Raw genomic sequence first — 57,510 nt, 5'->3', positions numbered from 1 at the left:
CGGCTCTGCCGAACCGCCACGCAGAAAGCCCAGCCATGCGGCGGGTGCTTCCGCGCCCGGCAGATCGTCTTCGCGCACCACTTGCAGCAGTTGCCGCTCGGCAGTGGCGAGGCGGCAGTTTTCCCACACGCCGCGCCATTGGCGGCGTACGGGATGCAGCAAGTCGATATGGGAAAGGCCGTTGAGCGGGCAAGCACGCTGGTGCATGCGAAAGCGCGTCTTGAGCAGTGGCGAGTCGTACGACTTGCCGTTGTAACTGACCAGCACCGAGTCCGGCCGCAGCCACGACGCGAAGCAATCGAGCATGGCGCCCTCAGCGGCCAGTGTGGTGATCAACAGTTGCCGCTCGCGAAAACGCCCCTCGTGCCAGTCGGCCACGCCAATCATGAAGGCGCGCGTGCCGGTGCCGCCGGCGAGCCCGGTGGTTTCAGTGTCGAACAGCAGCAACCGTTCGGGTGCGATCACCTCATCGAGTCGCGCAAACGCGGCGTGGAACGTCGAGGGCGATGGCGGCCATGCGCTGCTGGTTTCGGAAAGCTGCAGGCCGGGGGCGATGGTCTGGCCGGGTAGCGAGGCAGACTCTTGCCGTTGCGGGCGCTGCGGTGCGTTTTGCGCACGCCGGCGGATACCGAGTAGCTGACTGATGTTGTCAGGCAGTGCAGGGCGTTCGCGCTTCGCTACGGCCACCGGTGCTGGCGGCACGACACCGGCTTGTCTGCGCAGTCCGCGCAATTTGTCGGCAAGCGCGCTCATAACGCGATGATCAGGTCGAGCACGCGCGTGGCGAGCGACTTCAGCGAGTGTTCGTTCTGCTCATCGGCTGCAAGTACCGGGCCGACGCAGGCGGGGCAGCCGGCGCGGCAGTCGCAGCGGTGCACCAGTTCGCGGGCCAGTCGCACCAGATCTTCGCGCCGCTCGAACAAGGGTGCGCTCAGCCCCACGCCGCCGGGAAAGGCGTCGTAGAGATAAAGCGTCGGAATGAACGGGCCCAGCGTCGCCGCCTCGCCTTCGCCAAAGCCCGAGCGGATCTGCGCGCGGCCGTTCACATCCGGCGTGGCGAACCATGCGCCGTCGCCGCTGCCGACCGCCTTCTGCAGGTCGCGTGCCTCGGCCATCACGGCCACGGTGGCGACGATATGCAGGGCGTGGGCGGCGGCGAGGAAGCCATCGAGCGCCTGCTGGCGATGGTCAAAGGCCTGATCCAGCGCACGTTGCGGCAGTTGCCACCACACGGCGGTGGTGTGCAGTTCGAGGTCCGGAAGATTCACCGGCCCGTAGCCGATGTTCTCGTGCGTGTAGTAGCGGATCTTCTTGTAACCCGCGACCCGGCGGGCCACGTGCACCTCGCCGTGGTGCGCACTGCCGCTGCCGGCCGGCGAGCCGTCAAAGGCTTCCAGCACCTTCAGCTTGGTGTAATCGATGGCGTCGGTGTAGTAGTCCACATGCGTGCGCGTGACGTACGCCTTGCGGCCGTTCCAGTCCAGCCGTTCCACCTGATAAGGCACCGACTGGATCATGTGGATCGCACCTTCGTACAGCGTGAGCGAGGCGGCGCTGAAATCCACTTCCGCCACAATGGTCTGGCGCCCGTCGGTGCGGTCCACCACCACAAAGTTGCCGTCGGCCACCGAGCGCAGCGACACCGCATTGGCCGGGTAGCTGTCGGCGATCCACTCAAAACGCTCGCCCTCCTGATGCAGTACGCCTTCTTCGGACAACACCTGCAGCCAGGGTGTGGCGTCTTGCGGGCCGAACAGTTCGCCGTCCTTGAACGGCAGCTCGAACGCAGCGCAGCGGATATGGTCCAGCAGGATCAAGGGTTGGTCGGGCGCGATGCGCGCGTGTTCCGGCGGTGCGCCCTGGAAGAACTCCGGGTGACGCACCAGGTATTGGTCGAGCGGATCGCTGCTCGCCACCAGCACGCCCAGCGAGGCCTGCTGACGGCGGCCGGCGCGGCCAAAGCGCTGCCACGTCGCCGCCACGCTGCCGGGGTAGCCGTTGAGCACCACCACATCCAGTGCGCCGATATCCACGCCGAGCTCAAGCGCGGAGGTGCTGACGATCCCGTCCACGTGTCCCGCGCGCATCTCGCGCTCGGCGGCGCGGCGCTCGGTGGGCAGATAACCGCCACGATAGGCGCGGATGCGCGGTGGCTTGCGCGGATCGCTGTCGAACACGTCCTTCAAGTACTTGGTGAGCACCTCCACCATCAGCCGCGATTGGGCGAACACCAATGTCTTCAAGCCCGCGCGAATGGCGGTGCGAGCGATGCGGTTCGACTGTGAGCGTGCGGAGGCGCGCAAGCCAAGGTCCGGGTTCACCACCGGCGGATTCCACAGCAACACATGCTTCTCGCCCACCGGCGCGCCGCTTTCGGTGATGGCGGTGACCGGCTGCTCGATGAGGGCGCTCGCATGCTCGGCCGGGTTACCGATCGTGGCCGAGCAAAGAATGAATTGCGGCGACACGCCATAGAACGCACACACACGCTGTAGCCGGCGCAGCACATTGGCCACGTGCGAGCCGAATACACCGCGATAGGTGTGCACTTCATCGATCACCACATAGCGCAGGTTCTCGAAGAACTGCGCCCATTTGGTGTGATGCGGCAGGATCGCCTGATGCAGCATGTCCGGATTGCTCACCACGATATCGCCATGCAGACGAATCGCTTGCCGCGCATCGCCCGGCGTGTCGCCATCAAAGGTGAAGGCCTTCACGCCCAGTGCTCCGGCCTGATTGAGCTCCAGCAACTCGGCCACCTGATCCTGCGCCAGCGCCTTGGTGGGAAACAGGTACAGCGCCTTGGCCTGTTGGCGGATGGCAGCGCTGATCACCGGCAGCGTGTAGCACAGCGACTTGCCCGAGGCCGTGGGTGTGGCAATCACCACGTGTTCGCCCGCCGCGGTGGCATTCCACGCCTGCGCCTGATGCGCGTAGAGCTGATGAATGCCGCGGCTGCGCAAGGCGTCCGCGAGTGCCGGCGGCATATCGCCGGGGAGCGGGGCGAACTGACCTTCGCGTCCGGGCAGCACAAACGATCCGGTAATGCGGTCGCCATAGCGCTTGGTCAGCTGCCGGGCCAGCTGGTCGCCGCCGGAGACGGGCGCCGATAACGCGCCGTCCTGACGCACGGCGCGCTGGGCGAGGGGATTGGGCAAGGCATTCATGGGCGCGCTCCGTCCGGGAACGGCATTGCACCCGTGGGCTGTCTCAATCGTTGAGACAGTGGCGCCTAGTCATCTGCTGCCTGCATGCGCTGCGCAAGGAAATCGATCAGCGCGCGCACCGCCGGCAGCAGTCCACGCCGCGACGGAAACACCGCGTGCACGATGCCAACCTTCGGCGACCAGCCAGGCAGCAATTCCACCAGCTCGCCCTGTTTCAGTGCATCGCTCACCACCATGCTGGGCAGCTGGCAGACCCCGACGCCGCGTATGACCGCCGAACGCAGCGCTATGAGGTCGTCGGTAACCAGCCGCGGTGTGTGATGCAGCGCGGCCTGTGCCTGCGCCGGGCCGGTGAGTTCCCACACGTGGATGCCGCTGGGTGGGCAGGTGTCCACCGTGGGAAAGCGATGCAGGTCGGCCGGTACCTGCGGTGCGCCCAGTTGCTCGATCAACAAGGGGCTCGCCACCAGTCGCCAGCTGCGTTCGGCGAACACGCGCAGCACCAGCTCGCTGTCCTCCAGCGGTGGCGGGCGGGCGCGAATGGCCAGGTCGAAACCTTCGGCAATCACATCCACTCGGCGGTTGGTGCTTTCCAGCAGCAGCGTCACCTTGGGGTGCAGAAGCATGAACTCCGCCAGCATGTCGCCGACGCGCGCGTGCAGCAGCGCCACCGGGCAGCTGAGCCGCACCACGCCTTGCGGCTCCGCGCGGCGCGTTTCGATGGCCTCGTCCGCCGCGGCCGCCTCCACCAGCATGGCCTGACAGTGCCGGTAGAACTCCTGCCCGATCTCGGTCACCGAAAAGTGCCGCGACGAACGCTGGATCAGGCGCACGCCGAGCTGCTCCTCCAGCAGGGCAAGCCGCCGGCTCAGCTTGGACTTGGGTACGTGCAGCGCTCGGCTGGCGGGCGCAAAGCCGCCGTGCTCGACCACCTGGGCGAAGTAATACAGGTCGTTGAGATCGCGCATGGCGGGCGCCTCATCGTTCTATAGATAGAACGCTAAGGATAAATCTTGCTGGCTACCGGCACCATCGTTCCAAGCTTATCGTTGCTCCCAACACCGGTGGCCACCCTGGCCACCTCACGGGAGAAGCTTATGAAGAAGGTGCTTGGTATCTACAGCGCGCCCCATGGCCACTGGGTGGGCGACGGGTTTCCGGTGCGCTCGCTGTTCTCTTACGACACCCACGGCGACCACCTGAGTCCGTTCCTGTTGCTGGACCATGCCGGCCCCGCGCCGTTCAAGCCGGCAAGTCAGCCGCGTGGCGTGGGTCAGCATCCGCACCGGGGTTTTGAAACCGTCACCATCGTCTACGAGGGCGAGGTGGAACACCGCGACTCCACCGGCGCCGGCGGCAAGATCGGCCCGGGCGACGTGCAATGGATGACGGCGGCCTCGGGCATCCTGCACGAGGAATTTCATTCACGCGACTTCACCCGCACCGGTGGCACGCTCGACATGGTGCAGCTGTGGGTGAATCTGCCCGCGAAGGACAAGATGAGCGCGCCGCGCTATCAGACCCTGTTGAATCGCGACATTCCCGATGTCGCGTTGCCGGGTGGCGCGGGTCAGTTGCGCGTCATCGCAGGCGACTACGACGGCCATCGCGGCCCCGCGCAAACCTTCACGCCTGTCGATGTGTGGGATATCCGTCTGCGCGAGCGTCATGAGCTCCGCTTGCCGGTGGCCGCCGGCCGTACGGCGGCGCTGGTGGTCCTGCGTGGCACGGTGCTGGTCAATGGCCAGCAGGTGGCGCGCGATGGGCAGCTGGTGACCTTCGAGCGCGACGGTACGGATCTGAAGATCGAAGCCAATACCGATGCCACCTTGCTGCTGCTGAGCGGCGAACCACTCAACGAGCCCATCGTTGGCCGTGGTCCGTTCGTGATGAACACGATGGAGGAAATCCACCAGGCCATCGCCGATTTCAGCAACGGCCGTTTTGGCCAGATAGCACCGAATCACTAAAAAAGAACGACACGGCAGCGCGCTTGCGCTGCCGTCACGAAGTGTTCGATTCCGAACGCATGTATCCGGCACTGCCCCGCTTGTGTAGTCACCACTTCATTCCGCACTCACTCCGAGGACCATCCCATGGCAAGCGAACCCATCCGTGATCCCGTCAAGGATCAGTTGCTCACCCCGCAGAACGCCGCCTTCATCGTCATCGACTATCAGCCGGTGCAGGTGAATTCCATCGCTTCGATGGACCGGCAGTTGCTGGTCAACAACATCGTCGGCGCATCCCGGGCCGCTGTTGTTTATGGATTGCCGATCGTGCATTCCACCGTCAACGTGAAGACCGGCCTCAACAAACCGCCGATTCCCCAGTTGCGCAAGGTGCTGGATACGTTTCCCACCTACGACCGCACCAGCATCAACTCGTGGGAGGACGTGGAGTTCCGCAAGGCAGTGGAAGCTACCGGCCGCAAGAAGCTGATCATGACGGCGCTGTGGACCGAGGCCTGCCTGACGTTCCCCGCGCTGGACGCCTTGAAGGAAGGCTACGAGGTCTATGTGGTGGCCGACGCCGTGGGCGGCACCTCGACAACGGCTCATGAGATGGCCTTGCGCCGCATCGAGCAGGCCGGCGGCAAGATGATCAGCGTGGCCCAGCTGTTCTGCGAGCTGCAGCGCGACTGGAAGCGTTCGGAAACCGTGCCGGCCTTCATCAATCTGTTCATCGAAACCGGTGGCACGGCGGGCATCCAGTTCGCCTACGACAAGGACTGACCGCCGCCGGCGCGCCCCTCTCCCTCGGGAGAGGGGATGGCGCCAATTAAGTGTTTCATAAGTCACCTGACGGATAATCTCCCTGGTCATTGCCGCCCCTGGCGACGGGAGCCTCAGGTTCGTGCACATCCTTCTGGTCGAAGACGACGCGCAGCTCGGAGCCGCCATCCAGCGCGCGCTTGAGCGGTTGAGCTACACGGTGTCGTGGTTGCGCGACGGCCGCGAGGCGCTGATGGCTATGCGCGACCGCACCGCCGATCTCGTGCTGCTGGATCTCGGCCTGCCCGGCCGCGATGGCATCGAGGTACTGGTGGAGGCGCGGCGCGCCCATGTGGAAACGCCGGTGCTGGTGATGACCGCGCGCGATGGGCTCTCTGCCCGCATCGACGGGCTCGATGCCGGCGCCGACGATTACCTGGTGAAGCCCTTTCACGTGGATGAGCTGGCGGCGCGTATCCGCTCGCTGACCCGCCGCATGCGGGGGATGGCGGTCAACCGTATCGACGTGGGGGCGCTGAGCCTGGACGTGGGTACCTCCGAAGTCACCTTTCGCGGCGAGCCGGTGGAACTCACCCGCCGCGAATTCGCCTTGCTGCAGGCGCTGATGGAAAGCGCCGGCAAGCTGGTGCGCCGCGAAAGCCTGGAGAATTCGCTCTACGGTCTGGACCACGTCGTGGGCAACAACGCGCTGGAAGTGCTGGTGCACGCGCTGCGCCGCAAGCTGAGCTTTGAAACCATCCGCAACGTACGCGGCTTCGGCTACATGATTCCGCGGGATCCGAAGTGAGCGCGGCCAGCCTGCGCGCCCGCCTGCGCTGGTTGATCCTTGGCGTCATCGCGCTGGTGCTGCTGCCGCTGGGCGTGTACAGCCTCCGGCGCACCATCACCGAGGTGAGTGAGCTGTCCGATGGCCGCCTCGCGCAATCGGCGCGAACGCTGCAAACCCTGATCGGCAACATGGGCCTGCCGGCGCTGCAACAGCATGGCGCCGAGTCCGGTGTGGTGGTGCCGATCACCGCCAAGGCGGCGCAGGAACTGGTGATGCACGGTCACACCTATGAATCCGAGGTGGGTTTCCAGGTATTCGATCGCGATGGCCGGCCGCTGCTGGTCACCGGCAATCTCACCGATCTGCCGCCACCCAAAGCAGGGCACGCCGGTTTCAAGAATGAGCAGGTCGGCGAATACCGCTGGCGCCTGTTCACCTTGCCGCCGACGCCCGATGGCGTGGTGGTGCGTGCCGCCGAGCGCTACGACAGCCGCACCGACATCACCAAGGCACTCTGGCTGGAGCATGCCCTGCCGCCATTGATCGCATTGCCGGTGCTGGCGTTGTTGGTGGGCTGGGCGGTGCGGCGCGGGCTCAAACCGTTGGATGCGCTGGCGTCGCTGCTGTCCCAGCGCAAACCCGGCAGCCATGAAACGCTACAGATCGACCATGCCCCGCGCGAGCTGGAGCCCGTGCTGGCTGCGCTCAACGGCCAGTTCGCCCAGCTGGAAGAAGCGCTGGAACGCGAGCGGCGCTTCAGCGCGGATGTGGCCCACGAACTGCGCACACCGCTGGCCTCCACCATGATCAATCTGGAAAACGCCGAAGCCAGCCGCGACACGCAGGAGGCCGATGTGGCGCTGGCCGGTGCGCGCGAAAGCCTGGCGGCATTGGCGCGGCGCGTGGAGCAGTTGCTTTCGCTGGCCCGTCTGGAAGCGAGTTCGCGCGCGGACCAGCGCGTGGATATCGACCTGCTCGCGGTGGCCCGCTCGGTCATCGAAGAGTTGTCGCCGCTGATTGCCGACAGCGACGTCGAGCTGGATGTCGCGCTCGCCCAGGGCCAGCTGATCGTGCGTGGTCACGAGGTGGCGCTGGCCGCATTACTGCGCAATCTGTTGGAGAACGCTTTGCGTCACGTGCCCTCGGGTGGCCGCGTGCAACTTTCGATCGGGCCCGAGGCGGATCAGGCAGTGATCGATGTGATCGATAACGGCGAAGGTATTCCGCCGGAGCGGCGGGCAGCGGTGTTTGCGCGTTTTCATCGCGAGAGCAGTAGCCGTGGCGAAGGCTATGGTCTGGGGCTTTCCATCGTGCAGCGGGCGGCGCAGTTGCATGATGCTTCCATTGAATTGCTTGATTCGCCGTATGGGCGGGGCTTGCGGGTGCGGGTGTGTGTGCCGCTGGGGCGGGGGTGAGTTTTTCTGTTGTGAATACGTCTGGCTATCGACGTCGGCTATAACTTCTGAGCGGCTTCTTCGTTATCCACGCGAAGGCCAGCTAACGGTGCGGCGTCCGGGCTCTTAGCTCCCTCTCCCCTCCGGGGAGAGGGTTGGGGTGAGGGGCGGGTGCTCGCGGTAGCGTTTCTATCCCTCACCGTCATCCCTGCGAAAGCAGGGATCCAGTGACTTTGCTCTTCTGCGGTGATGTAGCGCTTCTGCGACCGGGCTCGCCTGCGGCGGGCTTCCGACCTCCTGCCGGAGGCCGGGTCACTTTTCTTTGCTTGCCCAAAGAAAAGTAACCAAAAGAAAAGGCACCCCGCTTGGCGCTTGCCGGGCCTTATGGCCCGGCAAGTCCGTGAGGGTCGGCCGGGCTTTTCGACAGGGCATCCTGCCCTGACGAAAAGTGCCTGGCATCCATGCCAGGCACCCCTGCGGGGCCTGATCGTCCAATCCTCACCGCCGCACAGGGGCCCCTCAGATCAAAAGCACACGGCTCGTGCCGCTGGCGCGGCACATCGCACTGGGCGAAGCCGGATCAATGTTCAACGTACTCGCTTGCCTTGTGGCTTTGGCTTCGGATGGTGGCTTTGGTTTTGCCCTTTGCTTCTGGCGCGCGTCGCGCGCCGCTCCGGCTCTGGCATTCGCTCTTGACCTCCGGGCCCCTATGGCGCGGCGGGCGGGTGGAGGAATAGCCCGCAGGGTGGCCGGCATGGATGCCGGCCAGTTTTTCGTCAGGGCAGGAAGCCCTGTCGAAAAACCCCGTAACCCGCACGCGCACCCGAAGGGCGCGCCATCGGGGTGGCCTTTCTCTTGGTTACTTCTCTTTGGCCACGCAAAGAGAAGTGACCCGGCCTCCGGCAGGAGGTCGGAAGCCCGCCGCAGGCGAGCCAGGTCGCGGGAACGTCAAAAGGAGCGAAAGAACATAAGGTGAGGGATAGAAACATCACCGCGAGCACCCGCCCCTCACCCCAACCCTCTCCCCGGCGGGGAGAGGGAGCTAAGAGCGTGCAAGCCTCACGCCTGCCCCAACCCTCTCCCCGCAGGGGAGAGGGAGTCAAAGGCCTACAAACCAGCGCAACACCTCCACAAAGTTAACGCTAAGCCAGTTCCGCTAGCGTGTGCACTCCCCCACCGTGTACGGACTGTCGGTGCTACCAGTGTCTGCCATGCGTACTTACAGAAAGCCCGCGCGTATCAGCCGGGCCGCGATCGTGCTGATCGGCGCCTGCCTTGCCGGCTGCGCTACGTATCACGCCAAGCCCTTGCCCGAGCAGGCGTCGTCGGCGTCATCGCTGTCGCAGCTGCGCGGTTATGACGCCGCGGTGCAACCGCTCGATATGGCGGCGGTCGAGCGGCTGGTGCTGCTCAACAACCCGGATCTGAAGACCCAGCGCGCCCGCCACGAGCTGGCTCAGGCCCAGCGCCGGCAGGACACCGTGCTGCCCAATCCAGTGGTGGGTGCCAGTGCCGGTTACCTGCTGTCGGGTGTGGGCGACGCCACTGCCTGGACGGCGTCCATCAGCCAGGACATCACCTCGCTGATTACTCTCAAGCCACGCCGCGAGGCCGCCAAGGCAGCCGCGGACGAGGTCGATGCGGGACTGTTGTGGGAGCAATGGCAAACGCTGGGCAAGGCGCGCCTGCTGGTAATCGATCTGGTGCAGATCGATCGTCAGATGGCTCTGCAACAGCAGGCGCTGGATGTGCTGGCGCAGCGTGAGTCGCGCATCATCAGCGCCGTGGGCGCAGGCAACGTGGAACGTGTCACGGCCGCGCCTGACCTTGCCGCCGCCGCGGATGCGCGCGCAACGCTCAACGATCTGCAGCGCCGCCGCCTGGATTCGCAGCAACAGCTGGCGGCATTGATGGGCCTGAAGCCCGATGTGGTGGTGCCGCTGGCCTCGCCGCTGCCGCCCGCCAACCTTGATGCGGCATCGATACGCGAGCAGGCCGACACGATCAGTCGCCGCCGCCCCGACATGGTGGCGCTGCAGCTTGGCTATCGCGCGCAGGATGCCAGCCTTCGCGCGGCGGTGCTGGCGCAGTTCCCGCCGTTGTCGATCGGTTACAACGCATCGCAGGACAACAGCCGCGTGCGCAATGGCGGCCCCGCGGTGCAGTTCTCGCTACCCATCTTCGATCGCAACCAGGGCAATGTTGGTATCGCCAGCGCTTCGCGCGATCAGTTGCATCAGGAATACACCACGCGCCTCGCCACCTCGCGCGACGAAGTCGATGCGTTGCTGACGCAATACGCGCAGCTCGATACGCAACGACAGGCCATGCTGCCGGCCGCCGACGATGCGCAACATGTCGCCGCGCAGGCACAGCGTGCCTCGCAAAACGGTTTGATCGATTTGCGTACGCATGCCGACCTGCAGGTCGCCGCGATCAATCGCCAGATGGCTTTGATCGCCACCGAGCAGGCCATGTTGGAACAGCAGGCCGCATTGGACCTGCTGGTAGGCCGCGATATGCCCACTTCACTTGACCAGGATGTGATTGCGCCATGATGTTCCGACTGCCATGGATTGTTGCTGCGTTGGCCGCGCTGGCTCTGGCGGCGTGCTCGAGCGGCGAAGCGCCGGAGGAGAACGCCGTGAGCGCCGCCGTTACCACCGTCGCGCCGCAGCAGGGCAGCCTGCCCGAAACGGTGGTGGCGTATGGCACCGCCGGCCCGGCTGCCGATGCAGCGCAGGTGTTGAACGTGCAGGCCTCTGGGCGCGTCATGCGCTGGAACGTGACGGCCGGTGCTTCGGTGAAACGCGGCCAGTCGCTGCTGACGTTTGCGCTGGCGCCTTCCGCGGTGGCTGCGTACGAGCAGGCCGTGAGCGCGCAGAAAGTGGCCGAGGCGCAGCGTGCTCATACCGCACAGTTGCTGTCGGAACAGTTGGCGACGCGCGACCAGATGGAACAGGCGGAAAAAGCGCTGAAGGATGCGCAGAGCAATCTAGATGCGTTGGTGCAGCAGCAAGGCCGCAGCGCCAGCATGGACATCACCGCGCCATTTGATGGCACGGTGGTTACCGTCGATGCTGCGCAGGGCGATGTATTGCAACCCGGCGCGCCGCTGCTTTCCATCCAGCGTGGTGATGGCCTGGTGGTGACGGGCGGTATCGAGCGTGCAGCGATGGGACGCGTGCAGGTGGGTGCCAAAGTCAGCCTGGTGCCGCTGGATGGCAGTGCGCCGATGCATGGCACGGTGCGCCGCGTGGCGCGGGCGCTCAATCCTCATACGCATCAGCTGGATGTGGAATTGGTGCCTGACGGCCCGCTGGTGAACGGCGAAGGTTTCCGCGCGGAAATCATCGTGGGCCAATGGCAGGGCTGGTTGTTGCCGCGCGACGCGCTGCAGGGTGATGAGTCGGATCGTTACGTATTCCAGGTAGCCGACGGCAAAGCCGTGCGCGTGCCGGTGAAAGTGTTGGGCGAGTCCGACAGCATCAGCGTCGCCAGCGGCAAGCTGGACGCGAAGCATCCGCTGGTGACCGAGGGCGCGACCCAGCTCGATGACGGCATGGCGGTGCGCACCGCGGCAGAGGCGGCGGATAACAAGCCATGAGTATGCCGTCGTTTCTCGCGAGGCACGCGCGTGCCATCGTTATTGTGGCGTTCGCGCTCGCGCTGGCGGGGTTGGCCAGTTCGTTTACCTTGCCGGTGGGTCTGTTCCCGCAGGTGTCGTTTCCGCGTGTCGTGGTGGATCTGGATGCGGGCGACCGCCCCGCCGACCAGACCGCATTGCTGCTGACGCGCCCGGTGGAAGAAGCCATCCGCACGGTACCTGGCGTCGCGAACGTGCGTTCGGAAACCACGCGCGGTTCGGCGCAGATCTCGGTCGACTTCGGCTGGGGCCGCGACATGATCGCGTCCACCCTGCAGGTGGATTCGGCCATCGCGCGCGTGTTGCCCAGCCTGCCGGCGGGCGCTTCGTACAACGTGCGGCGCATGGACCCCACGGTCTTTCCGATCATCTCCTATGCGCTGCAGTCAGACACCATGTCACCGGTGGCGCTGCGCGATCTGGCGCAGTACCAGATCGTGCCGTTGCTGGCGTCGGTGGAGGGCCTGGCACGTGTCGATGTGCAGGGCGGCGAGACCGCCGAAGTGCAGGTCGAAGCCGATCCCCACAAGCTCACGCAATACGGCCTGAGCATGGACGATCTGGTGAGCGCGGTAGCCGGTGCCAACCAGCTGGAAGCCGTGGGACGTCTGCAGGATCGCAATCAGCTCTATCTGGTGGTGGCCGATCACTCGCTGAAGCGGCTCGATGCGATCCGTCAGATTGTCGTGAAAAACGATCCACATGGATGGGTACGTTTGTCCGATGTGGCCACCGTGCACGATGGCTATGTGCCTCAGTGGGTCAAGGTAAGCGAAGACGGCAAGCCTGCCGTGTTGTTCAATGTTTACGAGCAACCCGATGGCAACGCGGTACAGATCGCCGCTCAGGTGCGCGAGAAACTCGCGGGCTACCGTCTGTCGGTCGGCGTCAAACTGAAAAACTGGTACGACCAGAGCGAGTTGGTAGTGGAGTCCGCGCACAGCGTGCGCGATGCGGTACTGATTGGTCTGGTGCTGGCGGCGGCGGTGCTGCTGCTGTTCCTGCGTAATCTGCGCGTTACGCTGATCGCCATGCTGGTGGTGCCGCTCACGCTGGCGATCACCGCACTGATGCTGCAAGTGTTCGGCATGAGCTTCAACATCATGACGCTGGGCGGCATCGCTGCTGCGGTCGGTCTGGTGATCGACGATGTGATCGTGATGGTGGAGCACGTGGCACGCCGTGCCGGTGCGGAAGAGGGCGGCGGCGCCGAGGCCGTGCTGCCGGCGGCGCGCGAGTTTCTGCAGCCGCTTACGGGTTCGAGCCTCGCCACGTTGATCGTCTTCGTGCCGCTCGGGCTGTTGAGCGGTGTGACGGGTGCGTTCTCCAAGGCGCTCTCCATCACCATGGCCAGCGCACTCGCGGTGTCGTGGCTGGTCGCGGCGTTTGTGGTGCCGCCGCTGTTGCGCCGCTGGGTGAATTTTCGCCACTGGCACGATCCCGGGCTGGATCATGAGAAATGGCTGTCGCGCGTGCATGGACGTCTGTATGACGGTCTGGCACGTCGGCCGGCGTGGTTGCTGGTGGTGGTCATTCCCTTGTTGATTCTGGGTGGCGTGGCTTATACGCGCGTAGCCACCGGTTTCATGCCTTCGGTGGATGAAAGCGGCTTCGTGATGGACTACTACACCAAACCCGGCACCTCGCTGCCGGAGACAGCGCGCCAGATCGCGCAGGTGGAAGCGATCCTGCATGCCATGCCCGAGGTGGATACGTTCTCCCGCCGTCTCGGTACGGGTCTGGGTGGCGACCTGGGCCAGTCGTATCACGGTGACTTCTTCGTGCGCCTCAAGCCAAACCACGAGCGCGCCACGGAAGAGGTGATGAGCGACGTGCGCGCGCATATCGAGCATGACGTGCCCGGCGTGGAAGTCGAGCTGGCCCAGCTGATGGAGGATCTGATCGGCGACCTGACCGCCGTGCCGCAGCCCATCGAAATCAAGCTGTATGCCGCCGATCCGCGTCAGCTGGTGCCGCAGGCGCAAAAAGTGGCCAAGGCTATTGCGGATATTCCCGGTGTGGTGGAAATCAAGGACGGCGTGCAGCTTGCGGGCGATGCGCTGAATATCCAGGTGGATGCCGACAAGGCCACGCTTGAAGGCATGACCGTGGCTACCGTCACGCAGGCGGTGAACACCGCGCTGCAAGGCGTAGTGGCCACGCAGTTGCCGCAGGCCACCAAGAGTGTCGGCGTGCGTGTGCGCATGCCCGACTCCATGCAGTGGCGACTGCCGCAATTGCAGGAGCTGCCGATCCGCGCGCCGGACGGCCATGTGTTTCCGCTGAGCCGCGTGGCCACCATCACCACCGAGAACGGGCAGCCGCAGATCTCCCGCGAAAACCTGCAGCAGATGGTGGCGGTCACCGCGCGCATCGAAGGCCGTGGCATGGGTGCGGCGGTGGCCGACGTGAAGAAGCTGCTGGCGAAACCGGGCATGCTCGATGCCGATATGCGCTACGAGCTGGGTGGTTTGTACCAGCAACAGCAGATCGCCTTCCTTGGCCTCAGCAAAGTGTTTCTGATGGCGTTGGTGGCGGAGTTTGTGCTGTTGCTGTTCCTGTACGGCCGGCCCGGCCTCGCCGTCATCGTGATGGGTTGCTCGCTGTTCTCCGCCACGGCGGTGTTCATTGCGCTGTGGCTGTGCGGCGTGGACCTCAACATCACCGCCATGATGGGCATGACCATGATCATTGGCATGGGCACGGAAATGGCCATCTTCTACGTGTCCGAGTACGTGTCGCTGGCCCGGGTCATGCCGCCTGAGAAGGCCTTGCTCGTGGCCAGCCGCGACCGACTGCGGCCGATCACCATGACCACGCTGGCGGCCATCCTCACCCTGTTGCCGCTGGCATTGGCGCTGGGCGCGGGCGCGGGCATCCAGCAGCCGTTGGCCATCGCCATCATTGCCGGCCTGACCCTGCAGTACCCACTGGTCTTGCTGGTGATGCCGACCCTGATCGGACTGGTGCAGGGGCACGTGCGTCACCCCGATGGCCATCGGGCAGCCGCCGGTTAACATAGCGTGCTTGCCCTGCGACCCGGCTCCAGCCGGGACGCAGGGCAGTGACTGTGTCATCGTCCACACGCCCCGATCAGCCCATTACCCCAAGATATCGACATGAACGCCTGGTTCCGCCGCGACGGTCAGCTGCACATTCCACCGGCACTCTGGCTGCTGTTGTTGTTGCCGTTGCTGGCCGTATTGCCGCCGGTTCCCATCGACGAAACGCGCTACCTGAGCATCGCCTGGGAAATGCGTCAGACCGGTAGCTGGGTGACGCTGCATCTGAATGGCATGCCTTACTTCGACAAGCCGCCGCTGCTGTTCTGGCTGTTGAACGCCAGCTGGAGTGTGCTGGGCATGTCGCTGTGGTCGTCCCGCGTGCTGGTGATGCTTTGCGGCGTCGCCTGCGTGGCGTTGTGCGAACGCGTGGAGCGCCGTCTCGCGCCGGATGCCTCGGGGCAGGCCGCGTGGATGCTGCTGGGCCTGATCTTTCTGGATCTGTACACCGGCGTGGTGATGTTCGACGTGCTGTTGTGCGCGTGCGTGCTGATGGGCTTTCTCGCCATCGTCAGTTACGTGCAGGAAGGGCGGCGCGGCGCACTGGGTCTGCTCTTCGTTGCATCCGCGCTCGGTTTGCTCGCCAAGGGACCGGTGATGCTGTTGCATCTGGCGGCACCGCTGTTGGCGGCGCCGTGGTGGTCGGCCGGTGCGCCGCGCGTCTCGTGGCGCCGCGTCGGCGTGATGATGCTGGTGGTGTTGTTGGGCGCACTGCCGGTACTGGCCTGGGCCTGGGGTGCCGTGCATACGCTGAGCGCTGCCGACGCGCAGAACCTGTTGTTGCGCCAGACCGCCGGTCGCATGGTGAAGAGCTTCGCGCACAATCGCCCGGTCTGGTGGTACCTGCCGTTGGTGCCGGTGCTGCTGTTGCCCTGGCCGCTAGTGTTGCGCTGGCGCCGCATCGGTGCGGCGGCGGGCGTCTGGCGCACTTCGCGCGCCGCGCGTTTTGGTTTGTGCGCCTCCGTACCGGCTTTTGTTGCGTTCTGTTTTGTCAGCGGTAAGCAGCCGCACTACCTGTTGCCCCTGCTGCCGGGTGTGGCGGTGCTGCTCGGTGCCTGGGTGAGAAGCGATGCCGCCTTGCTGGCCATTCGCCGGCTATGGGTGCTGGTGGCCGTCGTTGCAGGCGTACTGCTGTGGGCCATGTTGGGCCACGAGCCGTTGGGGCGTGGCGTCATGCAGCGCAGTACTGAGCTGTGGCTGTATGGCCTGAGCAGCGTGATGCTGATCGTGGCTTGTGCGTATCTCGCGTTGAGTGGCCGCGATATCCGCATTGAGCGTAGAGCGGGGACCGTCGCGCTGCTGCTCGCGCTGGCCTTGCTGCCACTGGTACGCCTGCAGGTGCTGGGCTCGCTGGACGTGCGGGACATTGCGCAGCGCGTGGCTCAGTTGCATGCGCAGGGCGTGCCCATGGCGCGTACGCAAGGCGAGCCCGGGTTGGTGACCTTCCTCGCCCGCCTGCCGGAACCTTTGCCCGAAGCTGCCGATCCCGCTGCATGGGCGCAACAGCATCCCGATGGTGTGCTGCTGACGTACTCCGGCCGTGGCGCAGCACCGGCAGGTACCGAGAACGTGGTGAAGCTGGCCAATGGCTGGGTGGGGCTGCTGCCCGCGCGGGTGGTGCAGGCGAATGCGTCGGCGCTGGATCGCTCCCCCACGCCGCAGGGCGATTAGCGAGCGGACTCCGGGTAGTGCGGTACGTCCGCAACACCATCTTCTTCCGTAGCCTGTGCGGACGCGCCATCAGCAGGCGGGACGACGTCGCCACGACCACTGTAGATCACGCGATTACGCCCATCGCGCTTGGCCTGGTATAGCGCGTTGTCGGCATCGATCATCAGCTGGCGCAGCTCGTAGCCGCTGCGGTCCGTCGAGGCCACGCCGAAGCTCGCCGAAATCACCACGTGACGCGTCTCGCCCCAGATGGGCGTAGCGGCAATCGCCTGGCGAAGCCGCTCGGCACGATCCCGCGCCTCGCGTGCCGTGCAGTCGGGCATCAGCACGGCAAACTCTTCACCACCGAGGCGCCCGAAAATATCGCAGCGGCCCAGGTGCTGCTGACAGGCATCCACGGCACGCTTGAGCACGAGGTCGCCGATCAGGTGGCCGTGCGTGTCGTTGACCTGCTTGAAGTGGTCCAGATCCATCAGCATCAGGCAAACGCTGCGGGTGGATCGCGCCGCTTGCCGCAGCACGATTTCAGCTTCATCGACGAAATGCTGCCGGCTGCAGATGCGGGTGAGGCTGTCTTGTGTGGCCAGCCGCTTGAAGCGCAATTGCGAGCGCTTGGTGCGCATCAGCCAGAACGCGATGGAGGCGAGTACGGTCAGCAGCAAAGTAATGTATGCCCGGCTGGTTTCCATGGCTTTATGGTCGAGCTGGCGTTGCAGCTGCAGGATCTGGTTCTGGCGATTGAGCGTGTCGACCTGACTCTTCTGCGCCTGCACCTGCTGCTTGACCGTCTCGTAGGCCAGCGCACCTGCGGTTACCTCGCTGAGGTAGCCCTTGTCTGCCGTCATGTACTTTTCGTGGAAGGCCAGTGCGTCGGCGGTGTGACCAAGCCGGCTCTCGATCCGGTACAGCAGCTCGAAAGCTTTGCTCAGCAGTTCACTATAGGAGCTCTCTACATTGTTCTCGATGCTTGCGAGCGCAAATTTGCGCGCGGCGGGAAGATCCCCCTGGCTGAAATAGCCTTGCGCCAAAAGCAGGTTGGAGTACTGCATTTGGGAGGGAAAGTTGTAATCGCGCACCTCGGCGTAGTGTTCCTGCACGATCCGGATGGCCTCGGCGGCACGGTTCTTTTGCAGGAGGAATGCCGCCATGTCTTCGCGCATGGCGTTGGCATAAATCAAATCGTTGTCCTGCATGCACAGGTCGATGCCCTCCTGGAACTGGCTTGGCGTCAGCTGTGCATCGCCGCCATGGACCAATGCCTGCAGCCGGTAACGCGCCGCGTGGCAGGCGTTCTTGCCCGGCGGTACGTTCTCCAGCATTTGATCGGCGTACTCGAGAGCCTGCTTGTAGTGGTGCGAGAAGATGAGCAGTTGGGCCGCTTCACCCAGGGCTGCATAACGCGCGCCCTTGTCCGAGACCTGAGGCAGCAGCTCGGTCAGGCGGTTGAACTGGATGAAGGCCTCTTCGTAGTGATGCGTAAACCCGAAGATGTTGACCATCATAGCAAGCGCCCGCAGGCGCAATGCGGGGCTGGATGCCTGGTCGGCGATCATCCGCAGCGCGGGAATGGCCTGCGAATCGTTTCCTTCGAAATCCGCCTGCCATGCATCGAGAATGCGCAGAGACCATTGCTGGTCCTGCGGCAGGTTGCTCTCCATCTGGTGGAGCTGCGTGAGTATCCGTAGGAACCCGTCGTGGTCCGAAGTTTTGATGCTGGATGCGCGCTCAAGCAATTGCTCGGGCGTTTCGTTGGCGGGCATGGCGTTTACGGCCATGCCCGCACAGATACCCACGAGAGCGATGAGGCTCCCTAGCCACTTCCGACTCGTTGTGCCAAGCCGGAGCACGGGCCTGCTCAGACGGGCGCGATGGCGGCGCGTCGGCCCACCACAGGTGCGTTCAGAGCGCTTTGCTCCTCGCCTTCCTCGCCATCGCCCTCTTCTTCTTCCTCTTCGCCTTCTCGGCCAGGATTCTCGATGGTCTTGAACATGGGCCTTACGTCCAGCAGGGCGTAAAGATCATCGGTGCTACGGGCAATGATGGCGGCGCCGAGAGCGGCGTCGACCTGTGAATCTTCCAATGCCCGCGCAAGGTCCTCTTGCGGTGCATGACGCAGTTGCGCGTCGGTACCCAGGCGCTCCAAAAACTCGATGACGCTCGACATGGCTTGTGTTCCCCTGATGGTCTTGAAAGAAAGACAACACCCCCCCTGACTTGCCGTTCCCCTCTCCCCGGGGAGTGCTGGGAGAAGGCGATCATATCGCCCTTCGCGGTCAAAAATGTCTACAAGACACTTTCGTATGGCCTTTGAAGGTCGCTTCGGCGCAAGAAGCTGAGCAGCAAAGGGCGAGACCTTGAGTGCCGGGTTGGGGCGGGCCAGGCTATTGCCGAAAGTGGAGGGGGGACCCCCTCCACACTACCTGGGCGAGGTTAGAGGGCTGCCTGCTCTGCAGGACTGGCCTTCTGTTTCTCCTTTTCTACAACGTCGCCCGCAACGCCCGGCGGCAATGGCCACGGCCCCGGATTTTCCTGGGTATGGAACATGGGCCTCAGGCCCAGCAAGGCATAAAGTTCATCGGCGCTCGTGCTGTGCGCAATGATGGCTGCGCCCAGAGCCGCGTCTACCTGCGACTCTTCCAGTGCCTTCGCAAGCTCTTCCTGCGAGGCGTGGCGCAGCTGCGCGTCGGTACCCAGTCGTTCCAGAAACTTGATAATGCTCGGCATAGTTCGGTTTCTCCGTTGGTCTGTTGGGCGACACAGCTCCCCTGACTGCCGTTTCCCCGCTCCCCGGGGAGTACTGGGAGAAGGCATTCATATCCATATGGGCCTTGGTGATAGCGAGTGCCCACCTGAGGGGCGAGAGGTCCAACCCTAGGCTGGAACCAGGTCCAGCGCCGTCAAACGTGCCTGAATTTCCGAGTCGGCCTCGAGCTTGCGCGCCGGCGGCACAGCGAGGGTTTCTGCCGCTGTCAGGTCGGCCAGGGGCAACTGCGACAGCGGAATGCGCTCCATGCGCGGCGACTGAAAGGGCAGGGTAGCCGCGCAATAGATGATGACCTCGTGGTCGGCCGGATAGTCACGAGCCAGCACGTCCACCAACACCTGACGGTACGCCGGGCCGGTGGCAAAGCGGTGGCCAGTTTGCTCTCCCGCCAGGCCCACCTGCCAGAGAATCAGCCAGGCGCTGGGATCGACATTTCGCCGATAGACCATGAACTGGGTGGTTTCGAAGTGTAGGCAGCCGGCCGCACCTGGATCGATCCCAAGATCGGCATACAGACAATCTTCGGAGGAGATGCCCGGCTCCATGTGCGCCGGATAGCCTTCCTCGCGGGCCACCTTGATGGCGCGATGGGGCGCCCAGGCGAATATGCCGGGGTGACCGTAGAACACACCGCACACCCGCTTGCCTGCGCGCACTTCGGTAAGCATGGCGTCGACCATCCCGCGGTAGGTCTCCATGCGGTGCTTGCCCTCGGCATAGAGCGGCTGAAGGCTGCGCACGTCCGGGTGCATCTCCTTGAGCCATAGCTCGACCACGCCGTCGGAAACCGCGGCGAATACCACGTCCGCTTTCTCGATGTGACTGCGCGCCAACGGCGTGATGTGCGACCCCAGGGTGATGCCAATGCCAACGCAGGCCAGGCTGCCGGTCGAAGAGGGTGTGCTCAAAGTGATCTGCTCCGGAATGGGTAAGGCAGAGGCGTTTCAACATACCGCTTGGGTATGACAACGCAGCATAAGTGGCAAACAGAAATGAAAGCGAGTGCGGCTGCGGGTTGAAACGATCTAAGCGGATAAGAAAGGGAGAACGGCCGCCAGGAAGGCTTCGGTATGTTCGCCGTGCAGCCGATGCCCGCTGCCGACGTGGTGCGCGGTTGCGTGGGGCAAGTGGCTCGACAATAGCGACAGCCGTTGCGTGACGGCGCCATCGTTCTGGCTGGCCAGCAGCAGGCAGGGCGATGACAGGGTGGCGAGGCGGTTCCACCACGCCGGCATGGGCGTTCGCAACTCGCGGGGCACGGTGAGCGCCGCGCGCGGGTCGAACTGCCTCAACAACAGCAGACGCACCAGGCGGCCCATGCCCAACAGCTTTAGCGAATGCCGCCATGCAGGGCCCGGGCGTGATGCGGCTATGCCTGCCGCCTCTGCGGCGTCGCGCGGAGGTACGGGAGCCGCTTCGAGCACCAGCTTGCGAATGCGCCCGGGCTGATATGCGGCAAGCCGCAGCGCCAGATGCCCGCCAAGCGAATGGCCGACCAGACTGACGTCATGAAGGTCGAGCGCATCGAGCAGGGCAACGAGATCCTGCTCGAACTCCGATAGCGCATAGGTGGAAGTTCGCGCACTGCGCCCGTGGCCGCGAAGATCGGGCGCAACGATCCGAAAGCCTTCGTCGGCCAGCGCTTTTGCAACGGCCTCCCAGCTACCGGACTGGCTGGCGAACGCGTGGATCAACATCACGGGCTTGCCTGATGCGTCACCCGCCGTGCGGTACGCAAGCCGATGGGCTCCGACAGTGAGGTACTGATACGCAGAAAAGCAGGCAGCCAATGCACGTTCCTTCGTTGCGGGCGCGGCAAGCGTCATCGATACGTAGCTCATGCCTTCGCATGGCATGGCGCGCTACCGGATGTGCCTTTGGCGTCGTCCCCTTCTCTTCACGATGCCATGGATGGTTGTGCGTATTGAAGTGCTCACCAAGGCTGCCGGGTGGCAGGCCGATCCGTAAGGCATGGCGTAGTAAGCTGCCGCGAGTATCGACGTGTTGTGCCTGTGATCGACAGGTCTACCGGAGAACCGATATGCGATTCTTGCGTTTCCAACGGGGCGAGCGCGTGGGTACGGCGGTCGATGCGGGGGAGGGCTTCCGCGCGCGGTTCGAAGGTGATGCGCTGTACCCCGGCGATGTTGCTTCGCTGGCGCGCATGACGCCGATGCAACGGGCGAGTGCCGTGGCGGATCTTCGCTCAGGTGATGCAGTCGATCTCGCGCCGATCGCGTATCTGCCGCCGTGTGCGCGTCCGGGCAAGATCATTTGCCTCGGGCTCAATTATCGCGATCACGCACGCGAGTTTGAGTTTCAATCGCCGGACTATCCCACGCTGTTTGCGCGTTTTGCGTCGAGCCTGATCGGCCACGGGCAACCGCTGGTGCGTCCGCGCGTTTCCAGCAGCTTCGATTACGAAGGCGAGTTGGCGCTCGTGCTCGGGCGCGGTGGGCGGCATATCGCCGAACGCGATGCGCTCGATCACGTGTTCGGCTACACGGTGTTCAACGATGGTTCGATACGCGACTACCAGCTGCGCACGCCGCAATGGACCGTGGGCAAGAATTTCGATGGCACCGGCGCCTTCGGTCCCTGGGTGGTTACCGCGGACGAACTGCCGCCGGGTGCTACAGGGCTGCTGCTGGAAACGCGCCTCAACGGCGAGGTGATGCAGCATGCATCGACCAGCGACATGATCTTCGGTGTGGCACAGACCATTGCGATCATCAGCGAAGCGATGACGCTCGATGCGGGCGATGTGATCGTGATGGGCACGCCGTCTGGCGTGGGTTATGCGCGTCAGCCACCGGTGTACATGAAGGCCGGTGATGTGTGTGAGGTGAGCATCGAGCGCGTCGGGCAGCTGCGCAACATGGTGATGGACGAACCATGACGGCGTGCCTTGCGGTTGGCTCAAGGGGCGCTTTGCACGCCCCTGTGCCCGTTTGCCGGTGATCGTCAGCTCTTGGTGGTGCCCGTGCCACTCTTCATGGCGGCAAGCGCGGTGAGCAAGGTCTGGCCCTTGGGCGTGCCCAGGCCGGTGCAGGCATCCCAGCCTTTGACGGCCTTGAACTTGCCGTTGCTGCCCTGGGTGATGTCGTTGAAGGCGGCTTGGCCAATGCTGTAGAACGCCTGATGCGGATCGCCCAGGCTTTGTCCCAGCTGCTGGTTGAAACGCGCAATCAACGCTGCCCATAGCGGCGCCACAGCGCTGGTGCCGCCGATGACTTCGTTCTGGCCATCCACCAGCACCTGATAGCCGGTGGTGGGGTCGGCGTCGCCCGCCACGTCCGGGGTGCCGCGTCCCACAAAGTTGTTGGTGCCCTTGGGTACGTTGGACGACTGCTGCCACGCCGGCAGCGCAAACTGCGTGCTGACGCCGCCGCCGGTCGCGCCTTCATTACTGGCCAGCTCGTTCCACACTGTTTCGCTGGTAATCGCGGTGGCGCTGGCGATCAATTTGGTGCCGCCGCAGGCGAGCACCATGGGGCTGGAGGCAGGGAAATCGACGTGCGGCTTGCCGTCGCTTTCGCCATCGGTGAATCCGCTGTCGCCGCAGGCGACGGTGATGGTGACGCCCAGGGCGGCCGCATCTTGCATCGCCGATTCCATCGCCGCCAGCGATGCGGCACTCCAGCTGTCTTCCGGCCCGCCCCAGCTGATGGATAGGACGGAAGGGTGGTTGGTGGCGTCATGCGCGGCTTGCGAGATGGCTTCGTAAAACCCTTGATCGGTGTTCGGCGCGAAGTACACCGCAAGCGTCGCGCCGGGTGCGAGCGCGCCGATCACTTCCACGTCCAGCATCACTTCGCCATCCGCATCGCTGCCGGTCTGGCTGGTGCCGCCGGCCACGGATACCACGTTGACCGTAGGTACCTTGCTGATGCCGAGCGACTGGATGTACTTCGTAAAATCACTCTGGGTGAAGCCACCGCCCAGTTCGATCACCGCCACGGTTTGCCCGGTGCCATCGAGGCTGTCGGGAAAGCCATAGAGCTGGCCGAGTTGCACCGGCGTGTACGTCACGCTGGGCGTGGCTGCCGGGCGGCGAAAATGGGGCCGGGCCACGGGGCGCTTGTCCAGGCCAAGCACCGCGATCACTTTCGATGACAGCTCGGCCGGCAAGGTGGCCGCCTGATGACAACCCATCATCTCCGGGCCGCCATCGTCGAACTGGTAGCGCCCCAGTTGCACACCAAAGGCCTTCTCTAGCGCTTGCGGCGTGCCACGAAAGTGCAACGCGCGGCGATGAAGCGCGGCGCCGGTTTCAGTAAGGCCATGCGCGCTGGCGAAACTGCGCACGCTGTCCGCATCCGCCGGGTCGGCGCCCCACTGCGTGTCGAACGACTCGCGCTTTTGGGCGGGCTGATGCGGCCAGGACGCGGCTGCAGGGCGGTCGCCGCGCCGGCGCAGCACGACCGTGACGTCGATCGGTTCCGTACCTTCGTGCGGGCCCAGATAACGGGCTTCGGCGGCCAAGGGCCAGTGATGATGCCGGGCGGCTGGCGTGCTCATGGATCGGACTCCTGAGTGGTCAAAGCGGGGGACAGACTGCACTGGTCAACGTGTCAGCGGGGTGTTCGCAAGATGACTCGTTCATGGTGCGGTCTGTCTGTCTCACCGTCCGCGTCAACCTGCCTGACAGGCGGTTTGGGCGTGAGGCGCTAAACTAGGCAAATGTCTTGCCCGAGAGTCTGCTCATGAGCTACCCCGCCGTTCGCATGCGCCGTATGCGCCGCGATGCCTTCTCCCGCGCGCTGATGCGTGAGCACACGTTGCTTTCCAGCGACTTGATCATGGTGGCCTTCGTGATCGAGGGCGAAGGCCAGCGTGAGCCGGTGCCGTCCATGCCTGGCGTGGACCGTCTGTCCATCGACGAACTGCTGAAGCTTGCCGGCGAATGCGTGCGCCTGGGCATTCCCGCGCTGGCACTGTTCCCCTCGCCGGGTGCGGCGGTGAAGACCGAAGACGCACGCGAAGCGTGGAACCCGCAGGCCCTCATGCAGCGCGCCACGCGTGCGCTCAAGGCGGCGTATCCCGATCTGGGGTTGATTGGCGACGTGGCACTGGACCCGTACACCACGCACGGCCAGGACGGCCTGATCGACGACGACGGCTACGTGATGAACGAGCCGACCATTGAAGCGCTGGTAAAGATGTCGGTGGCGCAGGCCGAAGCGGGCATGGATTTCGTGGCGCCATCGGACATGATGGATGGCCGCATCGGCGCCATTCGCGAAGCACTGGAAGCCGCTGGCCATATCCACACGCGTATCCTCGCCTACTCGGCCAAGTACGCGTCGGCGTTCTATGGTCCGTTCCGCGATGCGGTGGGTTCGGCCGCCAATCTGGGCAAAGGCAACAAGCACACCTACCAGATGGACGTGGGCAACAGCGACGAAGCGTTGCGCGAGATCGAGCTGGATATCCACGAAGGCGCCGACGTGGTGATGGTGAAGCCGGGCATGCCTTACCTCGACGTGCTGCGCCGCGTGAAAGATACCTTCGGCATGCCGACGTTCGTGTATCAGGTGAGCGGCGAGTACGCGATGCTCAAGGCTGCCGCGCAGAATGGTTGGCTGGATGAGAAGGCCGTGGTGCTGGAGTCGCTGACCGCATTCAAGCGGGCAGGGGCGGATGCCATCCTGACTTATTTCGCGGTGGACGCTGCGCGCTGGTTGCGCGGCGAATAAGCCGCACGCGCCTTCTCCCTCTCCCCTTCGGGGCACGCGGGGAGCGGCCATGGATGGCCGCGGCTCTGAGGAACGAGGAGAGGGTTGGGTTGAGGGGCGGGTGCTCGCGGCAGCGATTGTTCCCCTCACCGTCATCCCAGCGAAGGCTGGGATCCAGTGACTTTGCTCTTGGCTCTGAACGTAGGGTTCCCGCCAGCGTGCCGCCTACGCAGCGGGCGTTTCGACCTCCTGCCGGAGGCCGAGTCACTTTTCTTTTGCTGGCCCAAAAGAAAAGTAACCCAAAGAAAATGGCCTTAAGAGCTGGCAGCATTGCGCAGGGATAAGCCCGAGCGCGCGAGGCGCGTTGTTACTTGGCAACCTTCGCCGCTACGACGCGAAGCTAGTCCCTGTGGGACACAGCGGGTACTTCCATGCGCTTCGCAACGCGCCGATGCGGAGAGGGCTTAAAGCGGAACGTCGCTGCGCTTCCTCTTGACTTGCACTGTGTGCGTCGCGAGGCACCCCACTTCTCCCTCTCCCCTCCGGGGAGAGGGTTGGGGTGAGGGGTCAATCTAGCGGTGCCGTCTAATAGTACGTAGCCCGATTGAAGCGCAGCGGAAATCCGGGGTGGCCGCGCGATACACGCATGCCACGCTGGCTGCACGCGGAATAAGCATCGCGCATTCGCCCCCTCTACCGCAGGAGCAGAGCGAACCCCCACATCACGTGTTGCGATAAACCCCCAGATCCGCCTGCACGCCCAGACGATGCATGAAGGCTGCCGGATCGAATCGCTCCTCTGCATAGCGCTGCTGCATCATCGTCTTGGCCGCCGCGAGCGACGCCTCGTCGCTCCATTCCACCACCGTGATCACATTGAACTCGCCGGCCAGGTCGGGCTGGGTGAGCACAAGGTTCTGTCGGCATCCGGGCTGTTTGTCCAGCAGTCGCTGGGTAAGGTGAAGCCGCTCCATGAAATCGGACAACGCGTGGGAGGGCACGTTGAAGCGGTCGATGCGATACACCGGTGCGGTGCGAGCAAAGGTCACTGCTTGGGTCATGAGGCAGACTCCAGGAAAGGTGTCTGGCACTCTAAGACCTCAAGTAAACTTCAGGTCAAGAGGTGGCCGATGAACAAACTCACCGGACCGGCCGGCCTGCCGGCGACGTTGAGCGTGGGCGAAGTGGCGCAGCGCAGTGGCGTGGCGGTGTCTACGCTGCATTTCTACGAAACGAAAGGGTTGATCAGCAGCGAGCGTACGGCGGGTAATCAGCGCCGGTATGCGCGCGCGGTGTTGCGGCGGGTGTCGTTTATCCGCGTGGCGCAACGCGTGGGCATTTCCCTCGCGGATATCGCGGCGGCGCTGTCCGCCCTTCCGGCGACGGTGGCGCCGAGCAGAGAGGATTGGTCCCGGCTGTCTGCCGCGTGGCGTGCCGAGCTCGACGAGCGCATGGCACAGCTCAAGAAGCTGCGCGACACGCTCGACGATTGCATCGGCTGCGGTTGCCTGTCGATCGATCGTTGCCGGCTGCGCAACCCGTACGACAAGCTGGCGCGGGAAGGCGCCGGCCCGCGGCGGCTGCTGGTGAAGACGGAAGCCTGACTCTAGGCGTACTGCGCCACGCCATTCCCAAACGACCAGTTCTCCTTGGCCGTTTCCAGCAGGTTGATCATGACGTCCTCCTGGCGCAGACCCGGTTCGGCGGCGAGCAACTCCACCGTGCGCTGGTAAAACGCTTTCTTCTGCTCGACCGTGCGCGTGTTGTTGCAGGCAATCTGGATGATCACCAGGTCGTCGGTGCGCGCGATATCCAGATAGTTCGGGTCGCAGTCGAACTCTTCCGCATCGTGCTGGTGCACGAGAATGAAGCGGTCGTTCTCTGGCACGTTGAAGGATTCGATCATTGCGCGATAGATGCTGTTGCGAATGGCGGCGATGTGCTGCGGGGACTTGCCGCGGCGAAGCGAGACACGAACGAGAGGCATGGGGATACTCCTGGGGATCAGGGTTGCGAAATGTGGCCGACCTCGTACCACTGGCCCGGGTCGTTGGCCTGCGTGGCGGGCACTTCGTTCCACAACCGGAAGCTCACGCGCGTCCAGGTGGTCGGCTCGAAAGCATTGACGGCGCCTGCCGCGCCGCGTTCGATATCGCGCTGCAACGCGGCGTGCTCATGGAGCCGCAGCGTGTCGAGCGCGCTGTAGGGAGCAATGCCGGCGACGTCCCGCGACGCAAAACGCGCCTGCCGTGCCTCCGGCGGAAGATGAGCGTCCCACACCGGCCAGCAGCGGATGGCCGGCCAGCCAAAGGCCTGGGTGAGGGCAGCAAAACTGGGGCTGCCCAGAAAACGCTGCATCGCGGCGCTGTCGCGCCACACGTAAAAGGGTGCGTAAAGATTCTCGCTGGAGCGGGCGCCGCGGCTGGCTTGCAGGTACGCCTTCAGCAACAGGCCGTCAAAGTGATCGAGCAGGTGGCCCTTGTCGGCGATGCGCTGGCGAATGATCGCCATGTCGTAGTCGGCGGGCAGGGTAAAGCTGTACTGCATGGCGATCATGGCGGTAAGTCCATCCAGTTGCCTGGGACATCACCAAGATAACGCGGCGGGGTGATCCGAAAAATCGGGAAATTTTTGACCGTCGCTTCCAAAAATCGGGACAATGCCCTTTTCCTGGCCTGAACCCATCGCGGGCGGCGGCGGGAGCGGCACGTCCGCCCGTCTGTCAGCCGTTATGATGCCTGCGGGGGATCGTTGAGGGTGCACCGTTATGTTGTCTGATACAGGAAGCGCAAGGCGCCAGACGCGCCTGTACTTCCTATGGCTGTCGTTAGGCCTCTTCGCCGCGCATCAACTCGTGGAGCTGCTTATTGCAGTGCTCCGCCACCATCATGCGCTGGATACCTGCTACTGGGACTGCAAGTGGTACGCCGGTATTTCCGAATACGGCTATTCGCTCAATGCAGACGCGGTGAAGCATCAGGCCAACTGGGCGTTCTTTCCGCTGTTCCCCATGCTCGTGCTGGGGGCGAAAACCGTCACGACCCTGTCGGTCCCGTTGGCGTCGGTGTTGCTGGGAAAGCTGTTTTTCATTCTCTCCATCTACGCCTTCATCGAATTCGCGACGCGCTATGCCGAACAAGTGCCGCCGTTGTGCGCGGGCATGGTGGCCGCACTCAGCCCGTACGCCATCTATGGGAATACCGGTTACACCGAGCCACTGTTTCTGCTGCTCACTTGCGTGTTTTTCATTTTTCTCAAGGAGCGCAACTATCTCGGCTGCGGACTGGTAGGGGCCGCGCTATCGGCCACCCGTGTCCCCGGGATACTCGTCGCGCTGCCGTACGCCGTCGTGGTGGTGCAACTTTTTTGGTCGGCGCCGCGAGATAAGCAGCTGGAGATGGTGCTGGGCGGTCTGCTGATTCCGCTGGGCCTGGCGCTGTTCATGCTGCACCTGTACCAGGTGACGGGGGATGCGCTGGCGTTCGTGCACGTACAAAAGGCCTGGGGGCGGCCGCCCATGGGCAATCCGCTGTCGGTGATGGCCGAGGGATTTCAGCGCGGAAATATCCATCTGATCTGGGCGTTGATGTCGCTGACGGCGGTGCTCATCGCGCTCTATCTGATGTTCACCGGCTACCTGACGCTCGGCGTGTTCTCCTTGTTCTGCACTCTGATTCCGCTGGCAACGGGGTTGCAGTCGATGCCGCGCTACATCTGGTGGCAGGCGCCGATCCTGCTCGTACTGGCGCGGGTCGTCAGCCGGCGTCCGCTGGCGTACGCGCTCATGCCCATTTTCCTGATGGGGCTTGCCTATATGTATATGGCCTGGATGGCGGTGAAAGCATGGGTCGTGTGAGCCGCTTCTACGCGCTGATCATCGTTGTCTTGCTGGCTCTCTATGCGGCCATCGGGTTCTATGTGCTGCACCCGGCGGCCAGCGTGGCGTACTCCCAGTACTTTCTTTCCGGCGAGCAGGCTGCATCGACCCACCGCTGATCGGGCGGAACCCGCTATGGGTGACTCGCGGCGCTTGAACGCCTGCGCCGGTTTGGCCGTACACTATGAAAAATTGGGATAAACCCAGGGTTCTTTACAGATATTCGGGATTATCTATGCGGCGTGTCACGTTCGATCTGGATGTCCTGCGCAGCTTCGTCACCGGCGTGGAACTGGGCAGTTTTGCCCGCGCCGCCGATCGCCTCGGGCGTTCAACCTCTGCCATCAGCGCCCAGCTGAAGAAGCTGGAGGAGCAAACCGGCACGCCGGTGTTGCGCAAAGCGGGGCGCGGCATGGCGCTTACCGAAGCCGGTGAAACCATGCTGGCCTACGCGCGCCGGTTGCTGGAGCTCAATGATGAGGCCGCTTCCGCGCTACGTGGCACGGAGCTGGAGGGCCGGGTGCGCCTGGGGCTGCAAGAGGACTTCGGCGAAAGCCTGCTCACCGATGTGCTGGGCCGTTTTGCGCGCGCCCATCCGCGCGTGCGTGTAGAAGTGCGCATCGCACGCAATGTCGAACTGCTCGACCGCGTTTCTTCCGGTCAGCTCGATCTGGCGCTGGCATGGGACGCGGGTGTCACCACGCCGCATGCCCAACTCATGGGTAGTTTGCCGATGCGCTGGATCGGCAGCGCCGCCACTGAAACGCTGTGGCCTCGCGATGATGGCGAGCCCTTGCCACTGGTGATGCTCGAGGCACCCTGCCTGATGCGCACGGCGGCCATCACGACGCTCGATCGCGCCAACATACCCTGGCGCATTGCCTTCACCAGCGCGAGCCTCGCCGGCATCTGGGCCGCCGTGGCGGCGGGCTTGGGCGTCTCGCTGCGCACGCCATTCGGATTGCCGCCGACGGTGCGTGCGCTGGCGCCTCACGAGATGAGTTTGCCGACGCTGGGCGAGCTGGCGCTTTGCCTGCATCGCGCCGAGGCCGAGCCATCACCGGCGGTGGCGCGTCTTGCGACCATCCTCGCGCAGCAATGGCAGGAGCTGCCGCTGGCGGCCTGACGTGGCAGAGATTGGCGCTGTGTCACAGCGTTGCCTGAAGCGTCACATCAACACCGCCCGCGCGTGAAATAATCCGACGGGCTTGGCATGGACAAGCTCTTATCTCATGGAGTGTGCGAGTGGATAGTCACCATTTTCTGGAGACAGCGCTGGTATTCCTGTTGGCCGCGGTGATCGCAGTGCCGCTGACCAAGCGCTTCCGGCTGGGCTCCGTACTGGGCTATCTGCTGGCGGGCATCATCATTGGCCCGCAGGAACTGGGTCTGATTTCGGATACGTCGGGTGTCACGACCATCTCCGAGTTCGGCGTGGTGCTGATGCTGTTCGTGATCGGCCTGGAGCTGTCGCCCCAGCGACTGTGGGTGATGCGGCGCCAGGTGTTCGGCACCGGCTTGCTGCAGGTGCTTGGCACCAGCGTGGTCATCGGCGCTGCGGCGTACTACCTGTTCGGACTGTCCATGAACGCGGCGGCCATCGTTGGCGGCAGCCTTGCGCTGTCGTCCACCGCCTTTGGCCTGCAGATTCTCGCTGAGCGCAAAGAGGCCGGCTCGCCGTATGGCCGGCAGGCGTTCGCCATCCTGTTGTTTCAGGATCTCGCCGCGATCCCGCTGATTGCCGCCGTGCCGCTGTTGGCCACCGCGTCGAGCAAACATGGTTTTGATGTCTACGCGGTGTTGCGCACGGTGGGCGCCATCGTCGCGGTGATGGTGGGTGGCCGTTATCTGCTGCGCCCGATCTTCCGCTTCGTGGCCAAGGCCGACACGGTGGAAGTGTCCACGGCCACCGCGCTGCTGGTAGTGATGGGCACCGCGTGGTTGATGGAGCTGGTCGGCGTGTCGTCCACGCTGGGCGCGTTCCTCGCGGGCGTACTGCTGGCGGATTCCGAATACCGGCACGAACTCGAATCGCATCTGGAGCCGTTCAAGGGCTTGTTGCTGGGTCTGTTCTTCATCAGCGTTGGCATGTCGATGGACATCATGCTGTCGGTGCAGCGGCCCTTGGCGGTGGCAGGGATGGTGGTCGGTCTGCTGCTGGTCAAGGGTGCTCTGCTGTGGCCACTGGGGCGTGTGGTGGGCAGACTGGACGGTCGTGATTCGATGCGTCTCGCCGTACTGCTGGCATGCGGTGGCGAATTCGCCTTTGTGGTGTTGAAGCTCGCGAGAGAGCAAAGCCTCATCACGAATGAGCAGCATGCCCTGCAGGTGCTCGCCATTACGTTGTCGATGGCGCTGACGCCGCTGATGGTGACGTTGTTCGGCCGTCTGTATGGTGCCAAACCCGCCAAGACGCGCGAGTACGACACCATCGATACCGATGCGCCGCGCGTGATCATTGCCGGCTACGGTCGCATGGGGCAGATCGTGGCGCGCGTGCTGCGCGCGCAGGGCATCCCGTTTGTCGCGCTCGACCATTCGGTGGAGCAGATCGACCTGGTGCAGCGCTTTGGCAACTGGAGCGAACTGTTCTATGGCGATCCGGCGCGGCCAGAGATGCTTCGCGCCGCGCAAGCGGACAAGGCGGAAGTCTTCGTGCTGGCCATGGACGATCCGGAAGCAAGCCTGCGCACGGCACGTGTCGTGCGCCGCATGTATCCGACGGTGAAGGTCATTGCGCGCGCCCGCAACCGGCAGCACGCATGGCGCCTGATGGATCTGGGTGTGGAAGTGCCCGTGCGCGAAACGCTGTACTCCAGCCTCAAGATGACGCGCCAGACGCTGGAGGCGCTCGGCCTTTCCCCTGAGCTGGCGGCCGACCGCGTGGAGCGATTCCGTCGCCAGGACGCTGAACTGCTCAAGCGCCAATACCTGGTCTACGACGACGACGCCCGTATCGTGCAAACGACGCGTGAGGCGCTGGCCGACCTCGATCAGCTGTATCAGGCCGATGCCGAGCCGGTGCCGGCAAGCGAGCGCCAACAGCCCACCGGGGTGACGCCCAGCGATCAGGACGTCACGCGCTGACGTAATTTCCTGATCCGATTCAGCGTTTTATGGTGGTTTTGGGCGCAAGAACCCCTCGCGGCAACTTGCGCCGCCGCCGCAACTCATTTCGATGTGAATAGTGAATGATGACCCCTGCTTGCAGGTCGTGCTGCCAGGGGGCGGGCCATCTGCGGGATCGGGATTGTTCCGACACTGTTCGCATCGTGCATGAATCAGCGCGTTCCTATCCATCCTGTCGTCATTCGTTTTGGGCGTCTGGGCGACACCATCCTTCTGCAGCCTCTGCTGCACAAGCTGCGTCGCCGTTATGGCGGCGCATGCCGTCTGGTGTCGCTGGGTGACAGTTCCCGCACGCTGTACGAGCAAAGCGACGACGTGCTTGAGGTCAGGCACTTCGACAGCCAGTACGGCTCGCTATGGTTGAACCCGCAACGGCTGCGCGTGGCGCTGTCACTGCGTTCGCTGCGCGGATCGCCGTTCTATATCTGCGAACCGGATGTTCGCACACGCACCAAAGTACGCCCGATGCTGGCGCTGGCGGACATCGCCCCGCAGCATTGCGTATTCATCGAAGACACGCCGCTGCGGCCGGAAGAGCACTGGGCCGACTGGTTGATGCGTTTTGCCGACGAAACGCCGGCGGCCTTCTATCACGTGCCCGGCGCCACCGGGCTTTCTGCATCACCGCGGCTTGAACCCACGTTGGATGAACAACGTATGGCACAGGCCTGGCTGGCCGAACACGGGCTGGCTGGCCGGCCCCTGGTACTGCTGCAGCCCGCCAACAAACGCACGATGCGCTGGAATGGCGTGCGTCGTGCGGAAGACGATGACAAATCGTGGCCGGTGGAGCGCTGGGCAGCACTCGCTCGTGCGATAACCGCCAAGATGCCCGACGCCAGCGTGCTGCTCTGTGGCTCGGCGGAGGAAGCGCCCTATCTCTCAGCCATTGGCGCGGCGGCCGGGCACGTGCGGGTCATCGTGCCTTCCCGCGGCTTGCCGCTGGGATTGCTGCGGGCATTGATGCAGATAGCGCACAGCATGGTGTCGGTCGACACCGGACCTGCGCACCTGGCGGCTGCCGTGGGTTGTCCATTGGTAGTGCTGTTCGGCAACCGGTGGCCGTCCATGTGGACCCCGCGCAGTGCCACCGGCAGCGCGGTCAACGTCATCGGCGGCCTGCCCAGCGTGCCGCGAGTGGACCAGATTGCCGTCGATACCGTCGTGCAGTCATGGCTGCAGCTGCCGCAACGGCCGGAGCACGCGGCGCGCCAGCTGGTGGCGGATGCGCTCGACGCCGGCGGTTGGGAGAGCTGCGTCACCGTCTGCCGTACCCTGGGCATCGCCGAGCCCATGCGGGCGGCGATGTTGTAGCGGGCACGCCGCCCCCTTCCGTTCTGCACCCTATGCCGCTGGCCGATTTCGAGCATACTGCGGGCGAGCAGGGGTGAGGGATGCTCTGATTAATTCCACGTACCCGGCATGACGTCCAGAAGGCCCGCAGAGCGTACCGCGTGGCGCAGGACAGACTGGCGGTCTGTTCAAGCCGCGCGGTACGCTCTGCGGGCCTTCCGGACGTCACCCCGGCAGTTAAATTCAAAACGTTGGGGCCGCACGGTATGCGCGCAACGCTTCGCCCCGCCGTCTCGACAGGCAGCCAGCCTGCCTTCGCCGACGGTGCTGTGCGTTGCGCGCATACCGTGCGGTGACGGGTACGTGGAATTAATCAGAGCATCCCTGAGGGGAGCCACGGAACGATGTCCTCGCAAAATCCGTCACCTGACTACGCGTGGCCGCCATCGGTCATGGGGTTCGATATGCCGTCGCCATCGGCACGGGGGCGCGACGGCGACGAACCGGTCATGGTCGCTTTCCTGAGCGTCCACCCCGATAACTATTGGATCGAAGCCTTCTGCTCGGAAGTGCATCACTTCAAACAGCAGCATCAGCTGGTGGACGTGCAGATGGATGCGCAGTGCCTGGTGGTGATCGGGCCCGCCGGCATACTGCGGAACCTGACCGCCGACGTGCGCAGCTTTGTGAACCGGGTATCGCGTGTCGGGCTGCAGCGGCGCGTCATGGACCGGGTCGCCTCCGAAGACATTCTGGCCCGATCGGTCACGGAGACCGCTGCCGCCCAGCATGATCTCGATCTCGTGGCGCGGATGCCCGGCATGAACGCGATGCTGGAGGCCGTAGCGCGGGAGACGGGCATGCGCATCGCGGCCGTTGCCAGAGTGTCCGACACGCGCTGGACGGCATGCGCGGTGTACGACGCCATCGATTTCGGACTGCAGGCGGGACAGGACCTTGCGCTGGAAACCACCATCTGCAACGAAATTCGGCAGCATGGCCGGCCGGTGATGTTCAACAACGCCAGCCAGCATCCGGTGTTTTCGCGGCACCGTACGCCGGCGCTGTACGGCTTCGAGAGTTATATCTCCGTGCCGATCTTTCGCAGGGATGGCCAGTTCTTCGGAACCTTGTGCGCGCTCGATCCACAGCCCCGGCAACTCGGCCCTGCCATCGTGCAGACGATTGAAAAGTTCGCGCGGGCCATCGGCGCAGAGATCGATGGCGAACTGCCATTGCCGCAGCCTGAGATTGAACCCCAGCCGTAGGCGATGCTGACAGCGCTCAGTTCGGCAGCGGCTCCGTTAGCGTGGGGCGCTGCACGCTCAATGCCGTACCGGCCGATGCCACGATGATCGCCCCAATCGCCAGCCACTGCAGCGCGCTGAGCTGTTCGCCCAGCAAGGCCACGCCCGCCATGGCGGCCACCGCAGGCTCCAGACTCAGCAAGGTGCTGAAGGTACGCGCAGGCAACCGCGTCAGCGCCATCATCTCCAGCGAATAAGGCAGGGCGGAGCTGAGCAAGGCCACGCCAAGCGCGTACGGCATCAGCGTGGGCGACAACAGTGCGCTGCCGGCGTGCGCGATGCCGAATGGAATCGCCAATAGCGCACCAATGGAGGTTCCCAGCGTGACCGCATCGCCGCCGTAGGCCGCACCGGCTTTTTTCCCAAGCACGATGTACAGCGCCCAGCCCACGCCCGCGGCCAACGCATACATCACGCCCACCGGGTCGAGTGCCTGCATCTGCCCGCGCAACGGTAGCAACAGCGCAAGCCCGGCGATCACGAGCGCAATCCAGACAAAGTCGAGCAGCCGGCGAGAGCTGAACATCGCCAGCGTCAGCGGCCCGGTAAATTCCAATGCCACCGCGATGCCCAGGGGGATCGTGCGCAGCGACATGTAGAACACCAGGTTCATCGCGCCCATCGCGAGACCGTAACCCCACAACACGCGCCAGTCGCGCCCTGTGCCCAGACGGCGCCACGGGCGCCGCCACAACAACAGCATGAGCGCGCTAAGGCCAAGACGGTACGCGGTCGCGCCCTGTGCGCCGACCAGTGGGAACAGGTGTTTGGCCAGTGACGCGCCACATTGGTACGAAACCATGCTGATCAACAACGCGCCGACCGCCAGCGAAATGCGGGCGACGGAAGAGCCTGATGACATGAGTGCAGCCGCCGGGGAAGGGCAATGGGCGCATGATGCCAGCAGATTCGGGCGAAACCTACCCGCCAGGCCGTTTCTCCACCACCACTGCTGCCAGCGGCTGGCAGCAGTGGGTGGCGCAGGGGAGTAACCAGTTGGCCATCCAGATGGCGGGCATTGGCTATATGGCCATTTGCCTGTGAAGGCTAACCTCTCCGAATAGCCACTAAAGCTTTCGGGCGCCCGAGGCTAGAGTTGGCCAGGCCACGGGTGAGGCCTGGATGCCGCAAATCCGGTACGCATGTTTGTGGGAGTCATACGATGACCCGACCATTCAAAGTGGGTGACCACGTGCGCTGGAACTCCGAAGCCGGTTGGGTCACCGGGACCATTATCGCCGTCCACACCGAAGACTTTGACTACAAGGGCTATACGCACCATGCGTCGGCCGACGATCCGCAGTATGAGATCAAAAGCGACAAGACCGACCATGTGGCCGCGCACAAGGGGCGGGCGCTTCAACACATGCCACCGTAAGGCTGCCGATGATGACTCCGTTCTTCACCATCGGCCATTCCAATCGCAGCCTCGACGAGTTCGCCGGGCTACTGCGCGCCACGGATGTCCGGCGGATCGTTGATGTCCGCGCATTTCTCCGCTCGCGCACCCAGCCGCAATTCAATATCGATGCGCTGCCACGTATCCCGCTGTCAGTACAGCGTTGCCTTGATGCGGAAAGAACCACGCAACACCCGCGCGCGGTAACAGCGTGAATCCACAGCTTGAACTCAAAAGGAGGTCAGCGTGTTTACCAAGTCATTGGCGACATCGATGTTCGTTTTACCTTTATGGATCGTGGCCGCATCGCTGGCCGGCGCAGCGCCGGATGCGAATGCCGCCGACGCCGCGCTAGATCCCACAGCGGTTTTTGCCGCGCCTCAGCGCGACGGCTCCCACGATTTCGATTTCCTGATTGGCGACTGGAAAGCCCATGTGCGCCGCCTGCCCGATCGTCTCAACAACTCGAAGGCCTGGGATGTGTACGACGGCATCTCCAATCACCACAAACTACTCGACACCAACGCCAACTTTGAGCAGTTCGACGTCACCAGTCCTGACAAGAAGCTGCATATCAAGGCGCAGACCTTGCGGATGTACAACCCCGACACGCACCAGTGGAGCATCTACGGTCTGGACCTGGATAAAGGCGAACTCGACGCGCCGGTGGTGGGCGAATTCCACGGCAAGCAGGGCGAGTTCTACAACCACCAGACGTGGAAGGGCCGCGTGATACTGGTTCGCTGGATGTGGCTCAACGTATCGCCCAAGGCGGCGCACATGGAGCAGGCGTTCTCGCCCGATGGCGGTAAACATTGGGAGGTGAACTGGATCTGTGATTTGTCGCGATAGACAGGGTCGGCGTCCACTCAAGCGCGTCTCTCAGTCTCGTTGAGAGCTCACCGTCATCCTCAGGGGATGACGGTGAGGAATAGAAGAACGTGCGTCGGGAAGTGAAGCGAGAAATGTCGTGAAGTCGCTTAAGCCGGTGGCCCCACCAGATACTCCTCGTCAGACACCTTGTTGAGCCACTCCACCGCCTTGCCATTGAGTGCTTCCTGGATGGCGATGTGCGTCATCGATATCGTAGGCGTTGCGCCATGCCAGTGCTTGTGACCCGGCGGGCACCAGATGATGTCCCCCGCGTTGATCTCCACGATGGGCCCACCTTCGCATTGCGTCCAACCTTTTCCGGCGGTGACGATAAGCGTCTGCCCCAGCGGATGCGTATGCCACGCGCTGCGTGCGCCGGGCTCGAACGTCACAATGCCGCCGCCCACGCGCGAACTGCCGGCACGCTGAAACGCCATGTCGATGCGCACGTGGCCGGTGAAATAGTCGGGAGACCCCGTGACAGAGGGCTGCGAGCCGTTACGGCTGATTTCCATGGGGTGCTCCAGAGAAAGGATGAAAGAAAAGCGTGCCGGTGGATGGCGGATGCACGTGAAGTCGTTGCCTCGGCGGACATCAAGGTGGTCTCTCCCGGGTGACAGCTTCCGTCACCGTGCCACCTTCACCGAGCAGGTGTGTCGTTGCGCGCCATGCGTGATGTGCGATCAGGTGGAGTTGACGCGACGCTTCGATCCGCGCGAACGCATCGATCGCCGTCAGCCTTCCAGGCGCTACAGCGGCGAGGGTGGTAGCACGGTAGTCGCGCTGCATGGCATCGAGGTCTTTCGTTACGCGTTCCATCTCGTCCAGCGACGCGCGATCTCCGGCCGAAACGAACCAGCCTATCGATGGCGCGCGCATGCTGAGCGCGGACTCCGCGGCAATGGAACCGTCAATCGACTGCGCCGCCCGCATGGCTTGCTCGCAGAGCGCGGCTGCGTGCGGATCAAGCGGCGCGCCGGACGAAAATCCATTCTTCTGGATAAGCTCCACCAGCCGCGACGCGTGATCGAGCGCGTGCAGGGTGCTCGTCATGCGCAGCTGTTCCTCTTTCGTTTCGGGGGGTTCTTTCAGCGCAGAAAGGAAATCACGCGCCTTTTCGAGCGTCGTGCCCTCCATCGCAAGATCTGGACCGGTGCTCCTGTTGCCATCCGAAAGCGTGACCAAGACGGCGGAGGCGATCGTCTTGAGCACCTCCGCCACAACGCGCCGGGTGGTTTCGACCGCGATCACCGGGTTGGCCAGTGCGCTTGGGTCCAGTGCCCGTTCCAGCGCCGTTTCCTTCGAGGGAAGCAACCGCTCGACGACGCGCGTAAACCACTGGGTCGCCGGTAGCAGCACGGCAACGCCGACCACGTTGTAAGCCGTGTGATAGGCCGCAAGCAGCGTCGCGCCATCCACCGATGACGCCCAGCCGCGCATCAGTGGCGCCGTCAATGGAAACGCCGCGATGGCGATCAATGCCGCGAAGGTCTTGAACAACACATAGGCCAGTGCGAGACGCTTGGCCGTCGCACTGGCGCCAATGGCTGCAAGCGCCGAGCTTGTCGCGGTGCCGATGTTCTGGCCGATGATCAAGGCCGCCCCTTGCTCCAGACTCACCGCCCCGGCAAAGAACGCCGAGATGGTGACGGCAATGGCGGCGGTCGATGACTGCATCACCGCCGTCATGGCAATGCCGACCGCGATCAGGGTGATAAGGCCGACTGAACCGGAGGCCCAGCCGACGCCTGGCGCGCCAAGCACAGCAGGCAAATCGGAAGGGTGCAAGCTCTGCGCAAGGCCACCCATGCCCTGCTGCAGCGTCGTCAGTCCGTAGAGCACGAGCGCAAAGCCCGCCAGCGCACTGCCCGACGCGGCGATTCTGCCGCCCGCCAGCAACCTGGCCAACGCGCCAATGAAAATGAGCAGCAGCGCATAGGACGATAGCGAGACGCTTACGCCAATCAGCGCGACCAGCCAGCCTGTACCCGTCGTGCCCACGTTCGCGCCAAACACCAGACCGAGGCCTTGCGGAAACGTCAGCAGTTCAGCGCTGACCAAACCAATCGTGGTCATCGTTACGGCGCTCGACGACTGCACGAGCAGGGTGATGATGGCGCCCCAGAATGCACCCGAGAGTGGCGTGGATGCCGCCTTGCCAAGTACGGTGCGTAAAGCGGATCCCGCCAGTGCTTTCAGTCCGTCGGTCATGACAGACATGCCGAGCAAGAACAGTCCCACGCCGCCAAGAATGACAATGATCGTGGTCATGTTCGGCTGGTCCCTCTACGGTTCCGCGTCGCGTTCCGCGCATGCCGCAGCGAGTTCTTTCTTCGTTCCGGGCGTGGCTTTGGCGTGGCTGAGCTCACGCTTCGTTACGCGGAACGGATCTTCGCGCCGGCTCAGGATGTCCATGATTTCTTTGCGAGGCATCGCGGATTCCTCACCCGTGAAAACCGGCCTGGGCTTGCGCACTATGCGTTCCGTAGAACGACGCGGACCACCGGCGCAACGCGCGCGCCGCAAGCACCGCCTAGCGCCGAGAAACTGGCCTCACTGGCGTGTACTTCGTGTGAAGCGAAAGCAGGCCATCACTACCCGCCGATCGGTAGCGCCAAGGAAAGACCGCCGGGGAAGGCCCCTTCTTTACCTCCGAGGTTATTGATGCACTTCTCGCCCGCCTGCAAGCTCCTGGCATCTCAAACCGTAGAGGCGGAAACACGCATGTCACCTGTACGCGCTTTATTCCTTGGCTTCACGCTGATGACGGCGTCGGCCGCCTGCCTGGCAGCGGACGTTCCGAATGCAAAGCCGCCAACCGCCCCCGCAAGCAACGAGCAACCCGACCCGCAGCACGCGAGGCTCGCGTCCATGGCCGGACGCTGGACCGTGAAGCAATCGCTGTGGATGAAGCCGGGTGAACAGCCTCGCATCGACCATGGCAGCGCCACGCTCAGCATGGTCCTGAACGGGCGTCACCTTCGGCAGGATCTGCATATCGACTCGCCGGACAAACCCTTCGACGGGCTCGGCTATATCGGCTACGACAACGCCACGAGCGAATACTTCAGCACCTGGATGGATGTGAACTTCACTGGGCTGGTACTCGCGCAAGGCGGATTCGACACCGCAACCAGCACCTATACCTTCAAGGGCTCCATGGCCGACGCGTCCAGGGCCGGAGCAAAAATACCGTTACGCGAAGTGCTGCGCGTCATCGACAACAACCACTTCACGTACGAGTACTACGAAGATCACGGCGCGGGCGAAGCGTTGGCCGTCAGGCTGGAATACACGCGCGAGAGCTGAGTGGCGAGGTCCCAACGATAGCTGGCCTTCGCCAAGGCGAGGCGTCAGCCCAGTTTGCGCGAGGCCTGCTCCGCCAGCTTCGCGCAGACCGCGGCGGTGTGGCCGTCTGCAGGAAAGGCACAGTCGATGCGTATGTCATCGAGGGTCACGTTGCGCGGCGTGGCGAATGTCGTGATGGTTTCAAAGAAGCTCAGATGACCCATGCTGGTCTGAAAGGTCATGGTGAGAATCGGCGAAGGCGTGCTGTTGATATCGCGCTGCCGCCACCGCTTGGGGACACCGGGAAAGTGCAGCACTTCGTCAAGCAGCGCCTGCGCCTTGTCATCGTTCGGCGAGGCGGCGATTTCCTGGTGCAGCAGCAGAATGAACTTCTCCGCCACTTCCTCCCAGTTCACGATAGCCGCGCGCACATCCTCCGGATCGAACACCTGCCGCAAAATGTTGCCGTGCTTGCTCGGCCGCCCGTGCATGATCAGCTGATTGATGCGCACTGCTGCGTCGTTGACCATCAGCACATCCCAGCACCGGTTAAGTACAAACGCCGGGTAAGGCTCCTGGTGGGTGATGATCAGGTCGACGGCCCGCCGCATCATCTCCAGTGACTCTGCTTCCCACGTGGTTTCCGGATACTGCGGGGCGTATCCCGCCGCCATCATCAGCGTGTTGCGCTCACGCAGCGGCATGACGAGCACATCGGCAAGACGATGGAGCACGTTGCGGCTTGCCTGAGCCTTACCGGTTTCGATGTAGCTGAGGTGCCGGGGCGACACATCTGTCTTGAGCGCCAGATCGAACTGGCTGATGCCGCGCAGGGCCCGCCATTCACGAAGCAGCTTTCCGATAGGCGGGTGAGGCATGGCAGTCCTTGCGGGAAGTAAGAGTCGTCAGCCAGTTCCGTTGCGGCGTCGCGGTTCAGGGCATGCGAGCGGTGTCACGATAAACCAATGCGGGGTCGGGTTCACTTCCGGGCGAACGGTTTGCAGCGCAGCGGCGCCGCGTTCCTTTATGCGGCGCATGCGAATCGGGTGTAATGTCCGCTTTCTGCCCAGGGCGGGCCAGGAAGCAACAGGGTTCATTCGGGAGCACGCATGGAAAAGGTCAGCCAACAGAAAGCCACGCTTCAGGCCCATGACATGTGGCGGTTTGCGCGGTGAAATCGGAAGACCTGTTGCGGCTGGTCACCATGACCATGCCCTATGGCAAGTACCAGGGCCGTCTCCTTGCCGATCTGCCCGGCGCTTACCTTGCCTGGTATGCGCGCAAAGGCTTTCCGCCGGGCGAGCTGGGGAAGTTGCTCGCGTTGGCCCTCGAGATCGACCATAACGGTTTGAAGCCGCTGCTCGATCCGCTGAGAAAGCGCGGATAGGTGCACGGACGTCCAATTACGCATTCGTCGGGAAGCCCATGAAAAAGGTGGCGTCGATGTCGATCTGGTCACGTATGGCTGCGATGGCACTGGTGGTCAGTGCGCCCGCGATGGCAGGTGCCCCGCAGGGCCAAACCACGCCACCCATCGAGCAGTCGTTCACAACATTCTGGCAAGCGGCGAAGGACAAGCCGTTCGCCGAGCAGGAAGCGCTCTGGGACAAGTTCATTGAAGCACCCCGCCAGGACCTTTATCAGTCGGTGGTATGGGAGGTGCGCAACTATCCCGACTGGAAACGGCAGAAAGACGCCTCGCTGAAGGTCCGCTTTGACCAGTACCGGAGCATCAGCGGGGATATACCGAAAGGCGTTCGTGATATCGATGCGGCTCTGAACGTACAGGCAAAACGATTTGCCCAGTACTTCGGTTCGTCCGGTCAGCCGCGGGCGGTGGTGGTGCTTGCCCCGCATTTCGACGCCAAAAGCGGCGTGATGCCGAATGGCGATCCGGTGCTCGCGCTGGCAGTCGACTCCCTGCTGCTGGAGAAGGCCTCGCTGGATATCGTGTTGCCGCACGAACTCTTCCATCTCTGGGACGCCGAGCACGCCGGCATCACGAATGATGGCGTCATGCCCGACACGCATTTGCTGTTGCCGCTGTATGAAGAGGGTCTGGCGACGTACGTCAGCACCGTGGTGTCGCCCGGTCACACCGATGGCGAGTACCTTCTTCAGAACGATCTCGGTGCGTTGCCCGACGCGAAGCTGCCTGACTCTGCGCGGCGCTTCTTGATCGATGCCGATGTGCTCACCATCGATCCGGTCAAGCACAAGACGTCAGACACCTTTGCGCGCTGGTTTGAGGGTGGCAATAAGCCGTATCAAGCCGACCTGCCCAATCGCTCGGGTTACTGGCTGGGGCTGCACACCATCCGCATCCTTATGCGTAGCCATACGCTGACTGAAATCGCTTCATGGCATCCGGCGGAGGCAGAAAAGCAAACGCGTGCCGCGCTGATGGTATTGGCTCACGGCGAATAGCTCATGCGCGTTGTGTTGACGCCGCCAATCCTTGCCCGATGGCTTGCCAGGCGTATCCCTCTTCGGATTGGAATCACATGGACATAAGAACACTCGGCGCTCACGACCTGGAACTGGTTTGCCGTCATCGCGAAGAAATGTTTCGGGATGCGGGACGAAGCGACGATGTGCTGAGTCCCATGACCACGCATTTCCGCGAATGGGTCAGGCCGCGCCTGCAGGATGGATCGTATTTTGGCTTTGTGATGCTCGACGATGGCGCACCCGTGGCGGGCATCGGCCTGATGCTGATCGAGTGGCCGCCACACCCCGAACATCCGGCGTCGGATAAGCGCGGCTATGTCCTGAATGTCTTTGTCGAGCCCGCTTATCGAAAGCGCGGATTAGCCCGTGAGCTGATGAAGCTCGCGGACGATGAGTTCGTCAGGCGAGGGGTTGGCTATGCCGTCTTGCACGCCACGCAAAAAGGCCGGCCGCTCTATCAGGGCCTGGGCTGGAACGGCACGACTGAAATGGCCAAAGCGCTGGCTGTGCCCTTAAACGGAGAGGGCGGCAGAGACGTCCCCTGAGGCGGCCAGCAAATGGGAGCCGGGCGATGACCCCTGCGCCACAGAGCGGGCTATGTCCCGTTACCAGACAAAAGGGATGAATCGTTTGACGCGTAGCGCATAGGCGGCATAGTCGGGAAACGCGCCGTTGAGGGCTTGCTCCTCGACATGGATTCGATAGAGGAACGCCGGCACCGTCAGGAAGGTCAGGCAAAACATTGCTATCCCATTCCCCAGCGCCAGGCCCAGGCCTGCGAAAGCCAGCCACCCGCCAAAGTAGCCCGGATGGCGAACCATGCGATAAGGGCCATCGAGCACCAAGCGATGATCGCTCTGCACGGCGACGTTTGCCGAGAAGAACTTTCTCAGCGTCCACATGCCTGCCCAGCGAATGCCGAAGCCCGCGAGCATCAGGATCACGCCCGTGACTTTAAGCATCGGATCCAAAGCGATGTTGCCAATGCCAAGCAGATAGAGTGCGATGGAAATCCACGGCAAAAGCGAATTGCTCGTGACCAGAATGATCAGGGAGCGGCGGTCCACATTCGAGCCGCTTCGATCGTGAGCGGTGCGGAGAATCAATGGTTCGGATATAAGCCATGCGGCAAACACCAGAATGGCAAAGATCTCGATCTTCATGGAATGCTCCCAGGTCGCGTGTCGAGTCGTGAAAAGCTCTTCCGAAACCGAAACGATTCAGGGTCCTGACCTATATCACGCCACCCCGGCCCTGAATGCCGGAGCCATGCGCGTTGCTTGCAGCAGTGACGCGCACTTACACGATAGGTACCTGGTTAACGTTGTTCTTGGGATCCATCCAGAACGCTTCATTCGCGAAGCGGCCAAAGATCTCGCGCGGCAGGACGGGCTGGCGTTCGATGGCTTCCACTTTCGGCCGAACGGCATGCAGGCCGGGCATGCCGACGCGGGCATCGAACTCGTCCGCGGTGTATTCGATGTGGTCGAAATCGTGCTCAAACCAGGGTTCGCCGAGAAACTTATAAACCGCACGGATGGCGGTCGCCGGATCGCGCACCAGGTTTTCGTAAGTCAGCATCAGCAGGTGGTTCTGCGCGTACTGGCCGTAAAAAGCTTCCTTGGTGGCCTGATAGGCGAAGCCCACCATGCCGCGGGGATCGGTCAACGCCTCAATGCGTGAATACACGGTGGTGTTGGTGTCGAAGCGGAACACTTTGCTGACACTCACCGGTTGTTTTTGCACCAGCCGCTCCATGCTGTCCAGCACCCAGGCCAGTTGACGCACGCACGCAATGACCTTCACGCCAGGGAACAGCGTGTTGAGCAACTGCATGCGGCTACACCACAGCCGGCTGGTGTCGAACACGACACCGGCGTCCGCCTGCACGGAGTAGAAGTTCTCGACCAGCCCGCGCAACACAGCGATGCGCTGCTCGTCGGAGACATCGAACGAAAAATCGTTCTTACTGCTCGCCTCGGCCATGACCACGCCCATGATGTCGGCAAGTGGACTCGTCATGCCTGCGCGAAAGCACGGATTCTGGTTGAGGATGGCAGCCAGCAGCGTGGTGCCGGAGCGCGGCAGCCCGGAAATGAAATGAAACTTCCGTGGCGGGTTGCTGGCATCGGGCGTGGCAGGCATGCGGGTGCTCCTCTCGATCAGTAGCGTGGGCTGCAGGGTGGCGTGTGGTTCAGGGTGCAGGTGCCGTCGATGCGCGCATGCGCATTTCGTAGCAAAGTTCGACCATGCTGGCTTCGCCTTTTCCTTTCACGCGAAGCAAAAGTTCTTCGGTGGCGCGCTTGCCCATTTCGCGCACGGGTTGGTGGACCGTGGTCAGCGGCGGCCATACCTGCGTGGCAATGGTGGTGTCGTCGAAGCCACAAATGGAGATGTCGCCGGGCACCGATACCCCTGCTTCAGCGGCCGCCCAGATCGCGCCAACGGCCATGTCGTCGTCCGCCGCGAAAATCGCCGTTGGCCGGGACTTCAGTGCAAACAGCTGGCGCGCTGCGGCCACGCCGGACTCGAAGGAAAAGCGGCCCTGCACCATGTACGCGGGGTTTTCCTTCAATCCCGCGCGCTTCAGGCCATCGCGGTAACCAGCCAGACGCCAGACGCCTGCACCGTGCTTGGGATCGCCAATGATGTGGGCGATCCGGCGATGGCCCAGCGATGCAAGGTGTTCCACCATCGCCGCGGCGGCTTCGCGCTCGGGCACCATCACGCCGATGCAGCCCTTGGGCTGACGAGGAGCGATGGAGGCAAACGGAAGGCCGCTCTCGCGCAGGTAGTCCAGCAGTTGCGGATGGTCGGTAATAGGAGGCGTAAGAATCAGCCCATCCGGCTGGTGCCGCGAGAGAATGCTCTCAACACGCTCGACAAAGTCCGGCGCGGTCGAAGCCAGCGGCTGCACCATCATGCTGTATTGCGCGGCCTCGCATGCTTCAAGCACGCCTGCCTGTACCTCCATGATGTAGCTGGGCGACAAGTTGTCGTACAGCAGGCCGATCAGGAAAGAACGATTCGCCGCCAGGCTGCGCGCCGAGGTGAGCGGCCGGTAATTGAGTGCCGCAACGGCGGCATGTACACGGTCCCGCACGGCGTCGCGAACGTTCGGCTCGTTATTGAGCACGCGGGATACGGTCTTTTTCGAGGTGCCCGAGGCACGGGCGACATCGTTGATGGTCACGCGTGCCATGAGGGCCTGCACATGTTCAGTGTTTTGTTTCCTGCGTGGCGGTGGCTGAAACGCTCTGTGTTGGAACGTTCCACCCACTCACCTCGACGACAGCGCCGGCCGTTCCCTTCGATGCGTACCGCGCGGTCAGGACCATCGACTCACCAGGCCAAAGCGTGACGTCATTGTCATTCCACCGTATCGGCAGCGCAAGATCGCCGTGCGCACCGCGCCTGATCGACACATGCTGGAATAGAGCTACCGCTTTGGATGTTGAAGGGACAGACAGCGTGACGGTGGTGATGTCGTCACTGCCTTCGCGCCGCGTCGTCGCGTGGATCTCGCTCGTCGCCGCCGGCAAGGACTTCAGTGCAGTCAGGTCGCCGTACTGCGTGACCGGCGTGAGGTACCAGTTCGATTTCGCCCAGTCGATAACATCCGTCCGGGTGGACAACCAGTAGACATTACGGCTGACCGGCTTGCCATCGGAAGAGGCGAGGTCCAGCTCGACGAAGTACGTAGAAGACAGGCCCGCGATGGCTGGCAGCGCCGCCAGTTGCCGCGTGTGGTTTCCCGCCACGTCGATGCCCGGCAGGTGCTTCTCGTAACGCACGCTGCCATCCAGATTGCGTACGCGGATGGCCGCCTGCAGGCCATGCGCGTCATCTAGCGTGTGGTTGACCACCACGATGTCCTTCGAGTCGTACGAGTACTGGATGTGTACCGGCTCGTTGGCTTTCTTTGCGCCGAAGTAGGCACCGGCAGGATTCATGTAGTAGTCGTACAGATGCCAGTGCAGCGAGGGCCATGCGTTGTTGAGCATCCAGTAGATCACGCCGGTCGCCGGCTTGGCCGCATCCATGCGTGCGTTGAACGCTTCGAACTGCGCGCGCACGTTGTCGTAGTTGTCGAGCTGGGCCTTGGCCACATAGTCGGCAAGGCTTGTGGGTGCGCCGTAACGTTGGGCCAGTGCCTTGTCGAACGGCGTGAGTACAGCGAACGTCGACCAGTCTGCGGATGCGTGGTATTGCCTGGCCTCCGGGTATTTCCACAGTGCTTCCTGCTCCTGCGGCGACAGCATGCGCTGCAGGTCTTCCATGCGAGGAATGTCAGCGCCGGCGCTGACTTCGGAGTCGAAGCCGAATGCGCCGCCCAGCTTGTCGGCGTACCAGTAGGCAGGTGGTATCCAGTCGTAGGGCCCGGCCATCTTCATGCCGGAAGGGCCGGTTTCGGCGGTACCCTGTGGCACGGCTGCCGCGATGATCGGCAACGTCCAATGGGCAGCGCGCAGCGTGTCGACGTACATCTTCGCGATAGCCGGCGGCGGCGCGTTATCGCTACCGATCAGAAAGCCGATCACGGAAGGATGGTTGCGAAGCAGGCGTGCTTCACTGGCCATGGAGTCTTCGGCCACTTTCATGTCCGCATCATTCCAGGGCTCGCCGCCGGTCTTGGCGGCCGACTCCCATTTATCGCAACACTCCCAGCCGGCCAGTATCAGGATGCCGTTGCGGTCGGCGAGGTCATAAAAGTGCTGATTTTCCAGCTTGCCTTCGCTGCGAATGGTGTTGAGGCCGAGGTTGAGGACATAGCTGATCTCAGCTTCCATGCGCGCGGGATCATCGCGCAGAAACATGTCAGGCGCCCAACCCGCACCGCGGATCAGCACGGGTTTCCCATTGATGAAGAACTGGCGGTAGCCCTGCCTGGTCAGGCTCGAACTGACGCTGCGTATGCCAAACGTTGCATTGGCGCGGTCCGATGGTGCGCCATCGACGGTGGCGGTCATCTCGAGCTGATACAGCGGATGGTCCCCCATGCCGACCGGCCACCAGATCTTAGGGTGATCCAGTGCGAGGCCCGGGGTGGTATCGGGTGAGAACGAAACGACCTGCGTCTGTCCCGGCGCGAGGTGGACGGTTTGTTGCAGCGGAGCGCCGGCCACAGTGCCGGTGATCGTCGCGTCATGCGCCACCGTGTCGACATTCCTTGCTGTCACTGTCACCGCCAGCGTGGCGCGTGAGAGATCGGGTAGTGGCAGCGTTGACTCCACCTGAGGAAAGTTCAGCGCGACAGGCCCGGTCTGCACGATATCGACGCCGCGCCACGGACCCATGTTGTTGTCGGGCGGCGTAGGGTTCCAGTCGACCCAGCCAATGGACAGGCTCTTTCTGGGATCCGCCGGATGCACGCGCATGGCGAGGACGTTTGCGCCCGCGTGCACCCAGCGCGTCACGTCCAGCTCGTGCACGGGATAAGCGCCGGCGATATCGCTGTGATCGGCCACCTGATGCCCGTTCACCCACAGGTCGGCACTAGCGATGATGCCGTTGGTGCGCACCAGCGTGTGCAACCCCGTTGCGCTTTTTGACAGCGTGAACTGAGCGCGGTACCACCATGGCGTCACGAACAGGTTGCCGCTGGCTTCTGGGACCTGCACCGCACGCAGGTTGTCGCTGTAGAAGACGTCATTCTTGAACGCGCCGTTCTCCAGCAGTCCGGCCATGACAGTCGCGCGGCCACTGACCGGATACCACTCTTTCATGGCGAAGCCCGCCGAAGAGATCTCCGCGCCATCCTGCTGCGCTTTCGCGCTGTCCTGAATATGCCACTGACTGATGGCGGTGGTGGAGCCGGCGCCACCGGTTACCTGGACCGGGGCGTTGGCCTTCTCGGCGAGCGCCATTGGCGTGGCCGATATCGCCATCGTGGCCAAGATCCAAAGCGCGTGCCTGGCTGGAGTGTGCATGGCGTCAGTGCTTCCCAAGATAGGTTTCGCGTATTTCAACGGGTGCAAACGGCCAGGACTGGTTGAGTCTCGCCCAGATCGCAAACACGATGAGGCCAGCGGCAATCCAGATGCCGGACAAAATCAACGACAACGTGGAGGCCGACACATACACATAGATCCACCCCACCAGCGCAATCACGCAGGGCACCGGGTAGAGCCATTGCTTGTACGGCCGCTCGAGATCCGGCTGGCGTTTGCGCAGCACCACCAGCGCGGCAATCTGCGCGATGGACTGCACAATGATGGTCGCGGCCAGCAGCATGTTGATGACGTCGGTGAGATCAAAGAACGTGCCGATGCCAGTGACCACGCCCATCGTCAGCAGCGCCACATGCGGGAAGCCGTGCCTGGCGTGCAGGCGTCCGAACACGGAGAGAAACACTTTCTCCTGCGCTGCCTGAAAGGGCACGCGCGAACCACCCAGCAGGCCGGTGAACACCGAGGCGAACGCGGTCACGATGATGAGCAGGGTCATGATGGCCGCGGCCATATGCCCCCAGCTTCTTTCCACCACCAGCGACGCCACCGATTTTGACTGCGCGATCTCCTGCCACGGCGCCACGCCAAGCACGCTGATGTTGAGCAGAAGGTAGACAAACATCATCGCGATCACCGACACGATGATGGAGCCGGGCATGGTTCGGCCCGGGTCGCGCAACTCGTCGCCGATATAGGCGGTGGTGTTGTAGCCGAGATAATCGTAAATGCCGATGATCAGCCCGGCGCCCAGCCCCATGAAAAACTTGCTGCCGAATGCGCCGGCAGGGTAGGTAAAGGCGAACTCCGCATGGAAGTGTGTGAAGCCCGCCGCCGCCACGCCAATGACGGATACCAGCATGATCACCCACAGCGCGATGGTGATGGCGCGAACCGATTCAATGCGCCGGTACAGCATCCACGTGACAAGCGCGGTCGCTGCCAGGCCGATGATATGCACCGGCCACCAGCCCAGGTTGGGAAAGAAAAACTCCAGATATTCCACCATGCCGATGATGCCGGTGGACATCAGCAAGGGAATCGCCAGCAGCATCGTCCAGATAAACAGGAACGGCATCAGCTTGCCGGTGCGGTACTGAAACGCCTCGCGCAGGTACACATAGGTTCCGCCGGAACCCGGCATGGCCGCGCCGAGTTCAGCCCAGACCAGGCCGTCGGCCATGGCCAGGATGGCGCCGGCGATCCAGCCAATGACCGCCTGCGGTCCGCCCATGGCAGCGACCATGATGGGAATAGTGATGAACGGCCCGATGCCGCACATCTGCGTCATGTTGATCGCGGTTCCCGAGAACAGGCCAATGGAACGGTGGAAGGCGTTGTCGCGAACGGACGAGTGCGCGGTGGAATCCTGCATGCTTGCCTTGTCGTGATGAGTGGCGAACGAGGGCGATGACGCTGCCCCGAAGGACGATGCTATGACTTTCGACTCGGCTCGCCTGGTGGCGGCCCCATGCCCGCGAAAAGCGAGCATGGAGCTACCGTCAGGCCCGGGGCAGTGAGGGAGCCGCTCCGGTTACCACTGGCCGCGTACGCCGAGCATGAACATGCGCTCGGAAAACGTCGAGTGCGCAGGCTGGTCGGGCCACACCAGGTAGTACTTCTGGTACTCGTTGGTGAGGTTGGTGCCGTCGAGGAACACTTCGGCGTACTTGTTGAACTTGTACGAGATCGACGCATCGAGGTACTTCTGCGGCGCTTCGTACATCTCCATGCCCGTGATGCCGCCCACGCTGTCCATCACGGCTCGCCGCGAGCGGTAGTTGTAGGCGACGCGCGCCTGGAAGTGGTCATCCTGATACCAAAGGATCAGGTTGCCGGACTTGGTGGAGTTGTCCTGGAAGGGGATCTTGCTGCCGGACAAATCCGTCTCGCCCGAGTTGCTGGGCGCGTACGTGCCGTTCAACTCGATACCCGTCTTGGACAGAATGCCCGGCAGGAAAGTGAAGCCCTGGCGGTAATCGAACTCCGCACCATGGATGCTGTTGCCAGTGCCTTGCACGGGCTGGGTGATCACGATGCAGTGATTGCGAACCACGCCGTCTTCGTCAGGCAGGGTGCAGTTGGTCACGCTGCCGTTCTTGATGAAGCTATCCACGTTGATGCGAAACAGCGCGAGGCTGAGCATGCTGGTGGGGTTGATGTAGTACTCCAGCGACGCACCGTAGTTGGTGGAACGCCACGGGTTGAGGTTAGGGTTACCGGTCGAGGTGCCATTGGAGACGCGGAAGATCGGCCCCTGCGGCGTTTCCATCAGCGAGTAGTTCAGCTGCAGGCCACCCGCCCAGGTACTGAGGTCGAGCGGCATCATGTTCTTGGAATAGGCCAGGCGGAATTTCAGGCTGTCGGTGATATTCAGCGAGAAATTGGCTGACGGCAGCGCGTCCTGATAGCTGCGCTTCGTCAAAGAGGTGCCCAGGTCGGCGGGCTCGTCGCCATACGAACCCGGAGCACCGGTCAGGTGCTGGGTAACGCTGAGATTGGTGTGGATCAGGCGTACGCCAATATTGCCGCTATACGTCATGTCCCAGAGCGTGCCGTTGAAATCGCCTTGCAGATAGCCGGACAACTCTTTCAGCTTCACGGCCCAGGTCGTACCCGGTTCGCCCACCTCAACGGTATTGGGGTAGAGCGACTTCCAGTACGACACGGGATTGACCATGGCATTGGGATCAATCGCCCAGAAGTTGATGCCCGAGCCAAGCAGATTGCTGTACGGCTTGAAGTTGTTCGCCAGCGGCCCTGCGGTATTGGGCATGGCCAGCGCGGACAACGGACCTGCGCGGAAGTAGCCCTGATCGTTACCCGCCGTGCAGGCGCCGCTGTTCAGCACCACGTCGGCACCGACATAGCGCACCAGGCATCCGTTCGGGTCGCTGGCGCCTATGCCCGCATAAACCGGTGTTTCCAACGTCCAGCCGTTGTTGTCCGCATCGCGGATGCTGTTGCGCACGCCGAACTCGAGCTTGAAGCCGTCCTGGAAATCGTATTGACCGTCAAAACGCAGCGCGTTCAACGCCACCTTGCGGTCGTAGTCGCCGGACGATTCCAGCGTTTTCATCGTCCAGTCGTAGGGATTGGAAAAATTGGACGCCAGCGACGAAGGCATGCTGACCTGAAGGTAACGACCACCAAAGTTGGCAACGATCGGCACCGTGTTCTGCGGAATACCGTTGGCATTGAACACGCGATTACCGCCCAACTGCGCCGGGTAGACCATCGTGCCGGGTGGCACGTTGACGCCGTCATTGAGCACGTTGGGCCACAGTGCGCCGTCGGAATCGGAAATGTTGACGTCGGTTTCCTGGTTCGATTGGGTGGCCGTGTCATGGATGCCACGCAGGCTTGCCGTGAAATTGCCGCCGTTGTCGTAATCCAGCTGAAGATTGAAGTTCTTCGCGACGGAGCTCTTCTGGATGATCTGCGAGTACGACTCCACGTCGCCTGGCCACTTCTCGTACACCTGCGTGGTGTAAAGCTGTGAACCCTCCCAGCCCGGCTGTGGCGTGCCGTACGCGCCGAGGGCAGGGCTGCCGGTATTGCGCGATTGCAGGGGCACGTAGGTGGCGCCCTGCCAGTTGGTGGAGTTGAACTGGATGCCGACGTTGCGATCGTACTGGTGCTGCTGCGAATAAAAATAATCGCTGGTCACACTGAAGCCGTTGCCGAGATCCATCTGGAACGAGGCATTGCCCGACTTGCGCTTGCGCTGGGTGATGATGTCGTTGAGGAATATGTTCTGGCTGCCCATGAACACGCCGTTCGACTTGCCATCGCCGTTGACGTCGACGCTGCCGTCGGCGTTCTGCACGATCTGCGAGGGGATGGGCGCGCCGTTCCACGCGCTCAGGAAGCCGTTGTAGCTGGCCGCGCTGGTGGCGTTCTCGCCATTCAGCACAACGCCGTACTGATCCAGACCCTCGCTGGCATTCGTGCGCCGCGTGTCGGAGTAATCCGCAGAGACCAGGAAGCCCCAACGGCCGTGGTCGTTATACGAGATGAGGCCGTTGGCCTCGGGCCCCCAATGGTTGGTGGTGGTGCCACGCTCACCATTGGCCGAATAGCTGTAAGTGAATCCGCTCGGGAGATCCCAGGGACGGTAGGTATGGAGATTGATGGCGCCGCTGATGCCGCCATCGGTCTCGTTGGCGGTGGACGATTTGACCACGTCCACGCCGTGGAACAGCGTGGACGGCAACATGGTGAAGTCAGGCTGTTGCGAGTCGATCTGGTCCGCCGTGATAAACACTTCGCCATTCAACATGGTGCCGACCTGGGGCAGGCCGCGCACGTCCACCGAGGTACCTACGCCAGCGTCGCGGTTGATCTGCACGCCCGTGACGCGCTGCAACGAGTCGGTGATGGTGGTGTCAGGCAGTGCGCCAATGTTCTCCGCCGTAATGCTGTCCTGGATGTTGGCGGCATCGCGCTTCAGGTCGATGGCGCGCATCTGCGACGCACGTACGCCGGAAACATTCACCGCCGACAACGTAGCCGCATTCTTCTCCGCGTCGTCGCCGGCGACCTGTGGGCCGGATGGCTTGGCCTCTGACGACGGTGCCGCAGGCGCAGGCGCGGGCGAAGGTGCCGTTTGCGCCGTGGTGGACTGCGGTGCCGGGCCGTCCGGCTGGGCATCGAAAAACGGCGACGCTGCTACCGGCGTCGACACGACGGCAAGCAGCGACACGGTGATGGCAAATGACAAAGGATGCTTGCGATGTACGGTGGACATGGGCTTAAACCTCGTTGGTGTTGCCTGTCGAATGTCAGGTGCTCCGTGGTGCTCCAAAAACACGTACAGCCCGGCGGTGCCTCAATGGCGCACGCCGTGGTCATGCAAACTTCGAACTCCCCAACCATGGCCTCGCGGGCCACGGCACTTTCATGCGATGCCACGGCACGGGACGCGTAGCGCCCGTGCCGCTTATTTCAAAAACGTCATCCGCGCCAACGCCCACTGGCCATCGCGCGGATCGCCGGTAGCGAAGACGCGCAGATCGCGAACGCCGGCCCCCACCGGCATGGCAACCCTTGCTTCAAGACGAACCTGTGCCTTTGCTTGCACCACGCTCCCCAGCGGCACGCTGGCAAGCAGCGGACCGGTGCAGGCATCAGCATGAATTTCGAACTCACCTGCCGTGTTGGCGGTGTGGCGCACCACGGCATCCCTGGCTTCGTCGCCAAAGCGCCAGGGCAAGCGTTCGACCGTCAGTACGACATGCGTGACGCCATCCAGCGTTGCCTGCGGCCACAGCCAGCACGCGTTACCGATATCCACTGAGTAAACCGGCCGCGAGCCCTTTGCTGGCAGGCTGCCATCCAGACGCGAGGCGGGCTGCTTGGAACACGTTGCAAGCGCACTAGCATCGCGGCTAAGTAAAGTCGTTTCGTCCAGCAGCCGCGTGCGTGGCGCGGCGAGTTCGGACCCGTCCGGCGCAAAGGTGGCGGCTCGCAACGTTGCTTTGCCGGAAAGTGTCAGCGGCTGCGCATAGGGCGCTGAGTGATGGGTCGGGCTAGAACCGTCTGTCGTGTATCGAATGGTTCCGAAAGCCGCCTGATTGGATAGTTCGACGCGGAACGCGCCGTTGGCCGCCGCCGAGACATGAAACACCGGGGCGAACGCACTGTCGGCATACCCGATGCCGAGCGCGCGGTAGCGCGCCAGTTCTGCCGGCATGCGTTGCACGAATCCGTTCCAGTCGTGTGCGCTCGCAGGCGACCAGCCAAGTTCTGATAGCGCTGCGATACGCGGATACACCGCGTGCTGGTCGTGCGCAAACGTAAGCATCTGCTCGGTCCAGAGACCGGCCTGCACGCCGATGATGCGTTGAGCCTCGGCCGCGCTCGCACCGTTCGGAATAACGATCGTGTCATAGGCCTGCCGCAACGTAGCTGCGGGCGCTGGGCCCGCCCATTCGTCGGGCAGGTCGGACTGATAGTGGTCGAAGTACAGCGATTCCTGCGGCGTCATGACCACGTTGTGGCCTTGCCTGATCGCGGTCAGTGCCACGCGTTCGTTGTCGTCGCCGTGCCACGACATCACAACCTCTGATGTCGGAAGCGTCGCGCCGGCAACCAATTCATCATCCCAGCCCACCGGCGTGCGACCGTGCCTGATGAGATGCGCGGCCACCTGTTGGGTGAACCAGCCCTGCAGCTGATCCATGTTCGCCAGGCCCAGCTGCTTCATGCGGGCACGCACCTCGGGCGATGCGTTCCACTGTTGCTTGTCGGCCTCGTCGCCGCCTATCGAGATGTATCGCGAGGGAAACAGCCGCATGACCTCGTCGAGCACGTCATCGACGAATGCCAGGGTTTTCTCGTCGGGCTTCAGCAGCCACGGGCTGACGCCCCAGTCGGTCCACACAGCCGGACGCTTGCCGGTGACGCCCAGCCACGGATACGCGGCGACGGCGGCCTGCGAATGGCCGGGCAAATCAATTTCCGGCACCACATCCACATAGCGCTCGGCGGCATAACGCACGATGTCGCGCACATCGGCTTCGTTATAGAAACCGCAATAGGGCTGGTCGGCAGAGCCGCTCAATTCGCTGTCGAGCCCCACGGCCTTGCGGCATGCGCCGATGTTGGTGAGCTCGGGGTATTTGGGAATGTCCAGCCGCCAGCCTTGGTCTTCGGTGACATGCCAGAGCAACACGTTGAGCTTTTCCAGCGACATCCAGTCGATCATCTTCTTGATGTCGGCCACGCTCTGGAAATGGCGCCCCGAGTCGAGCAGCAGCGCGCGCCACGCGAACCGCGGGTGATCGTCGATGACGCCATAGGCAACCTCGACGGGTGCGCCGCGAGTCCAGCCCGGTGGTGTCAGCAATTGCCAAACGGTGACGCTGCCGTAGAACGCGCCGCGCGACGTGCGTGCAGTGACCACGATGCCGCGATCGTCCACCGTGATGCGATAGCCAGCGTCGCCAGCCACGTCGGCGTGGGGATCCACGTCGAACGTGATCGCGGGATGCGCATCGTCCGTGTTGGCCAGGTGCAGGTGCAGGCCGTTGGTGTCGGTCACACGTTGCACGAACTGTGCTGCGATCGACTGAACGTGTTGGCTATCCGAACCATGCACTGCCACGGCGGCGCCATCGGCGATGTGCGCCGCGCCCGTGCCAGCCGGGCTGACTTTGACCGGCTGCGGCAGCAACGACCATGCAGGGGTGGCAGGCGCTGCAACGGCGGTACTCGTAGCCGCCAGCCAGGTCATGGCCAGGCCACGGAAGAATGTCGATGCGCCCCTGCGGCTCATGTGCCCAACCCGTTGGCCAGGGCCGGACGCGGCGCCGCTGCTCCGGACATGCCGTGCCTGAGGTACCACTGGGCCGCACCGTACACGCCGTGGCGCCCGTGCTCCGTCACCCACACCGGCACCTGCGACAGCAGCGCCCGCGCGCTGCGGCCGTGCAGGAAGCGTTCTTCGAAAGCGCTGTGTTTGAGCAGTTCGAAGATGGAAGACAGAAAGCCGCCGGCCAGATACACGCCGCCTGTCGCCATGAACGCCATCGCGAGATTGCCGGTAAAACTCCCCAGCGTGGCGCAGAACACTTCAACGGCTTCCACGGCGAGCGCATCGCTGCGCGCGACGGCCGCCGAGGTCACGGCTTCGGGTGTCGCCAGCTTTGGCGTTGCTCCGTCCAGCGCGCACAGCGTTGCGTACAAGGTCAGCAGGCCGGGGCCCGACACGATGTGTTCAAACGCGACGTAGCCGCCATTCGGCGCCAGCTGCGAAAGAACCGCGCGCTCGCGAACCGAGTTCGGCGCGAAATCCATCTGACCCGCTTCCGTCGCCAGCACGATGCCGCCGGCAGGGCCGGGAATGTGCACTGCCGCGCCAAGGCCCGTACCCGGTCCGACCACCAGCGTCGGGCCAGCAGCATGCGTGGCTGGCCCGCACAGGTGATGACCGCCATGAACGAGGGGGCCATCAAGCGCGTAGCCCAATGCTTCGAAATCGTTGAGTACAGCAACCTCATCCAGCGCCAGCGCGTGACGCAGCTGCGTCAGGTGGATGGGCCAGGCGAGGTTATCGTTCACCACCTCGTCGCCCATGATCTGGCCCGCGCAAGCGAGCACACAGTGCTTCACCGGAGCCTGCGCCGCGGCATCGACAAAGGCTTGCAACAGCTCCGGCAGGCTTGGGAAGTCCGCACAGGCGAACTTGCGATAGGCGAGCGTCTCGACGCCGTTGCCGCCGTCGCGCAAAGCGCGAACAAGGGCCACACGTGCGTGCGTACCGCCAATATCGGCTGCCAGAAACGGCATCGTTGGTCTCCCCACCAGTCGATCCGAATAGTCGATTGCCAGGACCCGTGCGCCCCCGCGCCATGGCCCTTTTATCAGCGTGTATCGCAATTGACACCGGTGTCAAGCGGTGGCGCACCATGGGCGGAATGGCCTGAAGAATAGGGTTGGCGCGGGTGCTGGCTTGGTCAGGGGCGAAAGCCCGTGCCAGCTATGGCTGAAGGAGGCGGAAGCCCGGTTCGCGGTTGGGAGGGGGCTGAAAGCATCTGCTCTAATGTCCGCTTCCGACCCGTAGCAGACATTACGAAGAGCTTTCCGTCTTGCCATTGAGCCTAGAGGTGCGACATGCCTATTCCAATCATCCTTGGGCTTATGGGGGCCGTCAGTTGGGTGGTGACGATGTCTGTGGCCGGTGCTTTCTGGAAGTCCATCGTGGAGGCAGACCCGAGCTATGCCGCCCAGCTCTATACGCCACCGTTTGATCAGGTGTTCTATCGCCTTGGGCCGGTAAATTCGTGGGTGTTGTTTCGAAGCCATGCCCCGGTCGCCGTGATGGGGCGCGTCAAGGCGCTTCGGGTGGTTGTGGTCGTGAACATTTGCCTGGCCGCTGGCTTTGTAGGCAGCCTTCTCTACCAGATGGCACGATAAGGTCCGCTTCCGACCCGAAGCAATGAGATGGACTCCTCTCCGTCTTCGGCATCAAGTGCCAGACTGGAAGCGATTAGAACCAGTCGCTGGCGAAGAGGAGTCCACCCATGAAGCTTACGCGCATTGGAGTCGACGTG

General features: G+C 63.4%; 51 protein-coding genes (1 of these 51 only partly in view). 26 read left to right on the top strand and 25 right to left on the bottom strand.

Annotated features, from left to right (window positions below; genetic code table 11):
- The 3 genes from OQE56_RS14410 to OQE56_RS14400 form a co-directional block, all read right to left on the bottom strand.
- Window positions 1–753, bottom strand: the 5' portion of a protein-coding gene (locus OQE56_RS14410; RefSeq protein WP_267225334.1) for a ribonuclease H-like domain-containing protein. The gene continues 132 nt to the left of window position 1, outside the view; 753 of the gene's 885 nt are visible here — the first part of the coding sequence; the start codon lies at window positions 751–753; its stop codon lies off the left edge, out of view.
- A complete protein-coding gene (locus OQE56_RS14405) occupies window positions 750–3,170 on the bottom strand; it encodes a DEAD/DEAH box helicase (protein WP_267225333.1) in 2,421 nt (806 codons plus the stop codon). Before OQE56_RS14405 ends, OQE56_RS14410 begins: the two co-directional genes overlap by 4 nt.
- A 65-nt stretch (window positions 3,171–3,235) precedes the next feature.
- Window positions 3,236–4,138, bottom strand: a complete 903-nt coding sequence (locus OQE56_RS14400; RefSeq protein WP_267225332.1) for a LysR family transcriptional regulator — start codon at window positions 4,136–4,138, stop codon at window positions 3,236–3,238.
- A 129-nt stretch (window positions 4,139–4,267) separates the two neighbouring features.
- Between OQE56_RS14400 and OQE56_RS14395 the strand changes: the two genes are divergently transcribed.
- The 8 genes from OQE56_RS14395 (at window position 4,268) to OQE56_RS14360 (ending at window position 16,447) form a co-directional block, all read left to right on the top strand.
- Window positions 4,268–5,140, top strand: coding sequence for a pirin family protein (locus tag OQE56_RS14395; protein WP_267225331.1), 873 nt, complete (start codon window positions 4,268–4,270; stop codon window positions 5,138–5,140).
- Between the two features lie 126 nt (window positions 5,141–5,266).
- Window positions 5,267–5,905 carry a hydrolase gene (locus OQE56_RS14390; protein WP_267225330.1) on the top strand — a complete coding sequence of 213 codons (639 nt, stop codon included), beginning with the start codon at window positions 5,267–5,269 and terminating at the stop codon, window positions 5,903–5,905.
- Window positions 5,906–6,026: 121 nt separating this feature from the next.
- Window positions 6,027–6,692 (top strand): response regulator, encoded by a 666-nt coding sequence (locus tag OQE56_RS14385; RefSeq protein ID WP_267225329.1) that lies wholly within the window; start codon window positions 6,027–6,029, stop codon window positions 6,690–6,692.
- Window positions 6,689–8,089, top strand: coding sequence for an ATP-binding protein (locus OQE56_RS14380; protein ID WP_267225328.1), 1,401 nt, complete (start codon window positions 6,689–6,691; stop codon window positions 8,087–8,089). The genes OQE56_RS14385 and OQE56_RS14380 overlap by 4 nt, the downstream gene beginning before the upstream one ends.
- A 1,190-nt stretch (window positions 8,090–9,279) precedes the next feature.
- Entirely contained in the window at window positions 9,280–10,626 is a 1,347-nt protein-coding gene (locus tag OQE56_RS14375; RefSeq protein ID WP_267225327.1) for a TolC family protein, read from the top strand.
- A complete protein-coding gene (locus OQE56_RS14370) occupies window positions 10,623–11,675 on the top strand; it encodes an efflux RND transporter periplasmic adaptor subunit (protein WP_267225326.1) in 1,053 nt (350 codons plus the stop codon). Before OQE56_RS14375 ends, OQE56_RS14370 begins: the two co-directional genes overlap by 4 nt.
- Window positions 11,672–14,731 (top strand): efflux RND transporter permease subunit, encoded by a 3,060-nt coding sequence (locus tag OQE56_RS14365; protein WP_267225325.1) that lies wholly within the window; start codon window positions 11,672–11,674, stop codon window positions 14,729–14,731. Before OQE56_RS14370 ends, OQE56_RS14365 begins: the two co-directional genes overlap by 4 nt.
- A gap of 102 nt (window positions 14,732–14,833) precedes the next feature.
- A complete protein-coding gene (locus tag OQE56_RS14360; RefSeq protein ID WP_267225324.1) occupies window positions 14,834–16,447 on the top strand; it encodes an ArnT family glycosyltransferase in 1,614 nt (537 codons plus the stop codon).
- Here the strand turns inward: OQE56_RS14360 and OQE56_RS14355 are convergent.
- From OQE56_RS14355 to OQE56_RS14335, 5 genes are all read right to left on the bottom strand, one after another.
- Window positions 16,444–18,207, bottom strand: coding sequence for a sensor domain-containing diguanylate cyclase (locus tag OQE56_RS14355; protein ID WP_267225323.1), 1,764 nt, complete (start codon window positions 18,205–18,207; stop codon window positions 16,444–16,446). The two genes, OQE56_RS14360 and OQE56_RS14355, sit on opposite strands and share 4 nt — an antisense overlap.
- A gap of 95 nt (window positions 18,208–18,302) precedes the next feature.
- A complete protein-coding gene (locus OQE56_RS14350) occupies window positions 18,303–18,611 on the bottom strand; it encodes a hypothetical protein (protein WP_267225322.1) in 309 nt (102 codons plus the stop codon).
- Between the two features lie 266 nt (window positions 18,612–18,877).
- Entirely contained in the window at window positions 18,878–19,171 is a 294-nt protein-coding gene (locus tag OQE56_RS14345; RefSeq protein ID WP_267225321.1) for a hypothetical protein, read from the bottom strand.
- A 147-nt stretch (window positions 19,172–19,318) separates the two neighbouring features.
- A complete protein-coding gene (locus tag OQE56_RS14340) occupies window positions 19,319–20,119 on the bottom strand; it encodes an SAM-dependent methyltransferase (protein ID WP_267225320.1) in 801 nt (266 codons plus the stop codon).
- A gap of 117 nt (window positions 20,120–20,236) precedes the next feature.
- Entirely contained in the window at window positions 20,237–21,052 is an 816-nt protein-coding gene (locus OQE56_RS14335) for an alpha/beta fold hydrolase (RefSeq protein ID WP_267225319.1), read from the bottom strand.
- Window positions 21,053–21,252: 200 nt separating this feature from the next.
- Here OQE56_RS14335 and OQE56_RS14330 point away from each other — a divergent pair, with 200 nt between their 5' ends.
- Window positions 21,253–22,110 carry a fumarylacetoacetate hydrolase family protein gene (locus OQE56_RS14330; RefSeq protein ID WP_267225318.1) on the top strand — a complete coding sequence of 286 codons (858 nt, stop codon included), beginning with the start codon at window positions 21,253–21,255 and terminating at the stop codon, window positions 22,108–22,110.
- A 65-nt stretch (window positions 22,111–22,175) separates the two neighbouring features.
- Here the strand turns inward: OQE56_RS14330 and OQE56_RS14325 are convergent, their stop codons facing one another.
- A complete protein-coding gene (locus tag OQE56_RS14325; protein ID WP_267225317.1) occupies window positions 22,176–23,732 on the bottom strand; it encodes a S53 family peptidase in 1,557 nt (518 codons plus the stop codon).
- Window positions 23,733–23,917: 185 nt separating this feature from the next.
- Between OQE56_RS14325 and hemB the strand changes: the two genes are divergently transcribed.
- Complete coding sequence (hemB, locus tag OQE56_RS14320; protein WP_267225316.1) at window positions 23,918–24,910, top strand: porphobilinogen synthase; 993 nt, start codon at window positions 23,918–23,920, stop codon at window positions 24,908–24,910.
- A 701-nt stretch (window positions 24,911–25,611) separates the two neighbouring features.
- On the opposite strand, the gene OQE56_RS14315 is transcribed toward hemB, so the two are convergent.
- Window positions 25,612–25,950, bottom strand: coding sequence for an antibiotic biosynthesis monooxygenase family protein (locus tag OQE56_RS14315; RefSeq protein ID WP_267225315.1), 339 nt, complete (start codon window positions 25,948–25,950; stop codon window positions 25,612–25,614).
- A 69-nt stretch (window positions 25,951–26,019) separates the two neighbouring features.
- On the opposite strand from OQE56_RS14315, the gene soxR reads away from it, so the two are divergent.
- Window positions 26,020–26,493 carry a redox-sensitive transcriptional activator SoxR gene (gene soxR / locus OQE56_RS14310; RefSeq protein ID WP_267225314.1) on the top strand — a complete coding sequence of 158 codons (474 nt, stop codon included), beginning with the start codon at window positions 26,020–26,022 and terminating at the stop codon, window positions 26,491–26,493.
- 2 nt (window positions 26,494–26,495) lie between these two features.
- Here the strand turns inward: soxR and OQE56_RS14305 are convergent, their stop codons facing one another.
- Together OQE56_RS14305 and OQE56_RS14300 are read right to left on the bottom strand one after the other, a co-directional pair.
- Window positions 26,496–26,876: a tautomerase family protein gene (locus tag OQE56_RS14305; RefSeq protein WP_267225313.1), complete on the bottom strand. Its 381-nt coding sequence runs from the start codon at window positions 26,874–26,876 to the stop codon at window positions 26,496–26,498.
- 17 nt (window positions 26,877–26,893) lie between these two features.
- A complete protein-coding gene (locus OQE56_RS14300) occupies window positions 26,894–27,445 on the bottom strand; it encodes a DUF4865 family protein (RefSeq protein ID WP_267225312.1) in 552 nt (183 codons plus the stop codon).
- 211 nt (window positions 27,446–27,656) lie between these two features.
- Here OQE56_RS14300 and OQE56_RS14295 point away from each other — a divergent pair, with 211 nt between their 5' ends.
- From OQE56_RS14295 to OQE56_RS14270, 6 genes are all read left to right on the top strand, one after another.
- Window positions 27,657–28,745 (top strand): hypothetical protein, encoded by a 1,089-nt coding sequence (locus tag OQE56_RS14295; RefSeq protein WP_267225311.1) that lies wholly within the window; start codon window positions 27,657–27,659, stop codon window positions 28,743–28,745.
- Complete coding sequence (locus tag OQE56_RS14290) at window positions 28,733–28,885, top strand: hypothetical protein (RefSeq protein ID WP_267225310.1); 153 nt, start codon at window positions 28,733–28,735, stop codon at window positions 28,883–28,885. Before OQE56_RS14295 ends, OQE56_RS14290 begins: the two co-directional genes overlap by 13 nt.
- Window positions 28,886–29,001: 116 nt before the next feature.
- Complete coding sequence (locus OQE56_RS14285; protein WP_267225309.1) at window positions 29,002–29,892, top strand: LysR substrate-binding domain-containing protein; 891 nt, start codon at window positions 29,002–29,004, stop codon at window positions 29,890–29,892.
- A gap of 119 nt (window positions 29,893–30,011) precedes the next feature.
- Window positions 30,012–31,853 carry a monovalent cation:proton antiporter-2 (CPA2) family protein gene (locus OQE56_RS14280; RefSeq protein WP_267225308.1) on the top strand — a complete coding sequence of 614 codons (1,842 nt, stop codon included), beginning with the start codon at window positions 30,012–30,014 and terminating at the stop codon, window positions 31,851–31,853.
- A gap of 189 nt (window positions 31,854–32,042) precedes the next feature.
- Entirely contained in the window at window positions 32,043–33,209 is a 1,167-nt protein-coding gene (locus tag OQE56_RS14275) for a glycosyltransferase family 9 protein (RefSeq protein WP_267225307.1), read from the top strand.
- A gap of 383 nt (window positions 33,210–33,592) precedes the next feature.
- Entirely contained in the window at window positions 33,593–34,456 is an 864-nt protein-coding gene (locus tag OQE56_RS14270; protein ID WP_267225306.1) for a GAF domain-containing protein, read from the top strand.
- Between the two features lie 16 nt (window positions 34,457–34,472).
- Here OQE56_RS14270 and OQE56_RS14265 read toward each other — a convergent pair whose 3' ends face one another.
- Window positions 34,473–35,357 (bottom strand): EamA family transporter, encoded by an 885-nt coding sequence (locus tag OQE56_RS14265; protein ID WP_267225305.1) that lies wholly within the window; start codon window positions 35,355–35,357, stop codon window positions 34,473–34,475.
- Window positions 35,358–35,389: 32 nt separating this feature from the next.
- Here OQE56_RS14265 and OQE56_RS14260 point away from each other — a divergent pair, with 32 nt between their 5' ends.
- The 4 genes from OQE56_RS14260 to OQE56_RS14245 all read left to right on the top strand — a co-directional run bounded on the left by OQE56_RS14260 (window position 35,390) and on the right by OQE56_RS14245 (window position 36,746).
- A complete protein-coding gene (locus OQE56_RS14260) occupies window positions 35,390–35,539 on the top strand; it encodes a hypothetical protein (protein ID WP_267225304.1) in 150 nt (49 codons plus the stop codon).
- Between the two features lie 118 nt (window positions 35,540–35,657).
- A complete protein-coding gene (locus OQE56_RS14255) occupies window positions 35,658–35,873 on the top strand; it encodes a hypervirulence associated TUDOR domain-containing protein (protein ID WP_267225303.1) in 216 nt (71 codons plus the stop codon).
- 11 nt (window positions 35,874–35,884) lie between these two features.
- A complete protein-coding gene (locus OQE56_RS14250; protein ID WP_267225302.1) occupies window positions 35,885–36,109 on the top strand; it encodes a DUF488 family protein in 225 nt (74 codons plus the stop codon).
- A 31-nt stretch (window positions 36,110–36,140) separates the two neighbouring features.
- Window positions 36,141–36,746, top strand: a complete 606-nt coding sequence (locus OQE56_RS14245) for a hypothetical protein (protein WP_267225301.1) — start codon at window positions 36,141–36,143, stop codon at window positions 36,744–36,746.
- A gap of 128 nt (window positions 36,747–36,874) precedes the next feature.
- On the opposite strand, the gene OQE56_RS14240 is transcribed toward OQE56_RS14245, so the two are convergent.
- From OQE56_RS14240 to OQE56_RS14230, 3 genes are all read right to left on the bottom strand, one after another.
- Window positions 36,875–37,282 (bottom strand): (R)-mandelonitrile lyase, encoded by a 408-nt coding sequence (locus OQE56_RS14240; protein ID WP_267225300.1) that lies wholly within the window; start codon window positions 37,280–37,282, stop codon window positions 36,875–36,877.
- Window positions 37,283–37,361: 79 nt separating this feature from the next.
- Window positions 37,362–39,038 (bottom strand): Na/Pi cotransporter family protein, encoded by a 1,677-nt coding sequence (locus OQE56_RS14235; protein WP_267225299.1) that lies wholly within the window; start codon window positions 39,036–39,038, stop codon window positions 37,362–37,364.
- Window positions 39,039–39,053: 15 nt separating this feature from the next.
- Complete coding sequence (locus OQE56_RS14230; protein WP_267225298.1) at window positions 39,054–39,200, bottom strand: hypothetical protein; 147 nt, start codon at window positions 39,198–39,200, stop codon at window positions 39,054–39,056.
- 291 nt (window positions 39,201–39,491) lie between these two features.
- Here OQE56_RS14230 and OQE56_RS14225 point away from each other — a divergent pair, with 291 nt between their 5' ends.
- Window positions 39,492–40,076 carry a DUF1579 family protein gene (locus tag OQE56_RS14225; protein WP_267225297.1) on the top strand — a complete coding sequence of 195 codons (585 nt, stop codon included), beginning with the start codon at window positions 39,492–39,494 and terminating at the stop codon, window positions 40,074–40,076.
- A gap of 44 nt (window positions 40,077–40,120) precedes the next feature.
- Here OQE56_RS14225 and OQE56_RS14220 read toward each other — a convergent pair whose 3' ends face one another.
- Window positions 40,121–40,933 carry a helix-turn-helix domain-containing protein gene (locus tag OQE56_RS14220; protein WP_267225296.1) on the bottom strand — a complete coding sequence of 271 codons (813 nt, stop codon included), beginning with the start codon at window positions 40,931–40,933 and terminating at the stop codon, window positions 40,121–40,123.
- A 293-nt stretch (window positions 40,934–41,226) separates the two neighbouring features.
- Between OQE56_RS14220 and OQE56_RS14215 the strand changes: the two genes are divergently transcribed.
- From OQE56_RS14215 to OQE56_RS14205, 3 genes are read left to right on the top strand one after another with little or no spacing between them, the layout of a single operon-like run.
- A complete protein-coding gene (locus tag OQE56_RS14215; protein WP_267225295.1) occupies window positions 41,227–41,442 on the top strand; it encodes a DUF3820 family protein in 216 nt (71 codons plus the stop codon).
- Between the two features lie 56 nt (window positions 41,443–41,498).
- Window positions 41,499–42,482 carry a hypothetical protein gene (locus tag OQE56_RS14210; protein ID WP_267225294.1) on the top strand — a complete coding sequence of 328 codons (984 nt, stop codon included), beginning with the start codon at window positions 41,499–41,501 and terminating at the stop codon, window positions 42,480–42,482.
- On the top strand, window positions 42,416–43,051 hold the full coding sequence (locus tag OQE56_RS14205; protein ID WP_323748585.1) for a GNAT family N-acetyltransferase: 636 nt from the start codon (window positions 42,416–42,418) through the stop codon (window positions 43,049–43,051). The genes OQE56_RS14210 and OQE56_RS14205 overlap by 67 nt, the downstream gene beginning before the upstream one ends.
- Window positions 43,052–43,111: 60 nt before the next feature.
- On the opposite strand, the gene OQE56_RS14200 is transcribed toward OQE56_RS14205, so the two are convergent.
- The 8 genes from OQE56_RS14200 to OQE56_RS14165 all read right to left on the bottom strand — a co-directional run bounded on the left by OQE56_RS14200 (window position 43,112) and on the right by OQE56_RS14165 (window position 56,746).
- Window positions 43,112–43,669 carry a methyltransferase family protein gene (locus OQE56_RS14200; RefSeq protein WP_267225293.1) on the bottom strand — a complete coding sequence of 186 codons (558 nt, stop codon included), beginning with the start codon at window positions 43,667–43,669 and terminating at the stop codon, window positions 43,112–43,114.
- Window positions 43,670–43,805: 136 nt separating this feature from the next.
- Window positions 43,806–44,651, bottom strand: a complete 846-nt coding sequence (locus tag OQE56_RS14195; RefSeq protein WP_267225292.1) for a sulfotransferase family protein — start codon at window positions 44,649–44,651, stop codon at window positions 43,806–43,808.
- Window positions 44,652–44,700: 49 nt separating this feature from the next.
- Window positions 44,701–45,708 (bottom strand): LacI family DNA-binding transcriptional regulator, encoded by a 1,008-nt coding sequence (locus OQE56_RS14190; protein WP_267225291.1) that lies wholly within the window; start codon window positions 45,706–45,708, stop codon window positions 44,701–44,703.
- A gap of 16 nt (window positions 45,709–45,724) precedes the next feature.
- Window positions 45,725–48,394 (bottom strand): glycoside hydrolase family 2 protein, encoded by a 2,670-nt coding sequence (locus tag OQE56_RS14185; protein ID WP_267225290.1) that lies wholly within the window; start codon window positions 48,392–48,394, stop codon window positions 45,725–45,727.
- 46 nt (window positions 48,395–48,440) lie between these two features.
- Window positions 48,441–49,829 carry an APC family permease gene (locus OQE56_RS14180; RefSeq protein ID WP_267225289.1) on the bottom strand — a complete coding sequence of 463 codons (1,389 nt, stop codon included), beginning with the start codon at window positions 49,827–49,829 and terminating at the stop codon, window positions 48,441–48,443.
- Window positions 49,830–49,988: 159 nt separating this feature from the next.
- Complete coding sequence (locus OQE56_RS14175) at window positions 49,989–53,204, bottom strand: TonB-dependent receptor (protein WP_267225288.1); 3,216 nt, start codon at window positions 53,202–53,204, stop codon at window positions 49,989–49,991.
- Between the two features lie 192 nt (window positions 53,205–53,396).
- Window positions 53,397–55,733: a beta-N-acetylhexosaminidase gene (locus OQE56_RS14170; protein WP_267225287.1), complete on the bottom strand. Its 2,337-nt coding sequence runs from the start codon at window positions 55,731–55,733 to the stop codon at window positions 53,397–53,399.
- Window positions 55,730–56,746, bottom strand: coding sequence for a glucokinase (locus OQE56_RS14165; RefSeq protein WP_267225286.1), 1,017 nt, complete (start codon window positions 56,744–56,746; stop codon window positions 55,730–55,732). Before OQE56_RS14165 ends, OQE56_RS14170 begins: the two co-directional genes overlap by 4 nt.
- A 324-nt stretch (window positions 56,747–57,070) precedes the next feature.
- Between OQE56_RS14165 and OQE56_RS14160 the strand changes: the two genes are divergently transcribed.
- Window positions 57,071–57,373: a hypothetical protein gene (locus tag OQE56_RS14160; RefSeq protein WP_267225285.1), complete on the top strand. Its 303-nt coding sequence runs from the start codon at window positions 57,071–57,073 to the stop codon at window positions 57,371–57,373.
- Window positions 57,374–57,510: the final 137 nt, after the last annotated feature.

It is taken from the genome of Dyella silvae (genome assembly GCF_026421305.1).
Taxonomy (GTDB): Bacteria; Pseudomonadota; Gammaproteobacteria; order Xanthomonadales; family Rhodanobacteraceae; genus Dyella; species Dyella silvae.
Note: the sequence above shows the minus strand (reverse complement) of the source record. Positions and strands in the feature narration are given on the sequence as shown.

Coding starts and splice junctions, on each gene's coding strand:
- OQE56_RS14330 (WP_267225318.1), top strand. CDS start 21,253: ATGCGATTCTTGCGTTTCCAACGGGGCGAGCGCGTGGGTACGGCGGTC.
- OQE56_RS14175 (WP_267225288.1), bottom strand. CDS start 53,204: ATGTCCACCGTACATCGCAAGCATCCTTTGTCATTTGCCATCACCGTG.
- OQE56_RS14285 (WP_267225309.1), top strand. CDS start 29,002: ATGCGGCGTGTCACGTTCGATCTGGATGTCCTGCGCAGCTTCGTCACC.
- OQE56_RS14165 (WP_267225286.1), bottom strand. CDS start 56,746: ATGCCGTTTCTGGCAGCCGATATTGGCGGTACGCACGCACGTGTGGCC.
- OQE56_RS14170 (WP_267225287.1), bottom strand. CDS start 55,733: ATGAGCCGCAGGGGCGCATCGACATTCTTCCGTGGCCTGGCCATGACC.
- OQE56_RS14250 (WP_267225302.1), top strand. CDS start 35,885: ATGACTCCGTTCTTCACCATCGGCCATTCCAATCGCAGCCTCGACGAG.
- OQE56_RS14265 (WP_267225305.1), bottom strand. CDS start 35,357: ATGTCATCAGGCTCTTCCGTCGCCCGCATTTCGCTGGCGGTCGGCGCG.
- OQE56_RS14210 (WP_267225294.1), top strand. CDS start 41,499: ATGTCGATCTGGTCACGTATGGCTGCGATGGCACTGGTGGTCAGTGCG.
- OQE56_RS14390 (WP_267225330.1), top strand. CDS start 5,267: ATGGCAAGCGAACCCATCCGTGATCCCGTCAAGGATCAGTTGCTCACC.
- OQE56_RS14180 (WP_267225289.1), bottom strand. CDS start 49,829: ATGCAGGATTCCACCGCGCACTCGTCCGTTCGCGACAACGCCTTCCAC.
- OQE56_RS14205 (WP_323748585.1), top strand. CDS start 42,416: ATGGCATCCGGCGGAGGCAGAAAAGCAAACGCGTGCCGCGCTGATGGT.
- OQE56_RS14200 (WP_267225293.1), bottom strand. CDS start 43,669: ATGAAGATCGAGATCTTTGCCATTCTGGTGTTTGCCGCATGGCTTATA.
- OQE56_RS14350 (WP_267225322.1), bottom strand. CDS start 18,611: ATGTCGAGCGTCATCGAGTTTTTGGAGCGCCTGGGTACCGACGCGCAA.
- OQE56_RS14315 (WP_267225315.1), bottom strand. CDS start 25,950: ATGACCCAAGCAGTGACCTTTGCTCGCACCGCACCGGTGTATCGCATC.
- OQE56_RS14405 (WP_267225333.1), bottom strand. CDS start 3,170: ATGAATGCCTTGCCCAATCCCCTCGCCCAGCGCGCCGTGCGTCAGGAC.
- OQE56_RS14290 (WP_267225310.1), top strand. CDS start 28,733: ATGGGTCGTGTGAGCCGCTTCTACGCGCTGATCATCGTTGTCTTGCTG.
- OQE56_RS14375 (WP_267225327.1), top strand. CDS start 9,280: ATGCGTACTTACAGAAAGCCCGCGCGTATCAGCCGGGCCGCGATCGTG.
- OQE56_RS14395 (WP_267225331.1), top strand. CDS start 4,268: ATGAAGAAGGTGCTTGGTATCTACAGCGCGCCCCATGGCCACTGGGTG.
- OQE56_RS14185 (WP_267225290.1), bottom strand. CDS start 48,394: ATGGCGATATCGGCCACGCCAATGGCGCTCGCCGAGAAGGCCAACGCC.
- OQE56_RS14255 (WP_267225303.1), top strand. CDS start 35,658: ATGACCCGACCATTCAAAGTGGGTGACCACGTGCGCTGGAACTCCGAA.
- OQE56_RS14305 (WP_267225313.1), bottom strand. CDS start 26,876: ATGCCTCTCGTTCGTGTCTCGCTTCGCCGCGGCAAGTCCCCGCAGCAC.
- OQE56_RS14235 (WP_267225299.1), bottom strand. CDS start 39,038: ATGACCACGATCATTGTCATTCTTGGCGGCGTGGGACTGTTCTTGCTC.
- OQE56_RS14370 (WP_267225326.1), top strand. CDS start 10,623: ATGATGTTCCGACTGCCATGGATTGTTGCTGCGTTGGCCGCGCTGGCT.
- OQE56_RS14275 (WP_267225307.1), top strand. CDS start 32,043: ATGAATCAGCGCGTTCCTATCCATCCTGTCGTCATTCGTTTTGGGCGT.
- OQE56_RS14345 (WP_267225321.1), bottom strand. CDS start 19,171: ATGCCGAGCATTATCAAGTTTCTGGAACGACTGGGTACCGACGCGCAG.
- OQE56_RS14230 (WP_267225298.1), bottom strand. CDS start 39,200: ATGCCTCGCAAAGAAATCATGGACATCCTGAGCCGGCGCGAAGATCCG.
- hemB (WP_267225316.1), top strand. CDS start 23,918: ATGAGCTACCCCGCCGTTCGCATGCGCCGTATGCGCCGCGATGCCTTC.
- OQE56_RS14360 (WP_267225324.1), top strand. CDS start 14,834: ATGAACGCCTGGTTCCGCCGCGACGGTCAGCTGCACATTCCACCGGCA.
- OQE56_RS14160 (WP_267225285.1), top strand. CDS start 57,071: ATGCCTATTCCAATCATCCTTGGGCTTATGGGGGCCGTCAGTTGGGTG.
- OQE56_RS14355 (WP_267225323.1), bottom strand. CDS start 18,207: ATGCCCGCCAACGAAACGCCCGAGCAATTGCTTGAGCGCGCATCCAGC.
- OQE56_RS14300 (WP_267225312.1), bottom strand. CDS start 27,445: ATGATCGCCATGCAGTACAGCTTTACCCTGCCCGCCGACTACGACATG.
- OQE56_RS14325 (WP_267225317.1), bottom strand. CDS start 23,732: ATGAGCACGCCAGCCGCCCGGCATCATCACTGGCCCTTGGCCGCCGAA.
- OQE56_RS14190 (WP_267225291.1), bottom strand. CDS start 45,708: ATGGCACGCGTGACCATCAACGATGTCGCCCGTGCCTCGGGCACCTCG.
- OQE56_RS14220 (WP_267225296.1), bottom strand. CDS start 40,933: ATGCCTCACCCGCCTATCGGAAAGCTGCTTCGTGAATGGCGGGCCCTG.
- OQE56_RS14195 (WP_267225292.1), bottom strand. CDS start 44,651: ATGCCTGCCACGCCCGATGCCAGCAACCCGCCACGGAAGTTTCATTTC.
- OQE56_RS14225 (WP_267225297.1), top strand. CDS start 39,492: ATGTCACCTGTACGCGCTTTATTCCTTGGCTTCACGCTGATGACGGCG.
- OQE56_RS14270 (WP_267225306.1), top strand. CDS start 33,593: ATGTCCTCGCAAAATCCGTCACCTGACTACGCGTGGCCGCCATCGGTC.
- OQE56_RS14400 (WP_267225332.1), bottom strand. CDS start 4,138: ATGCGCGATCTCAACGACCTGTATTACTTCGCCCAGGTGGTCGAGCAC.
- OQE56_RS14260 (WP_267225304.1), top strand. CDS start 35,390: ATGATGCCAGCAGATTCGGGCGAAACCTACCCGCCAGGCCGTTTCTCC.
- OQE56_RS14240 (WP_267225300.1), bottom strand. CDS start 37,282: ATGGAAATCAGCCGTAACGGCTCGCAGCCCTCTGTCACGGGGTCTCCC.
- OQE56_RS14295 (WP_267225311.1), top strand. CDS start 27,657: ATGTTGTCTGATACAGGAAGCGCAAGGCGCCAGACGCGCCTGTACTTC.
- OQE56_RS14365 (WP_267225325.1), top strand. CDS start 11,672: ATGAGTATGCCGTCGTTTCTCGCGAGGCACGCGCGTGCCATCGTTATT.
- soxR (WP_267225314.1), top strand. CDS start 26,020: ATGAACAAACTCACCGGACCGGCCGGCCTGCCGGCGACGTTGAGCGTG.
- OQE56_RS14335 (WP_267225319.1), bottom strand. CDS start 21,052: ATGAGCTACGTATCGATGACGCTTGCCGCGCCCGCAACGAAGGAACGT.